Source organism: Ferrovibrio sp. (assembly GCF_046297595.1).
In the GTDB taxonomy this organism is placed as follows: domain Bacteria; phylum Pseudomonadota; class Alphaproteobacteria; order Ferrovibrionales; family Ferrovibrionaceae; genus Ferrovibrio.
In genome coordinates this window covers 113,075-167,863 of sequence record NZ_JBKBHT010000004.1, presented here as the reverse complement: position 1 = coordinate 167,863, position 54,789 = coordinate 113,075, and the positions used below count along the sequence as shown (strand labels likewise).

The window sequence follows — 54,789 nt, the reverse complement described above, 5'->3', positions numbered from 1 at the left end:
CGATTACGAGGACATGATGGATATCGCCGAACGCACCATTGCCAATGCGGCCATCGTCGCCACCGGCAGCACCAAGGTGAAGTTTGGCGAACACGAAATCGACTTCACGCCGCCCTTCCGGCGCGCCACCATGCTGGGCCTGATCGAGGAGCATGGCAAGGTGAAGCTGGAAGGCCTGGATGATGCGCAGGCCCGCGCCGCCGCGAAGACGGCCGGCGTCCCGATCGCCGATGGCGCCAGCTGGGGCAAGGTGGTGGAGGCCTGCTTCGAGCATTTCGTCGAGCCCAACCTGATCCAGCCGACCCATGTGGTGGCCCTGCCCAAGGCGATCTCGCCGCTAGCCAAAGCCAATCACGCGAACCCCGATATCGCCGAACGTTTCGAGACATTCTGCAATACCTGGGAAATCGCCAACGCCTTCTCCGAGTTGGCCGATCCGCAGGAGCAGCGTGCTCGCTTCGAGGACCAGCAGAGCCAGCGCGATGGCGGCGACGACGAAGCGCATCGCATCGACGAGGATTTCCTGAAAGCCCAGTCGGCCGGCATGATGCCGATGGGCGGCCTGGGTATCGGCATCGACCGCCTCGTGATGCTGCTGACCAATTCGCCCACCATCCGCGAAGTGATCGCCTTCCCGACCCTGCGTCCACGCGGCGCGGGCGAGGCCCAGGACGAGTGATGCTCACCATCCTGCCCGCCATCGCCTTTCCGGTGATCGATCCGGTCATCGTCGAGATCGGGCCCTTTGCGATCCGCTGGTATGCGCTCGCCTATATCGTCGGCCTGGTGGCGGGCTGGCGCATGGCCATGCGCATCGCGCAAAGGCCGGGCAGCGCGGTGACGCCGCAGCAGATCGACGGCTTCCTGCTCTGGGCCACCCTGGGTGTCGTGCTCGGTGGCCGGCTGGGTTACGTGCTGTTTTACAATCTGGATTATTACCTGCAGCATCCGACCGGAATCTTTGCGGTCTGGCAGGGCGGCATGTCGTTCCACGGCGGCATGCTCGGCGTCATCATCGCCATGATCGCCTATTGCCGGCTCGGCAAAACTCCCTTCCTCGCTTTCACCGATGTCATCGCCTGCGTGACGCCGATCGGCCTGTTCTTCGGTCGCATCGCCAACTTCATCAACGGCGAACTCTGGGGTCGCGTCGCGCCGGATGTCGCATGGGCCATGGTATTCCCCACTGGCGGACCGCTGCCGCGCCATCCCAGCCAGCTCTATCAGGCTGCGATGGAAGGCCTGCTGCTGTTCCTGCTGCTCAACATCGTGCGCTGGAATTCCAGGGCGATGGATCGGCCTGGCCTGCTGTCGGGCCTGTTCCTGGTCGGCTACGGCACGGCGCGCATCGTCGGCGAGCTTTTCCGCGAACCGGATGCGCAGATCGGCTATCTGGTCGGCGACACCACGATGGGGCAGTGGCTGTCGCTGCCCATGGTGCTGGTCGGCATTGGCGTGATCTGGTGGTCGCGGCGGCTCAAGGCGGCATGACCGACGCGCCGCTGCGCGACATCCTGCGGCAGCGCATCGCCGCCGAGGGACCGATCACGGTGGCGGCCTACATGGCCGACTGTCTGCTGCATCCGGAACATGGCTATTACCGCACCCAGCAGGCCATTGGCCTGGGCGGCGACTTCACCACGGCACCAGAGATCAGCCAGATGTTCGGCGAGCTTCTGGGCCTTTGGGCCGCCGATTGCTGGCTGAAGCAGGGTGCCCCGTCGAAGTGTTATCTAGTCGAACTCGGTCCGGGTCGCGGCACGCTGATGCGCGACGCCCTGCGTGCCATCCGCGCTCTGCCGCCGTTCCGCAAGGCTCTGCGGCCGGTGCTGATCGAAGCGTCGGCGCGGCTGCGCGGCATGCAGGCCGAATTGCTGGAAGGCGAGGATGCCGTCTGGCACGAAGACATCGCGGCGGTCCCTAAGGATGCGCCGGTCTTCGTGCTGGCCAATGAATTCCTCGATGCCCTGCCGGTGCGGCAGTTCCAGCGCGGCGACGACGGCGCCTGGCATGAGCGCTGCGTCGGCCTCGATGATTCCGGCAATCTCTGTTTCCTGCTCGATCCGCGCGCCCTGCCCTTCGACGACCTGCTGCCGCCGACTCTGCGCGATGCACCGCCTGGCGCCATCGTGGAATCGAGCCCTGCCGTGCGCGCCGTGGCCGCCGATATCGCCGCACGCCTGCGCCTGCAGGGCGGCGCGGCGTTGTTTGTGGATTACGGCTATGCAGTTCCCGGTATCGGCGAAACCCTGCAGGCGGTCTATCGCCATGCTTATGCCGACCCCTTGAGCGATCCCGGCATGGCCGATCTGACCGCGCATGTCGATTTCGCGTCTTTCGCCCTGGCCGCCAGCCGTGCCAGCGCCGCTGTCTATGGCCCCGTCAGCCAGGGCGCGTTTCTGGAAACACTGGGCATCCGGCAGCGCGCGGCGGCGCTGAAACAGGCCAATCCGGCCGTGCATGGCGATATCGAACGCGCCATGCAGCGGTTGACCGGCCCGGAAGCGATGGGCACCCTGTTCAAGGCCCTGGCGCTGTTGCCGCCGGAGTCGCCGATGCCCGCAGGATTTGCATGAATCGTCCCATGTTGGATCAGACAACCGGCGGTATTGCGCCGATCATGGCCACAAGTCTGGCTGGCCTGCCCCATGGCTTTTTCACCCGGCGAGGCGGTGTCTCGACCGGGCTGTATGCTTCGCTCAATTGCGGCCCCGGCTCGGGCGACGATGCGGCGGCAGTGCAGGAAAACCGCCGCCGCGTAGCCGTCCACCTGCAGGCGCCGCTGGGACTGACGTCGTTGTATCAGGTGCATGGCAACGATGTCGTGACGGTCGATGCCGGTTACGATATCGCACAGCGCCCGAAAGCCGATGGCATGGCGACCACGCAGCGCGGTATCGCACTGGGCATTCTCTCGGCCGATTGCGCGCCGGTGCTGTTTGCCGATGCGGATGCCGCCGTGATCGGTGCCTGCCATGCCGGCTGGCGCGGTGCATTGGCCGGCGTGACCGACGCCACCATCGAGGCGATGGAAAGGCTCGGTGCACGGCGTGGCCGTATCCGCGCCGCCATCGGCCCCTGCATCGGGCAGGCCTCCTATGAAGTGAGCGACCCGTTCCGCGAGGAATTCCTGAAAGCCGATCCGCGGAATGCACTCTTCTTCGCCGATGGCAGGCGGGCCGGCCATTGGCAGTTCGACCTGCCGCGCTATCTGCTGCAGCGACTTGATCGGATGGGCGTGCAAGCCGAGAATTTGAACCTGGATACCTGCAGCGACCCGGATCGTTTCTACAGCTACCGTCGCATGACGCTGGCCGGAGAAACCGATTATGGCCGGCAGGTTTCGGCCATCGCACTACCCGTCTGATATCCGGGCGGTCTGACATCCGGGCTGAACGGCATGCCGCACCTGTTTATTTTTCTAGCGATGTTCCTTCTGGCGATGATGGTGAGCTGTGTCCTCGGTTAAAGCCCTGCCCCTGCTGCTGATCCTGACCGGCCTGGCGGCTTGCCAGCCGTTGCCACAGCCATTCCAGGCCGATTCCCGCACCAAGGCGACCAGCCCCCTGGTGCGCCCGATCGGCGAGACCAGCATCTTCGTGCCGCCGGTGACCGGCCTGCCGGCCGGACAAGGCGCTGCCCTGGCCGACGCCCTGGCCGATGCCCTGGCGGAAAAGGAGGTGGCTGCCAGCGCCACGGCACGCAGCCGGCTGTCATCCACCCTCAGTGTCAGCCTGGAGCCGCGCGGCAACGATACCCTGTGGCGCTGGAGCGAAAGCTCGCTGGATGGCGGCCGGCCCCAGACCGGCGGTCGTCCGCTTGGCATATCTGCCGACCGGCTCGCGGTCGGCGACGCTGCTGCCCAGAAGCAGGCCGCCGCAACCATGGCCGCCGCGATTGCCGCCCGCCTGAATGAAAGCACGCTCACCGCGGCCCAGGGGGCGGAACCCGCCCCGACCAAACTGGCAGTGCGGGAATGCGAAGGCGCGCCGGGCGACGGCAACCGCAGCCTGCGCCAGGCCATGCGGGAAATCCTCATCCTGGCTGGCCAGCCGCCGCTGCCCGATCCGGCCGGGGCGGATTTGGTGATCACCTGCAAGGTCCGGGTCTGGGCCGATGGTCCGGCCTCGGAACGGGTGAGTATCGAATGGGCTCTGCTGGATGCCGCCGGCAGCCCCTTGGGGGACGTGAAACAGGCCAACCGCATCCCCAAAGGCCAGCTTAGCCAGGCCTGGGGGAATACCGCGCATATCATCGCCCAGGGCGGCTGGCAGGGCTTAAGCCAGATCATCGAGAGCCGGCGCCGCGTCCCACCCAGCCTGCCGCCCACAAAATCCTGAAATTAAAGGATAATTCCGGGTTTACAGCAGTGTAACCGGCGGTTATAGTCCGCGCGGTTTTTCTCCCCTGCTCCGGCGCATCCACAGAGCTCTGTCATGAAAGTTTTGGCGGGTAATTCCAATCGTCCGCTGGCGGAAGCCATTGCGGCTTATTTATCGGTTCCGCTCGCCAAAGCCAGCGTGCGTCGTTTCTCCGATATGGAGGTCTTCGTCGAGATTCATGAAAACGTCCGCGGCGAGGACGTTTTCGTGATCCAGTCGACGTCGTATCCGGCGAATGACCATCTGATGGAATTGCTGGTCTGCATCGACGCACTGAAGCGTTCGTCGGCCCGCCGCATCACCGCCGTGCTGCCCTATTTCGGCTACGCCCGGCAGGACCGCAAGCCCGGCCCGCGCACCCCGATCTCGGCCAAGCTGGTCGCCAATCTGATCACGGCCGCCGGCGCCAACCGTGTGCTGACGCTGGACCTGCATGCCGGTCAGATCCAGGGTTTCTTCGACATCCCGACCGACAACCTGATGGCCGGTCCGGTGCTGACCGCCGACATCAAGCAGCACCTGCAGGGCGACGACCTGATGGTGGTATCGCCCGACGTGGGCGGCGTGGTGCGTGCCCGCAACATCGCCAAGCGCCTGGATGCCGACCTTGCCATCGTCGACAAGCGCCGCGAAAAGGCCGGCGTGTCGGAAGTGATGAACATCATCGGCGACGTTGAAGGCCGCCGCTGCATCCTGGTCGATGACATCGTCGATTCCGCCGGCACCCTGTGCAACGCGGCCGAGGCACTGAAGAAGCATGGCGCCAAGTCGGTCTATGCCTATGTGACCCATGGCGTGCTGTCGGGCGGCGCGGTGGCCCGCGTCACCGCCAGCCAGCTGGAAGGCCTGGTCATCACCGACTCGATCCTGGCGACCGAAGCGGTCCGTCTGGCGCGCAATATCCGCCAGGTGTCGATCGCGCCGCTGGTTGGCGAGGCGATGCGACGGATCAGTGAGGAGGCTTCGGTCTCCAGCCTGTTCGATTAAACAGTTTCAGAGTTTCGGCGCGCGGCACCCCTGGAGGCCGGCGTCGGAAACGGACCTGGCGTGGTGCCGGGGCCGTACTTAAGTAAGGAGCGCAATCATGCGTGACGTAACCACCATCGCCGCCGAGGCGAGGTCGAGGGCTGGCAAGGGGACCGCCCGTGCAACGCGACTGAAGGGTCGTGTGCCGGGGGTCATCTATGGCGAAAAGCAGACCCCGGAACTGATCTCGGTTGATTCCCGTGAACTGCTGAAGGAACTGCACAAGGGCAGCTTCTTCTCGCGCCTGTTCACCATCGACATTGCCGGCAAGACCGAACGCGTTCTGGCGCGCGACGTGCAGCTCGATCCGGTCAGCGACCGGCCGATCCACGTCGACTTCCAGCGCATCGGCAAGGACTCGAAGGTCCGCATCTTCATTCCCGTGCACTTCCTCGACCAGGACCAGAGCCCGGGCATCAAGAAGGGCGGCGTGCTCAACATCGTGCGCCACGAAGTCGAGTTCTTCTGCCAGCCCGACAACATTCCGGAAGCGCTGTCGATCAGCCTTGCCGGCATGGAAATCGGCCACTCGATCCACATCTCGGCCTTCGAGCTGCCCAGCGGCATCAAGCCGGTGATCCAGGATCGTGACTTCACTGTCGCGACCATCGCCGCGCCGACCAAGGAAGACGAAGCCGCGCCGAAGGCCGAAGCCGCTGCTGCGGCCCCGGCTGCCGGTGCTGCGGCCCCGGCCGCCAAGGCTGCCGCTCCGGCTGCTGCGGCCAAGCCGGCCGCCAAGAAGTAAGCCCTGCTCCGGGTGGCGTGCCTCTGGTACGCCACCCGGTATTCCCTGGCCCGCTCACGATCTTCATCCGGACGCTGAACCGCCATGCTGCTTCTCGTCGGACTGGGCAACCCGGGCAGCGAACACAAACGCCAGCGCCACAATGTCGGCTTCATGGCAATCGATGCCATCGCCGAGCAGCATAATTTCCAGCCCTGGAAAAAACGCTTCCAGGGCGAACTGGCCGAGGGTGTGCTGAACGGCACAAAAACCCTGCTGCTCAAGCCGCAGACCTACATGAACCTGTCGGGCAAATCGGTGGGCGAAGCCGCGCATTTCTACAAGCTGCCGCCGGCCCAGGTGGTGGTGGTGCATGACGAGCTGGATCTGGCCGCCGGCAAGATCCGTATGAAGACCGGCGGCGGGCATGCCGGCCATAACGGTCTGCGCTCGGTGGATGCCGCCATCGGCCCGGATTATCGCCGGCTGCGCATCGGTATCGGCCACCCCGGCAAGGACCGCGTGCTGGGTTACGTTTTGCAGAGTTTCGCAGCGGAAGAGCATGACTGGCTCGATCCGCTGCTGACCGCCATCGCCGCCGAAGCCGGCTATCTGGCCCGCGGCGACGACACCGGCTTCATGACCAAGGTGGCCCTGCGCCTGCAGCCGCCCAAGGCAGAGAAAACGAAGGAAAGTTGATATGGGTTTCAAATGCGGCATCGTCGGCCTTCCCAATGTGGGCAAGTCGACCCTGTTCAATGCCCTGACGCAGACCGCCGCCGCGCAGGCCGCCAATTATCCGTTCTGCACCATTGAGCCGAATACCGGCCTGGTCGGCGTGCCGGATGAGCGGCTGGACGTGCTGGCCCAGATCGCCGGCTCGCAGAAGATCATCCCCACCCAGCTCACCTTCGTCGACATCGCCGGCCTGGTGCGTGGCGCCTCGAAGGGCGAAGGCCTGGGTAACCAGTTCCTGGCCCATATCCGCGAGGTGGATGCGATCTGCCATGTGCTGCGCTGTTTCGAGGATGGCGACATCACCCATGTGGAAGGCAAGGTCGATCCGATTGCCGATGCCGAGACGGTCGAAACCGAACTGATGCTGTCCGACCTTGAAAGCCTGGAGCGCCGCGTCGACCAGACCGCCAAGCGCGCCAAGCAGGGCAACGAGGAAGAAAAGGCCCGTCTGGCCGTGATGGAAAAGGTTCTGGCCGCACTCCGCGAAGGCAAGCCCGCCCGCACGGTCAAGCCGACCGAAGACGAGGCCAGGCTCTACAAGGAGCTGATGCTGATCACCGCCAAACCGGTGCTGTATGTCTGCAACGTCGAGGAAGGTTCGGCCTCTGAAGGCAACGCCTTCTCGGCCCGCGTGAAGGCCAAGGCCGATGCCGAAGGCGCTGCCATGGTGGTGATCTCGGCCGCCATCGAGGCCGAAGTGGCCCAGCTCGATTCCGATGAGGAGAAGCAGGCTTTCCTGGCCGATCTGGGCCTGAAGGAGACCGGCCTGGCCCGCGTGATCCGCGCCGGCTATGGCCTGCTTGGCCTGCTCACCTTCTTCACCGTCGGGCCAAAAGAAGCCCACGCCTGGACCGTGCGCAAAGGCGCCAGGGCGCCGGAAGCCGCCGGCGTGATCCACACCGATTTCGAGAAGGGCTTCATTCGCGCCGAAACCATCGCCTATGGCGATTATGTTGCCGGCAAGGGCGAGGCCGGCGCCCGCGACGCGGGCAAATTGCGGCTGGAAGGAAAGGACTACATCGTGCAGGATGGCGACGTCATGCACTTCCGCTTTAACACATAAGAAAACACATGAAATACTTGGAGGATTTCGCTGTCGGGCAGGTGCTGGAATTTCCGCCCCGCACGGTGAGCGAGGACGAGATCATCGCCTTTGCGCGCGATTACGATCCGCAACCCTTCCATCTCGACAAGGAGGCCGCCAAGCAGTCGCTGTTTGGCGGCCTTTGCGCATCCGGCTGGCACACTGCCGGCCTGATGATGCGCATGCTGGTCGACCACATGATCGGCAAATATGCCAGCATGGGCTCGCCCGGCGTCGATCAGCTGCGCTGGGTAAAACCGGTTTTTCCCGGTGACACGCTGCAGCTTCGCGGCGAGGTCCTGGAGGTTCGCCCCTCGCAGTCCAAACCCGACCGCGGCGTGATCACCTCGCGCTATGAAATGCGCAACCAGAAGGGCGAAGTCGTGCTGACCATGCAGGCCAAGGGCATGTATGGCCGCCGGCCGGCGCAGGCCTGAGGGGCAAGGATGCAATATTTCGAGGATATCGAAATCGGCGCCACGCGCGATCTGGGCAGCCACATCTTTACCCAGGACGCCATCATCGCCTTCGCGAAACAATTCGATCCGCAGCCCTTCCATATCGACCCGGAAGCCGCCAGGCGTTCGTCTTTCGGCGGGCTGGTCGCCTCGGGCTGGCATACGGCGGCAACGGTCATGCGCCTGCTGGTCGATGCCGCGGTGGATATCGACGCCAGTCTGGGTTCGCCCGGCTTCGACGACCTGGCCTGGCTGAAGCCGGTGCGGCCGGGCGACACAATTCGGGCGCGCATGACCTGCGTCGAGAAGACGCCGTCGCGCAGCCGACCCGGCATCGGCTCCGGCCGCTTCCTGATCGAAGCCTTCAACCAGAATGACGAACTGGTGATGCGTTACACCAGTATCGGCATCATGCGGTTTCGCAATCCCGCCTGAGGAGACAGATTATGGGCGCAATGATTAGCCTCACCGCCGCCGATGGCCATCGTTTCGGCGCCTATATTGCCGAGCCGAAGGGCACGCCCAAGGGCGGCATCGTGGTGATCCAGGAAATCTTCGGCGTGAACGGCCATATCAAGGCGGTGACCGACGGTTTTGCCGCCGATGGCTATTACAGCGTCGCGCCGGCCCTGTTCGACCGCCTGCAGCCTGGCATCGACCTGGGCTATACGCCTGAGGACATCGCCAAGGGACGCGAATGGCGCGGCAAGATGAACTGGTCGGACTGCATGAAGGATGTGACGGCTGCGGTCGCTTCCGCCGGCAGTGCCGGGCGTGTCGGCACCGTGGGGTATTGTTATGGCGGTGGCGTGACCTGGCTTGCGGCCGCGCTGGTGCCCGGCCTTGCGGCTTCCGTTGGCTACTACGGCGGCCCGTGGGCCGAACTGATCGAGCGGACTCCGCTCTGCCCCGCCCTGCTGCATTTCGGCGCGCGCGACGCCATGATCCCGCTTAGCCTCGCCGAGGGCATGAAGGCCAGACATCCCGCCATCACGACCCATATCTACGACGCCGATCATGGCTTCAACTGCGACCAGCGCGGCACTTACGATGCCCGTGCCGCCACGGTGGCGCGACGCCGCACGCTCGCTTTCTTCGAGGCGATCCTCTGAGGCCGGTTTAGCGCCGGCTGGAGAATTCCAGGAAGCAGCCATGGGCGGCTTCTGCCGGCACCAGCACGGTGCCGTCCAGACTGCGCTCATGGGCGATGCCCGCGGCCTTGAAATAGGTCGCCACCGCTTCGGTGTTGTGCACACGGAAACTCATGCCCGCCACGTAAGGCGTCAGCCGGGCCGCATGGTTCAGATCGGGAAACATCGTCGCCAGGTCGTCTGCGGTGGCGAACAGGATCGTCTCATCGCCGACGCGGGCGGCCACCAGCCGGTCGGTGCGCACGGCGCTGCCGGCACCCAGCAGGCGCTCGTAGGGCAGTTCCAGCGCTGACGGGTCATCGACCACCACCACTACGCCGGCCAGATGCTCGGCACCATTCGGATGCACCAGCCATTCGGGCCGCCGCAGCAATTCCGGGGTCAGGTGCTGGCACAGGAAGATGGAAGCCTGCGGCGTGGCCTCCGGCGGCAGATGCACCAGTGAAAAGGCCGGCAGCACCGTGCCCTCGGGCAGTTCAAGCTCGCGCTTCAGGCTCTGCACCTCAGATGGATTGAACCCCGAAGTTGCCAGGGCGACCCGCGCCGCCTCGGCATTGTCGGTTCCCAGCACTAGCTTGTGAACACCCTCGCCTTTCGCCTTCAGTGTCTCTTCCAGGCCGGCGGTGAAACCCCCAGGCGTGGCGATACCCAGCAGTTCGACATAATTGCCCGGGAACATGATGCAGTAATTGCCGGTGGCCCAGCCGATATGTCGCCCGCGCGGCGTGAGCGTAAAGCCCAACCGGGTATAGGTCGCCCGCGCCGCCTCCAGGTCGGCGGCGGCGAGCACGGTATGATCGATCCCGGTCAGATGGTGCGCCATGGCAGGACCGTCAGTGCCCCTCGAACTCGCAGAGCGACAGCACCGTCACATCCAGCGCTTCCAGGCGCTTGCGGCCGCCCAGTTCGGGCAGGTCGATGATGAAGGAACAACCAATCACCACGCCCTTATGGGCCCGGATCAGCTTCACGGCCGCCTCGGCCGTGCCGCCGGTGGCGATCAGGTCGTCGACAAGCAGAACCTGCTCGCCCGGCTGGATGGCATCGACGTGAATCTCCATCGCATCCATGCCGTATTCGAGCTGGTATTCCTGCGCCATGGTCTTGGAAGGCAGCTTGCCGCGCTTGCGCACCGGCACGAAGCCGATCGAAAGCTGGTGCGCGATGGCGCCGCCCAGGATGAAACCACGCGCCTCGATCCCAACCACCTTGTCGATGCGCGTGCCGGCGAAGGGCTGCACCATTTCGTCGACCGTCTTGCGGAAGCCGCGGGCATCCTGCAGCAACGTGGTGATGTCGCGGAACATGATGCCCGGCTTCGGGTAGTCGGGGATGGTACGGATCTTGTCCTTGATGCCCTGCATGATTATCGGAATCCTTCCTGGTATCAGGCTTTGAGGATGCGGCCGGCCACCGCATCGAGTTTCTTGATCACCGCCGGATCGCGCTTTTCCGGCGCAGTGATCAACGCGGTGTCCAGCACACGGTCGCAGCCCTGATGGCAATGCTCCGGCCGCTGCTTCAGATATGGCACGGCGTGGGCCACGAGGCTCTGGCCTTTCTCGGCATTGTCGAGCAGAACCCGGATCACCGAAGCGACATCGACATGGTCGTGGTCGGGGTGCCAGCAATCGTAATCCGTGACCATGGCGACTGAGGCGTAGCAGAGCTCGGCTTCACGGGCCAGCTTGGCTTCGGGTGCATTGGTCATGCCGATCACGTCGCAGCCCCAGCTCTTGTACAGGAAGCTTTCCGCCTGGGTGGAGAATTGCGGCCCTTCCATGCACAGATAGGTGCCGCCGCGCTGCACGGTGATGCCGGCTTCCTTGGCGGCTGCCTCCAGCGCGTCGCCGAGCCGATGACAGACCGGATGCGCCGCCGAGACATGAGCGACAAGGCCGGTGCCGAAGAAGCTCTTCTGCCGCATGAAAGTACGGTCGATGAACTGGTCGACAATCACGAAGGTGCCCGGCGCCAGGGCTTCCTTGAACGAACCGCAGGCCGAGACCGAAATCACATCGTGGCAGCCGACGCGCTTCAACGCATCGATGTTGGCGCGGTAATTCACCTCGGATGGCGAGTGGACATGGCCACGGCCATGCCGTGGCAGGAAGACCAGATCGGCGCCATCAAGCGACCCGAACAGCAATTCGTCCGACGGATCGCCCCATGGCGTGGAGACCTTGCGCCATTTGGTGTTCTTCAGGCCAGCCATGCCATAGATACCGCTGCCCCCCAGCACACCGATACGCACCGGTTCGCCAGGCCGGACAATATAGGGCTTGGGGATGCCAGCCGCCTTCGCACCACCGCGAACCGAACGGGCCGCTGCCTTGGCGATGCCAACCGCTGCCGCGCTGGCGCCTTCCAGTTCAATCGCGCGGCGTCTGGTGGTCTTTTTTGCTGGCTTGGCCTTGGCTTTTACCGATGCCCGGGTTTTGGCCGAAACGGTTGCCTTGCGGCGCGCAGCCGTCTTTTTCGCCTTGCCCGCCTTCTTTGCCTTGAGCGCCATGGCTGCTGCTCCTGCTGTCTTGAATCGGCCCGGAAAGGCCGGAATGCCGCGCGCGACTTAAGCAAACCCCCCCACCGGGCGCAACAAAAAAGGCCGCCATTTCCGGCGGCCTTTTTGCCCGGATAAGAACCGGTTAGTGCAGCTTGGCCCAGATGCGCTTCTTGGCCGCGAAGAACAGGCCGGTCAGCACGACCAGGAAGATCATGACCTTCAGGCCCATCCGCTTGCGGTCCTCCAGCTTGGGCTCGGCGGCCCACATCAGGAAGGCCGAGACGTCATGCGCCATCTGCTCGACGCTGGCCTTGGTGCCGTCGGCATAGGTCACCTGGTCTTCGTTCAGCGGCTTGGGCATCGCGATCTGATGGCCCGGGAAATACGCATTGTACTGCAGGCCCTCGCCAACCTCGACGCCGGCCGGGGCATCCTGATAGCCAATCAGCAAAGCCCGCAGATATTCCGGGCCGCCGGCACGCGCCTTGGCGATCAGCGACAGATCCAGCGGATAGGCACCGCCATTGGCCGCACGCGCCGCCTTCTCGTTCGGGAACGGCGACGGGAACTTGTCCTGCGGCAGGCCGGGACGCTGGAACATCTCGCCAGAGTCATTCGGGCCGTCGGTCACCTCGAAGGTGGCCGCCAGGGCCTTGACCTCGGCCTCGGTGAAGCCGATGTCGCGCAGATTGCGGAACGCCACATACTTCATGGCATGACAAGCGGCGCAGACTTCCTTGTACACCTGATAGCCGCGCTGCAGTTCGGCGCGGTCGAAGGTGCCGAACGGACCTTCGAAACTCCAGTCATGCGGCGGGATTGCGATGTCGCCGCCGGCCGCAAAAGCCGGAGCCGACACGCCGAGTGCCAGCGCGGCGAGGATCGCACGCAGTTTTGTCATTTTCATTGTCCGATCCCCCGCCTTAAGCCTTCAGCACCGGTTCGCTGATCGAAGCCGGCAGCTTGAGCGGCTTTTCGAACCAGCCGACCAGCGGCAGCAACACTAGGAAGTGCGCGAAGTAATACACCGTGCAGAACCGGGCGAGGATCAGGTAGTAACCCTCCGCCGGTTTGCCGCCCGCCCAGGTCAGGCCGATGCAAACCAGAAGGAAGATCCAGAACAGCTGCTTGTAGATCGGCCGGAACTTGGCCGACCGCACCTTGCTGGTATCCAGCCAGGGCAGCACGAACAGGATCAGGATCGCGCCGAACATCAGCAGCACGCCGCCCAGCTTGTCAGGCACCGAGCGCAGGATCGCGTAGAACGGCAGGAAGTACCATTCCGGCACGATATGCTCCGGCGTCACCAGCGGGTTGGCCGGGATGTAGTTGTCCGGGTGCCCCAGGAAGTTCGGGGCATAGAACAGCCAGAAGCTGAAGAAGATCAGGAACACGCCAACGCCGAACGCATCCTTGATCGTGTAGTAGGGATGGAACGGAATGCGGTCCTGCGGGCCCTTGGTGTCGATGCCCAGCGGGTTGTTCGAGCCATGCTGGTGCAGGGCCAGAACATGCAGGATAACGATGCCGACGATCACGAACGGCAGCAGATAATGCAGCGAGAAGAACCGGTTCAGTGTCGGGTTGTCGACGGCGAAGCCGCCCCACAGCCAGGTCACGATCGGCTCGCCGACCAGCGGCAGGGCCGAGAACAGGTTGGTGATCACGGTGGCGCCCCAGAAGCTCATCTGGCCCCAGGGAAGGACGTAGCCCATGAACGCGGTCGCCATCATCAGCAGGAAGATGATGAGGCCGAGCCACCACAGGATTTCGCGCGGCGCCTTGTAGGAGCCGTAATACATGCCGCGGAAGATATGGATGTAGACCACGATAAAGAACATCGAGGCGCCGTTGGCATGCATGTAACGCAGCAGCCAGCCATAGTTCACGTCGCGCATGATGTGCTCGACGGAGTCGAAGGCCATCGAGGTATGCGGCGTGTAATGCATCACCAGCACGATGCCGGTGAGGATCTGGATCACCAGGCACAGACCGGCCAGGGAACCGAAGTTCCACCAGTAGCTGAGATTCTTGGGGGTCGGATATTGCGAACCGACCATGTGGTCGAGCGTGGAGAAGACCGGCAGGCGGTATTCGATCCACTTGACGACGGGGTTGGCGAAAAAGCCGGAATTATTGTCAGCCATCGGTTGGGGTCCTTAGCCGATGCGGATGCGGGTGTCGTTCAGGAAGGCGTATTCCGGAACCGGCAGGTTCAGCGGAGCGGGGCCTTTCCGGATACGGCCGGAGGTGTCGTAGTGCGAACCGTGGCACGGGCAGAACCAGCCACCGTATTCACCCTTCTGGCCGAGCGGCACGCAGCCCAGATGGGTGCAAACGCCCATCATGACCAGCCATTCGGGCTTCTGGACGCGATCAGCGTCCTTCTGCGGGTCCGGCAGAGCCGCCGTGTCGTCCTTGCGGGCCTGTTCGATCTCGGCCGCGGTGCGGTGCCGCACGAACACCGGCTTGCCGCGCCACAGGATGGTGACGCTCTGGCCGGCGGCGATCTGGCTCAGATCGACCTCGGTGCTCGAGAGCGCCAGCACATCGGCCGACGGGTTCATCTGGTGAATGAATGGCCAGACGGCCGCCGCCGCCCCTACGGCACCGAATGCCCCCGCGGCGACGACAATAAAGTCGCGGCGGGTCGGCTCAGTGCCGGCCTTTTGGGTCGCTGTCCCTGCCATAGCTCCCTCGATAGATAATAAGGACTTGGAAACGAGAGGGGATATTTCTCACTATATGTCGGGGAAGTCCAGCACTTAGCCCGAAGCATGCGACAGGTTGCCGCAGGGGTCTTGGGGTTGGAATCGCCCCGGCAAACCGCGAAAAAACCGGCTCAACTCGGATCCATCGAAACACCCCATGCGGCTAGCCCTGTTCGAACCTGATATCCCGCCCAATCTGGGCACGATTCTGCGTCTCGGCGCCTGCCTCGAGGTTCCGGTGCATGTGATCGAGCCCTGCGGCTTTCCTTTTTCGGTGCAGGCGGTCCGGCGCAGCGCCATGGATTACCTGGAGCATGCCGATATCCGCCGGCATGACAGCTGGGAGCATTTCATGGCCGAACGCCCTGCCGGGCGGCTGGTGCTGATGACCACGAAGGCGGCCATCCCCTATACCGAGTTCCGCTTCGCTCCGGACGACATTCTGCTGCTGGGCCGCGAAAGCAAAGGTGCGCCCGATTACGTGCATGCAGCCGCCGATGCCCGCCTGCTGATCCCGCTGAGACCCGGCCTGCGTTCCATCAATGTCGCCACGGCGGCGGCCATGGTATTGGGCGAGGCCTTGCGCCAGCTCGATGCCTTCCCGCAGCGCCCCTGATTTAAGGAGACCCACCGCCATGACGCCCCCCCCGATCACCGAGCGCCAGGCCCGGGCACGCGAATGGTTCGAATCCCTGCGCGACCGCATCTGTGCCGCTTTCGAATCCCTGGAAGATCGGTTGACCGGTCCGCTCAGCGATCGGCCGGCCGGCCGCTTCGAGCGCAAGCCCTGGGAGCGCCCGGGCGGCGGTGGTGGCGTGATGAGCGTGATGCGCGGCCGCGTCTTCGAAAAAGTGGGCGTCAATGTCTCGACCGTACATGGTGAGTTCTCGCCTGAATTCCGCAAGCAGATCCCCGGCGCCGCCGAGGACGGGCGATTCTGGGCCTCGGGCATCTCGCTGGTCGCCCACATGCAGTCGCCCAAAGTGCCGGCGGTGCACATGAACACGCGCTTTCTGGTCACCAGCAAGGCCTGGTTCGGCGGCGGCGCCGACCTGACGCCGATGGTGCCGGATGAAACCGACACCCGCGACTTCCATGCCGCCCTGAAGGCAGCCTGCGACCGTTTCGACCCGGCCTACTACCCCCGCTTCAAGACATGGTGCGACGAGTATTTCTATCTGCCCCATCGCGAAGAGCCACGCGGGGTGGGCGGCATCTTCTACGACCAACTCGACAGCGGCGACTGGGAGCGCGATTTCGAGTTCACGAAATCGGTCGGCGAATCGTTCCTTGAAACCTACCCAAAAATCGTCTTCCGACACCTCAATGATTCGTGGTCCGAGGCCGAAAGGGAGCATCAACTGATCCGTCGGGGCCGCTATGTCGAGTTCAATTTGCTCTACGACAGGGGCACCACTTTCGGTCTAAAAACCGGCGGCAACACCGAAGCAATCCTGATGTCGATGCCGCCGACGGTGAAATGGCCCTAGTTAAAAAAAGCCGCAATTCATGCGGCTTTTTTTAATGTCGTGAAATTCTCAAGTCTTCGTTTTCGTTTTACTTGAGCGATGCTTTTTCGTTCGCGCGACGTGCTGCTCGGCGTGGCGGATTCGCCACGCAGTTAAGGATTTTTTAGTACTACGCAAGATTTAGTGGTTAATACCGCGGCGTTGTGCTACAGATACGCTTGTTCGGGAAACATTTCCCGAAACTTCGTTGCGGTGAAAACCGTACTCAAATCCATGGAGGAGAACATGGCTGCTGCGAAAAAGAAGGCCGCTAAGAAGAAGGTGGCTAAGAAGGCTGTGAAGGCGAAGAAGGCCCCGAAGGCCAAGAAGGCGCCGAAGGCCAAGAAGAAGGCCGCCAAGAAGAAGGCTGCCAAGAAGTAAGTCGTAGCGTTTCATAGTTCTTGGCCTCGAGCTCCACATCGACGTCCGGGTTTACGGCGCCGACGTGGAGCTCGAGTTCTTTTCAGGGGTATGTATTTCTCGCGCCGGACTAGCGTCCCACCCCTGCCGCATAACGGCGAACATTCGCGAAAAATAGAATAAAATTATAGAGTTAGTCCGTTCCGTCGGCTCGGATTATGGTCCTTCGACCGTCGTCTGCACGCGTGTGCGCAAATGTTTTAGGCAGGCCTCGCGATTTGCCTGAAATCCCCCGGCCGCCCACCAGGATTCAAGTTCATTGAGCAGAGCGCTGACCGTCGGGCCGGGCGAGAATCCCAGGGCCAGGATATCGGCGCCGCGCAATGGAAAGACTGGTCGTTGCCACGTGGCCGTCGTCACCGCGCGGCGGACCGCCAGCTCCTGCCATTCCGGCGCCGCGCTGGCCAGCAGCAGCACCTGATCCCTGTAGCGCTCCGCGCCGTGGCGGTACATGGCCTCGGCAAACGCGGCGTCGTCTTCCAGGACGGCCGCGTCGAAAGCTGCCGGCGCCAGCAATCCGTTGAGCCGGAGCCGCTGGGCATTAGACAGGCGGAGCCGGTCGGCGATTCCGGGATTACCGACGGAGAGCAACACGGCCAGCCGCGGCCAGACCTCGGGCTGCACCTCGCTGTCCCGGGCCACCGCATCCTGCAGGGCGACCAGCCTGTCAAACCGGTCGGCGTCAAAACCGGCTTCGGGCAAAAGCGCCTGCAGCACGCCGCTTTCCTGCATCAGCGCCAGCGCCGTTCCGGCATTCGGCAGCGCCAGTATTTTCAGCAGTTCGTCGCGGACCCGCTCGCCCGACAGGCGTCCCAGCCGGTCTTTCGCAGCCGCGCAAGCCGCCAGGGACGCGGCATGGGGAGCGCCTTTGGCGAAACGGGCATGGAAGCGGAAAAACCGCAGCACCCGCAGATAATCCTCGGCCACGCGGTGTGCGGGATCGCCGATGAACCGCACGATCCCGGCGGCCAGGTCGGCCCGTCCGCCGGTGAAATCATGCAGCCGGCCATCGGCATCGGCATAAAGCGCATTGATGGTGAAGTCGCGGCGCCGGGCATCCTCGGCCCAATCGCTGCCGAACAGCACTTCGGCATGGCGGCCATCGGTGGAGACATCCCGCCTGAGCGTCGTGATCTGGAAGGTTCCCGGCGGCGCCACGGCGGTCACCGTGCCATGGGCGATACCGGTGGGCACCGCCTTCAGCTTCGCCTTTTCCAGCCGTCGGATCACCACGTCGGGCGTTTCCGGAGTCGCAAGATCGATATCGTCGGGTTTCAGACCGAGGATGGCATCGCGGACGCAGCCACCGACGAATCGTACTGGCGCTCCGCCCGCCCCCAGGGCCGCCAGCACGGCGCGGGTCGGCGCAGCCGCCATCCAGTCGGCCAGAGGGATCTGTTCAGGCAGGGGAGCCGTCATTACTCGATGCGGCCCGGTACGATACGGCCATCCTCAAGGCGGGCCGGCACATAGCTGCCGGTGCCTTCCTCGAAAAAGGCGCCCCAGAGGACGAAGCCAACAATCACGAGAACCATGCCGATGGCCGCCAGCCAGAACCAAGGCGTGGCCTCCGGGCCGTCCTTGCCGCTGCGTTTGACGTGCCAGATGTAAAGCCCATACAGCAGGAAGGGCAGCAGCAGCGGCAGCAGATGGACAATCAGGCGACTCATGCCAAGTCTCCAGCCATGGCGCCATGCAGCAGTTCATGCAGGTTGCGCAGCATGCCGGCCGTGGCACCCCAGATGTAATAGTCGCCGTAGGGCATGGCCCACCATTGCCGCTCGACGCCATTGAACACGCCTTTATGGCGCTGGTGATTGCGGCGATCCATCAGGAAGCCCAGCGGCACCTCGAACACCTCGGCCACCTCGTGCTGGGCCAATCGCAGGCTGAAGCCCGGCTGCACCTGGCCGACCACCGGCACAACCACGAATCCGGTGCCGGTGACATAGGGGTCGAGTGCACCGAGGATGGTGATATGGCTGCGGTCGAGGCCGATTTCCTCTTCCGTCTCGCGCAAGGCCGTGGCGATCACGTCCGGATCGTCGCGATCAACCCGGCCGCCGGGAAAACTGACCTGGCCGGCATGGTTGCTTAAGTGCGCCGTGCGTTTGGTCAGGATGACTTTTTCGCTGTCGTCATATGACACCACCGGAACCAGCACTGCCGCCGGCATCAGCGGGCCGGAGCGGAGTGGCGTGAAGCCGGGATTGAGTTGGAAGTCGCCCTTGGCGGCCGCCTGGTATTCCCGCGGCAGGTCGGCAAATGCGGGGACCGGCTGCAGCCGCTGGCGTAACTCATCCAGCATCGGCGTGGCCTGGGTGATCAGCCGCGGTTCGGCATTCATGCCGCGTCCCCCAGCGGAAACCATTGACCCGCACTACGCACGGCAATGACCCGCCGTCCGTCCAGTTCCGTTTCTTCAGCCATGTTCACCAACTCATAATACACAGAACGCCCGATCAGCGCCTCAAGCCTGTCGCGCACCAGGATGTAGGGCGACGGCTCGCCTGTTGCAGGGTTCATCGTCACGCGCAGGGGGTGCCCGGCATCCAGCGGCACCACATCATCCACATTGGTGCGGAAAGCGATCAGCCGCTCCTCCCCCTCGCCCGCCACGGTCAGCTCGACTGCGGTGAACGGCGCGTCATCCACCCTGATCTGGCATTTTTCGGCCGGGGTGACCAGCACGTAGCTGTCGTCCGGCTCGCGCCGGAGGATACTGGAAAACAGTCGCACCATGGCCGGACGGCCGATGGGAGTCCCCATGTAATACCAGTCGCCATTGCGGGCGATCCGCATGTCGATTTCGCCGCAAAATGGCGGATTCCACAAATGGACCGGCGGTTTTTTACGCAGGTTGGCCTCGCCGCCGAACCGGGCGATCACATCTTGGAGACTGGGCGCTTTGGCCGAGGGAACTGTCATATGAGACATATGGGCTTTCGTTTCGCTTCTACTATATACTCATTTCCATGCACAATTTGAGCGATACCGCCGAACATATCCTCCCCGAGATCGAGCGGATCGGCGGCCGCCTCGCCACCGCTCGCGACGCGATCGGCCGGGTGATCTTCGGTCAGGACGAGGTGGTCGAGGAAACGCTCGTCACCCTGCTGGCGGGCGGCCATGCCCTGCTGGTCGGTGTGCCCGGCCTGGCCAAGACCAAGCTGGTGGAAACCCTGGCCCGGGTTCTGGGCCTGGATGCCCGCCGGGTCCAGTTCACCCCAGACCTGATGCCGGCCGATATCATCGGCTCGGAAGTGCTGGAGGAAAGCGAGACCGGCCGTCGCGCCTTCCGCTTCCTGCCTGGTCCGGTCTTCTGCCAGCTGCTGATGGCCGACGAAATCAACCGCGCCAGCCCGCGCACCCAGTCCGCCCTGCTGCAGGCCATGCAGGAGCGTCAGGTCTCGGTGGCAGGCCAGCGCCATGAACTGCCCGCGCCCTTCCATGTGCTGGCGACCCAGAATCCGCTGGAGCAGGAGGGCACCTATCCCCTGCCCGAAGCCCAGCTCGACCGTTTCCTGCTGCAGATCGATGTGCGCTACCCGGATCGCGAAGCCGAGCGGCGTATGCTGTTCGCCACCACCGGCGCCACCGAGGAAGCCATCCCCACCGTGTTGAACGCGGCTGACCTGATGGCGGCGCAACGCCTGGTGCGGCGCATCCCGGTGGGCGAGAGCGTGGTGGAAGCCATTCTCAACCTTGTGCGGGCCGGCCGCCCGCAGGAAAGCGACGTGCCCGGTCTGGAAGACCTGGTGGCCTGGGGCCCCGGCCCGCGCGCCAGCCAGGCCCTGATGCTGGCGGTGCGCGCCCGTGCCCTGCTGCAAGGTCGCCTGGCTCCTTCCATCGAGGATGTGCTGGCGCTGGCTGGGCCGATCCTGCGCCACCGCATGGCGCTGACCTTCGCCGCGCGTGCCGAAGGCGTCACCGTCACCGACGTCATCGCCAAGCTGACCGAACCGCTGCGATGAACCAGACGGCAGCGGCCGGGGCAGCACAAGCGAATGCCCGGCGCCAGCGCGCCGAACACTTTGCCGCATTCCTGCCGCCCCTGCTGGTTGCCGCCGAACGGGTTGCCGCCACCGTCGAACAGGGTGTGCATGGCCGCCGTCGCGTAGGGCCCGGCGATGCCTTCTGGCAGTTCCGCCGCTACAGCCCCGGCGATGCCATCACCCGCATCGACTGGCGCCAGACCGCCAAGCGCAGCCATGCCTTCATCCGCGAGAACGAGTGGGAAGCTGCCGAAAGCGTCTGGCTATGGCGCGACCCATCGCCGTCCATGCGCTGGAAATCGGCTCAGGGCATGGAACAGAAGGACGAGCGCGGCGATCTGCTGCTGCTGGCATTGGCCAGCCTTCTGCTGCGTGGCGGCGAACGCGTGGCCCTGCTTGGCCATCCCCAGCGTCCCTCGGCCGGGCGGCTGGTGCTGGAACGGATCGCCGAACGCCTGATCCGCTCGCGCTTCGAAACCGCTGAAGCCAGCCTGCCGCCGGTACAACCGCTGCCACGGTATGCTCATGTGGTGCTGATCGGCGACTTCCTCTATCCGGTGCCCGAGATTGCCGGCCGTCTGCGCGCGATTGCCGATATGGGCGTGCGCGGCACCCTGCTGCGGCTCGTGGATCCTGCTGAGGAGGATTTCCCATACTCTGGCCGCACCCGCTTCCTGGGACTGGAAGGGGAAAGCCCCATGCTGGCGCCGCGCGCCGAATCGCTAGCCGATGAATGGCGCAGCAGTTTCGCCGCGCATCAGCATGAACTGGCCGAAGTCTGCCGCAGACTGGGTTGGCGCCACCTGAAGCATCGTACCGACAGGACGCCGCAGACCGCCCTGCTGGCGCTGTATCAGGCTCTGCAGGGCGAACGCGCCCTCGGGCCCGCCGGAGGGCGCTGACCATGCTGGCGCTGGGCAGCCTGGCATTCGCAACGCCGCTGGCGCTGATCGCGCTGCTCAGCCTGCCGATCCTCTGGTGGCTGCTGCGCATCACGCCGCCGACGCCCAAGCAGGTCACCTTCCCGCCCTTGCGCCTGCTTTTGCTGCTGAAACCAAAGGAAGAGACGCCGGCACACACACCGCTGTGGCTACTGCTGCTTCGCCTGCTGATCGCCGCCCTGGTGATCCTCGCCCTGGCCGAACCAGTCCTGAACCCGCAGACCAGCCAGAACAGCGACCGCCCTCTGGTTCTGGTGATCGACGATGGCTGGACCGCCACGCCGCGCTGGCGCGAGCGCCTGACCCGCGCCGATGCCGTGCTTGAAAGCGCTCAGCGCGACGGGCGTGCCGCGCTGCTGCTGACCACCGCCCCGCCTGCCAGCGGCGAACCTATCCAGCCCGGACAACTGATGCCGGCCGGCGATCTGCGCCCTGTCGTCGCGGCCCTGCAGCCCAAGGCCTGGCCCAGCGACCGCACTGCCGCCATGCAGGCACTCAATCAGGCCCGTCTGCCGGAAGATGCCGAAACCATCTGGCTGAGCGATGGCCTGCGCGAGGATGAATCGGGTGAGGCAGCCTATACGCTGGCGGAATGGCTGCTGCGGCTGGGCCCGCTCAGCGTGATCGACACCGGACGTGAGGACCTTTCCCTTACCCTGCTGCCGCCTGCGGTAAACACGCAGGGCGATACTGTCACCATCCGTCGTCCGGCAGGCGCCAACGGCACACGCAGCGTAACCCTGCGGGCGGCAACCGATCAGGGCCGGATACTTGCGCGTGAAACCGTATCCTTCGCCCTCGGCACCGAGACGGCGACGCTGAAGCTCGACCTGCCGAGCGAATTGCGCAATCAACTCTCGCGGCTGGAAATCGAGGAGCAGCCGGCGGCCGGCACGGTGCAGTTGCTGGACGACCGCTGGCGCCGCCGGCCGGTCGGCCTGGTTTCCGGTGGTGCGGTGGAGACACGACAGCCTCTGCTCGGCGACCTGTTCTATCTGGATCGGGCGCTGAACCCCTATGCCGAATTGCGCAATGCGCCTGTTTCCGAGTTGTTGCAGCGCGAGCTTGCCGTGATTGTCATGGCCGATGTGGCGCAACTGGTGGGCGGCGAAGGCCAGCAGCTGGCCGAATGGGTGGATAAAGGCGGTGTGCTGCTGCGCTTTGCCGGGCCGCGCATGGCCGAAGCCACCGACGACCTGCTGCCGGTACGTCTGCGCCAAGGCGCGCGGCAACTGGGCGGCGCGCTGTCGTGGTCGCAGCCGCAGCGCCTGGGCCCCACGCCGGAGACCAGCCCGTTCCATGGCCTGGGCGGCGCCGACGAGGTGAGCGTCAGCCGTCAGGTTCTGGCCGAACCTGAACCACAGCTGGGCGACAAGACCTGGCTGCGGCTGGAGGACGGCACGCCGCTGGTCACGGCAGCGCAGCGCGGCAAAGGCTGGCTGATCCTGGTGCATACCTCGGCCAATACGCTGTGGTCGGACCTGGCATTGAGCGGCTTCTACGTCGACATGCTGCGCAAGGTGATCGACCTGTCGCATGGCGTCGCCGGCAGCGGTGAGACCGCCGGCCTGCCGCTGCCGCCGCTGACCATGCTGGACGGCTTTGGCCGTTCGGTGGAACCCGGCCCCGCCGTGCAGCCCCTGCCTGCTCAGGCGCTGGCATCCATCCAGCCTGGCCCGCGCCATCCACCGGGCTGGTATGGCCGTCTCGACAGTCGCCAAGCACTCAACGCCGTGCATGCCGGCACCGTCCTGCATGCCATCGACCGCTGGCCCGCCGATGTAACGCTGCTGAACCTCGACCAGAGCAGCCGCGAAACTCGCCTGCTGCCATGGCTGCTCAGTGCTGCGCTGCTGCTGTTCCTGGCCGACTGGCTGATCGGTCTGGCCCTGCGCGGCCTGCTACCGCGCCTGCGCCGGCCGGCGACCGCTGCCGCCATGCTGCTGGCTGCGCTATTCACCGCCAACACCGAGGCGCAGCCACGCCGCAGCACATTGTCCGCTGGGGATGAATTCGCACTGAAGGCCTCGCTCGACCTGCGGCTGGCCTATGTGGTCACTGGTCAGGCCGATATCGACCAGATGAGTCGCGCCGGCCTTTATGGCCTGACCGAGGTGATGTATCGCCGCACCTCGATCGAGGCGGCCGAGCCGCTCGGCGTCAATCTGGAAGCCGACGACATTTCGCTGCTGCCATTCCTCTACTGGCCGATCAGTCCGGCCCAGCCGCAGCTTTCCGATGCCGCCCTGCGCCGGCTGGACCAGTTCATGAAGACCGGCGGCCTGATCCTGTTCGATACCCGCGACCAGGCGATGGGCCTGAGCGGCACGGCGGCCAGTCCGAATACTGAAAAGCTGCGCCAGTTGCTGGCCAAGCTCGATATCCCGCCGCTGATGCCGGTGCCCGACGATCACGTACTGACCAAGGCGTTTTACCTGATGCAGGATTTCCCCGGCCGCTACAGTGGCGGCACGCTGTGGGTGGAGCGCAATCCCGGCGGCGACAAGGATGGCGTCACGTCCATCGTGATCGGCAGCCACGATTACGCCGCCGCCTGGGCCATGGATGCCAACGGCCGGCCACTGGCCGTCACCGTGCCGAACAATCCTCGGCAGCGCGAATTCGCCTATCGCTTCGGCATCAACCTGATGATGTATACCCTGACCGGCAACTACAAGGCCGACCAGGTGCATGTGCCGGCCCTGCTTGAACGGCTGGGCAACTGATGACCAGCGCCTTCACTTTCGACCTAGCCCCCCTTGTGCCGTGGCCGCTGCTGCTGGCCTGCGCGGTGCTGGCGCTGCTGCTCACCGGCTTCGGCCTGTGGCGCAACGCACGCGGCACCCTGCTGCGCTCTCTGGTGGCCCTGCTGGTGCTGGGCGCGCTGGCCAATCCGGTGGCCCGGCGCGAGGAACGCGCCACATTGCCCGACATCGCCGTGGTGGTGGTGGATGAAAGCCTGAGCCAGGGCATTGGCGACCGCCGTCAGCAGGCCGAACAGGCCGAGGCGATCCTGCGCGAAAAGCTCGGCGCCATCGAGAGCCTGGAAGTGCGCTATGTGCGCGGCGGCAAGCCCGCGGCGGAGAATGCCGACCGCGATGAAGGCACGCGCCTATTCTCGGCCCTGACCCTGGCCTTAAGCGACCTGCCGCGCCATCGCCTGGCCGGCAGCATCCTGGTCACCGACGGCCAGGTGCATGACCTGCCCGAGATCGCCGCGGCGCAGGATGTGACCGAGGCGCCGGTGCATGTGCTGCTGACCGGCCGGCCGGATGAACGCGACCGTCGCCTGGTGGTGAAGAACGCGCCCACCTTCGGCATGGTGAATCAGGACCTCAACGTCACCTTGCGCGTGGACGATACCGCGGCGGCACCCGGCGAGATGGCCGAACTGCGTTTCCGCCAGCAGGAAGCTGGCGAACGCACGCTTTCGGTGCCGGTCGGGCGCGATATCACGGTGCCGTTCAAGCTTCCCCGCGCCGGGCGCAGCCTGCTGGAATTTGAAGTACTGCCGGTGCCGAATGAACTGACGCCGCTGAACAACCGCGTCGCCCTTTCGGTCAATGGCGTGCGCGACCGCCTGCGGGTGCTGCTGGTCACCGGCGAAGCCCATGCCGGCGAACGCGTATGGCGCAACCTGCTGAAGGCCGATCCCAATGTCGACCTAGTGCATTTCACGATTCTCAGGCCGCCCGACAAACAGGACGGCACGCCGATCCGCGAGCTGTCGCTGATCGCTTTCCCGATCCGAGAATTGTTCGAACTCAAACTCAGCGAGTTCGACCTGATCATCTTTGATCGCTATCGGCGGCGCGGCATCCTGCCGACCTCGTATTTCGAGAATATCGCCAACTACGTGGCACGCGGCGGCGCCTTCCTTGAGGTATCGGGCCCGGCTTATGCCACGCCGCTGAGCCTCTACCGTACGCCGCTGGCCGACATCTTCCCCGGCCGCCCGACCGGCACCGTGCGCACCGAGCCGTTCCAGGCGCACCTGAGCGATCTGGGTCGGCGCCATCCTGTCACGGCCGGTCTGCCCGGTTCGGTGGGCGAAAACGGCAATCCGACCTGGAGCCGCTGGTTCCGCGTGATCAACGTGGACGTCATGCGCGGCAACAATCTGCTGGAGACCCCGAATCGCGAACCGCTGCTGGTGCTGGACCGGATCGAGAAGGGCCGCGTGGCGCAGTTCTATTCCGATCACGTCTGGCTGTGGTCGCGCGGCTTCGAGACCGGCGGACCGCAGGGCGAATTGCTGCGCCGGCTGGCTCACTGGCTGATGAAGGAACCGGACCTGGAGGAAGAAGCCCTGCGCGCTGAGGCCCGGGGCAATCGGATCGAAGTGGAACGCCGCAGCCTGAAGGAAAGCCGCGAGCCGGTCACCATCACGCGCCCCGACGGCAGCGAGACCCAGCTGACCCTGGAAGAGCGCGGCGATGGCCTGGCCAGCAACGCGCTGAGCGTCGACCAGCCCGGCATCTATCGTATCCGCGATGGCGAGAAGGAGACGGTGGCCACCGTCGGCGCGATCAATCCCCGCGAGTTCGCCGATCCGCGCGCCACGCCAGCCCTGCTCAAACCACTGGCCGATGCCAGCAATGGTAGCCTGCGCTGGCTGCGCGACGGCATGCCCGACATCCGCATGATCGACAAGCCGACCCGCACCGCCGCCCGCGAGGCCGGCGGCCGCAACTGGCTTGGACTATACCGCCAGAACGATTTCGTGGTGACCGGACTGAGCATCACGCCATTGGTGCTGCCGCTGGCGCTGCTCGCCGTCGTTCTGGCCGCGTTGATGCTGATGTGGCGGCGCGAAAGCCGCTAGTGACGCAGCAACGCGCGGACAGCCATCTGGACCGTCATTCCCACCTGCAGGCCCGCTGCGGCGGCGGCAGGATTTAATGCTGTGACGATGCCATTCTGCCAGCCATCGGCCGCATCCCCGATTCGCGCGCTGGCATGGCCGTAGGCCAGTGTCGGGCAATCCAGCAGAGACAAGCCGCTGATGCCGGCCCGATCCTTGCCGATGCCGGCGTCGTTGAAGAAACAGCCCAGCAGCGGAACATCCAGGGCATAACGCACGGCGCTGCCGCCGCCATGGCTGCCCGCCACCACGACATGGCCGGCATCCTCCGGCCGGATTTCTGTGATGCTGTCGAGCAGCAGGACGGCGCGGTCATCGCAGGCGACAACAGCGCGCGCCACGGTCAGGCGGCCTTGCGCTTGCCGCGTGGCGGCTTGCCCACCATGCCGGCCACACCCTTGAGTGCGCCGGCGGCCAGTTCCATCACCTGGAACCGCTCGCGCTCGACCCAGCCCGGCATTTCCATGCCCCGGTCGGCCGCGCTCACGAAACCGAAGGGTTCGTAATAGGGCTTGTCGCCGACCAGGATGCAGAGCCGGTGGCCCAGCCTAGTGGCAGCATAGAGACTGTGCCGGATCAGCGCGCGGCCGATGCCCTGGCCCTGGTAATCCGGATGCACGGCCACGGGGCCCAGCATGATGGCCGGGGCCGCCTGTTCGCCGATGGCGACCGGCCAATAGCGGATGGATCCCAGCACGATGCCGTCCTCGTCGCGCACGACGAAGGCCAGCGGCTTGAGATGCGCGACATTCTCGCGCAACCGATAGACGGTCTTCTTGGTCCGCTCGGAACCGAAGGCGAGGTCGAGCAGGGTATCGATCTGGGCGGCGTCAGAGGGCCGCTCTGGCAGAATGGGGAACATCAGCTTGCTTCCGGCAACAAGTTCGGAGACCACAGGCGGACGGCTGGCCTGAGCCTTCCGTCCGTTCGGCCGGCGGTTCGCGCTCATCGGAGAAGCTGATATCGGTCGGAGTCTTGAGAGACGATGATCCCGCTTCAGTAGGCGCAAACGGCCGCCGCGCACCGCTTTCGCGATTGCAGATGCGATTGCATCTGTCGTCGCTGGGCCGGTGCGCCGGTACGAGCTCGTCGATGTCGCCACTGGCGGGTCATGAGACTGCGTCCTCTTGTCGCGCCCGTTCGATAGCATAGCCGGCGGGGGCCGTAAACCGGGTTCATGCAGGCCGTCTTTTGCCCTGCCCGGCTGTGTCTATCAGGACACACTCCCAGGGCGGATGGGGCGCGAACCGTTCGGCCAGGAAATCAATGAAAGCGCGCACCTTTGGCGTCAGGAACCGCTGGGCGGGATAGACGGCATGGATACCCAGGGGTGCCGGCTCATAGGCCTCCAGCAGCGGCACCAATCGACCGGCGGCGATATCGGGACCGGCGATGAAGCTGGGCGAACGCACGATGCCATGGCCCGCCACGGCGGCGGCGCGCAGCACGTCGCCGTTATTGGTCACCAGCCGGCCGCCGACGCGCACCGCCCAGGGACCGCCGGGTCCTTCATAACGCCAGATGTCGGGCTCGGGCAGGTATTTGTAGAGCAGGCATTCATGCTGGCGCAGATCGTCGGGTTTCAGCGGCACGCCGGCCTTGCGCAGATACGATTCGGACGCGCAGGTGATCGGCCGTACCGGCGCCAGACGCCGCGCGGTGAGGCTGGAATCGGCCAGATGGCCGATGCGGATCGCCACATCCACCTCCTCCTCCATCAGGTCGACCAGCCGGTCGTTGAAGGTGAGATCGACGCGCAGCTCGGGATACAACGACAGCAGCTCGGGCAGCAGCGGCGCGACATAAGCCAGCCCGAAGCTCATGGGCAGGTTCACCCGTAACAGGCCGCGCGGCATCGCCTGCAGGTTCTGCACGGCGGCCTCCGCGGCCTCGGCCTCGATCAGCACGCGCTGGGCATGCTCCAGCACAATGCGCCCGGTCTCGGTGAGCGACAGTTTCCGGGTGGTGCGTTGGAGCAACTGGGCGCCCAGTCGTTGTTCCAGGCGGGCGATCTGTTTCGACACCGCCGATTTGGACAGCCGAAGAGTGGTCGCGGCGGCACTGAAGCCACCGGTTTCCACTACACGGGCAAAAACAGCCAAGTCGGCTAAATGATCCATATCCCTGCATTTGTTTCTATTAGGAAACAATAATGTTCCAAATATCAGATTGTTTCTAATTATTCCATGCTTAAATTTCGTAGCGAGACCAAACCACCCCAGACGCCAAGGAGACGGCAATGACCAAGGTTCTCGTGCTTTATCACTCGATGTACGGCCATGTTGAAAAGATGGCGGACGCTATCGCCGCCGGCGCTCGCGAAGTCCCCGGTGCGCAGGTGACGATCAAGCGTGTGCCGGAAACCATGCCGGAAGAAGCCTTCAAGAAGGCCGGCGGCAAGTGGGACCAGGCCGCGCCGATCGCCAATCCGGCCGAACTGGCCGATTACGACGCCATCATCTTCGGCACCGGCACCCGCTTCGGCAATATGAGCGGCCAGATGCGCACCTTCCTCGACCAGACCGGCGGTCTGTGGGTGAAGGGCGCGCTGGTCGGCAAGGTCGGCAGCGTGTTCGTATCGACCGGTACCGGCGGCGGCAACGAAACCACCGCCAGCAGCTTCCACACCACCCTGCTGCACCACGGCATGGTGATCGTCGGCCTGCCCTATGCCATCCCCGAGACCATGGATGTCAGCGCGGTTAAAGGCGGTTCGCCGCTCGGCGCTGGCACCATCGCCGGTGCGGATGGCAGCCGCCAGCCGACCGAAGTGGAATTGAAGACCGCCCGTTTCCAGGGCAAGCATGTGACGGCTATTGCCGCCAAGCTGAAGGCGTAACAATTATCTCCGGGGCGGCGGCCTGCGGGCCGCCGCATCCGATGGAGGTTCCCGTGATCCATGTCATTCCTTTCGACCGTCTCGGTCGTATGCAAATCGACTGGCTGAACAGCCGGTTTCATTTCAACTTCTCGGGCGTCGCTGCTCCGATGGGCTTCGGCTTTGGGCCGCTGCGCGTGTGGAACGACGACGAAATCCAGCCGCAATCCGGCTTCCCGATGCATGGCCACCGCGACATGGAAATCATCACCTATGTTCGCAAGGGCGCCATCAGCCACGAGGACTCGCTCGGCAACAAGGGGCGTACCCCGGCCGGCGACGTGCAGGTGATGTCGGCCGGCACCGGCATCATGCACTCGGAATGGAATGCCGAGGACGAGTTGACGCATCTGTTCCAGATCTGGATCGAACCGCGTCAGACCCGGCTAAAGCCACGCTGGGATCAGGCCGCGTTTCCCAAGGGCGACCGCGCCAACCGTCTGGTACCGCTGGCCTCGGGCGAACAATCGGTGATGGATGCCAACCCCGGCACGCTGCTGATCCATCAGGACGCCACGCTGTATGGCGCCCTGATCGACAAGGGCGCCACGGCCAGCTTCGACATGCCGGAGAACCGCATGGGCTATCTGGTGGTGGCCGATGGCACGGTGACGGTGAACGGTCAGGAGGTCGCGACCCGGGCCGGCGTCGCGCTGGTCGGCGAAGGCAAGATCGAGATCGCTGCCGCCAATGGCGCCGAAATCCTGCTCTTCGACCTGCCGCGACCGAACTGATACCCAGAATCTTCCTGCTTCAACCGGCTGCGGCTAGTCCGCAGCCGGTTTTTTGTTACCCGCCAGAGCCATGGCCATCTTTTCCAGTCTGTCGATATCGGCCAGATGCACGTCGCTCTGCGCGTAGGGAATCTCGATGCCATTGGCATTGCAGGCCTTGTAGATGGCAAACCGCAGATCGCTCTCGATCATCATGCGGCGCTCTACATCGGCGATGAAGCCGCGCAAGGCGAACATCAACGCGCTGTCGCCGAAATCACGGAACACCACCATCGGCGCGGGAATGCTCAGGATGTCGGGATGCTTGCTCAGGCATTCCAGCAGCACATCACGCGCCTTCTCGACATCCGTCCCGTAGGCCAGGCCGATATTGATATCCACGCGCCCCAAGCGGTTGCGATGCGTCCAGTTCATCACCGGGCTGGAGATCAGATCGGAATTGGGGATGATCACCGAGGCGCGCGGAAAGGTTTCGATTTCGGTTGAGCGCACGTTGATGCGGCGGACATACCCCTCGCGATCTCCGACCACCACCCAGTCGCCGACCTTGACCGGGCGTTCGATCAGCAGAATCAGGCCCGAAACGAAATTGTTCACGATGTTCTGCAGGCCGAAACCGATACCCACCGACAATGCGCCGGCGATGATCGCGAGGTTCGACAGATCGAGGCCAACCGCGCCGATGGCTGCGACGCCTGCCAGCAGATAACCAGCATAGGTCAGACCAGTCACCATCGAATTGCGCACGCCGGGGTCGATGCCGCTTTGCTGTTCCAACCGGGTATTGAGCCCGCCGCTCAGCAGGCGCGTGATGCCGACACCGACAACGAGAACAACGATGGCCCCCAGGATATTGCCGAGCGATATGGTCACCGGACCGATGGTAACGCCATAGAACAGTTCCAGCGTGTAGGCGACCAGCGTCGCGCCGCTCATGCCCCAGGCTAGCGCAAGTGCGATCAGCAGCAGGAAGAACAGGACGACATCGACCAGCAACCCGAGGAATATCTGGGTCGTGGTACTCATCGGGCCGCTCAGCCCCAGCGGCTGTCGCAGGCTACGGAACCGGCTGTCGGGGCTATCGGCCAGATTGTTCAGGCCATCGCGGATTGCCGTGCGCACAACGCTGTAGGCTGCCAGGGCCAGGGCCGAGCCAAGCAGCGCAAAGGACAGGAAAGCGGCAGCGCTGTAATAGCCGAGCAGGATCGCGGCCAGCGCCACAAGATTCAGCGCGAAGACAGCTCCTGTCAGCAGGCGGAGCGGCCGCAGGTCCTCGCCCAGTTGGCGCCAGAGCCGGGGATCGGCAAATCCCAGATTGACCAGCACCAGGAACAACGCCACGGCAGCAATGACCAGATCGCGTCCCGCCCCACCGAAATCGGGCGACCGCGAGGGCACGACCAGGATGCTCAGCAGTACGATGCCGATCACAAAAACCGCCACACGACGGAGCAGACTGTCGCGTTGCGGCTGCGGCAGTTGGATCACCGCCCAGGCCGAATTGTTCGGTGCCAGGATGGCATAGACTAGGCCATAGGCGAGCAGCGCCAGGCTGAGCGCCTGCAGCAATGCCTGCAGCATCGTTCCGACCATACCACCGGCCCAGCCGTTGCCAGCCACCACGCCGTATACTGCCCACAGCACCGCCAGAGGCATGGCTGTGCGATTCATCAGCTCCGTGAAAGCGGCCACAGTGCGACGCACCGGCGACGGATCCGACGTATCAGGACGGACGCCGTAGTGGCGATGCAGCCAGCGCTGCGCGGGGATCACAAGGACCACGGCCAGCAAGGCAACCACGGCCATCTGCATCAAGGTGGTGGAGCCTGCACGACGATCGCCATCTGCTTCCAACCAGGCCTGCGGCGCAGCCCTTACCTCCTGAGCGGCGGCGACAATATCAGCCAGCCCATCGTGCCAGAAAACCGGACTGAACGGCGACGCTCCACGATAAATCAGCTGTCGGGTGAATTGCTGGCGCGCTTCGTCGGCGACCTGATCCTGCAGGGCGACAATCCGGGCCAGCGCCAGTTCTGACTGCTTTACGCCATCCTGCATCGCCTGCAGCCGGGCGGATAACTGCCGGCGTGAATCGGCCACGGCCGCCGACTCGCGCGGCTGTCCCGCCGCCGGTGCCGGGCCCAGCGCATCGAGCTGGGTCTGCGCAGCGGTGGCGGCCTGCTTGAACTGGTCTCGCTCTTCCGTGGCCGCCACGCGCAAACGGTCGAGGCTGGCGCGTAGCGCCACAAACCCCTCGTCATCCATGCGCGGATCGCGTAACTGCCGCTCTATGGCGCCCAACGCCGCATTCCAGTCGGCGGGCTTTCGGGTCTCGATGGGGCCCGCTGTGGTCTGCGCCTGCGCCGTGAGAATCCCAGCGGGCGACAAGGCGGAGCCAACGACAAGGGCGAGACAGGCGACGCGGCCGAACGCCAGCGTTGCGCGGAGAATGGCTGTAACTGAACAGGGCATATGCGGCATGGATGAGGCGGCCGGATGGCGGGGTCACGTTTGAGTGAGTCGGGTCGGCAGGCCGATCCGGTCTGGGTGCATTTTACTCCCTTTGCTGCCAGATTGGGGCAAAAACAAGGCTCCGACAATCCATGTCCGGCCCGCTGGGGGCCCCAACGTTCAAAGACCCTCCGAATGCAGACTCGTCGGTTTCTTCCGCTGCTCCTGCTGGCTCTCGGGCTGGCGCTGTTCCTGATCCTGGATCTGGGCCGGTATTTCGATCTTGCCATCCTGCGGGACCAGCAGGCCGGCCTGCGCCGCTGGATCGAACTCCATCCGGTCCCGGCCGTCGCGGCGTATCTTGTGTTCTATACGCTGACGGTCGCTTTTTCCCTGCCGGTCGCCAGCTTGGTCACGCTGGCCGGTGGCTTCCTTTTCGGCCCATGGCTGGGAACCCTGTGGACCGCGCTGGGCGCCACCCTTGGTGCCACGGCCATCTTCCTGGCTGCCCGCGCGGCGCTGGGTGACCACCTTGCCGCCTTCTTGCGCCACAAGGCCGGACCCCGGCTAGCTGCACTGGAGCATGAACTTCGTCATAACGGTTTTCATTATCTGCTGTTCCTGCGACTGGTGCCGGCCTTTCCGTTCTGGCTGGTGAACATCGCCCCCGCCTTCTTCGGCATTCCGCTGCGCACCTACATCGCTGCCACCGCCATCGGCATCCTGCCCGGCACCTTCGTCTTCACCTATCTGGGCCATGGGCTGGACACGACGCTGGAGCAATCCGGTAGTGTTGGCGTAGCCGGCCTGCTCAGCCTGGAAATCCTGATTGCCTTGACTCTGCTGGCTCTGCTGTCTTTGCTGCCGGTCTGGCTGAAGCGGCGTCGCCGTCCCGGACAGGAGTAAGCCATGGCAGAACGGATCGATTGTGACATCGCCGTGATCGGCGGTGGTTCCGGCGGACTTTCGGTTGCCGCTGGTGCCGCACTGATGGGCGCCAGCACCGTGCTGATCGAGCGTGGCCGCATGGGTGGCGACTGCCTGAACTACGGCTGCGTGCCCTCAAAGGCCCTGATCGCCGCCGCGCGGCATGCCGCGCATTGGCGCCAGAGCGCAAAGCTGGGCATCCGCTATGACGAGCCGGACATCGATTTTCCGGCCGTCATGCGGCATGTCAAGGACACCATTGCCACCATTGCGCCGCATGATTCGGCAGAACGCTTCGCGGCATTGGGTGTGCGCGTCCTGCAGGCCGAGGCGCGCTTTGCCGGCCCCGACCTTCTGCAGGCCGGCGCAACGACGATCCGGGCCCGCCGCATCGTCATTGCCACCGGTTCCACCCCGGCCATTCCGCCGATCCCCGGATTGGATACGATTCCCTTTCTCACCAATGAAACGGTTTTCGACCTGACCGAACCGCCGATCCATCTGATGATCCTCGGCGGCGGACCGATTGGCGTCGAACTGGCGCAGGCGTTTCGCCGGATCGGCGTCAGGGTCACCCTGATCGAACGCCTGACCTGCCTGGCGAGGGAAGACGCCGAACTCGGCAGCCTGCTGATCGACACCCTGCGCGAAGATGGCGTCGTTTTGCATGAACGGACAGAAGTGACGCAGGCGGAAAACACCGTCTCCGGCATCGTGCTGACGCTTCGCCATGCCGATGGCGGCATCGACCGCATCGCTGGCTCGCATCTGTTGGTGGCGACCGGCCGCAACCCGAATCTTGAATCGCTCGACCTCGCCAGGGGTGGTGTTGCCGCCGATACCCGTGGTGTCACCGTCGACCGCCGGCTGCGCAGCACGAACAAACGGGTCTTTGCCATCGGCGATGCCACCGGCCTCAGCCCCTTCACTCATACCGCCAGCTATCATGCCGGCGTGGTGCTGAAGAACGCGTTGTTCCGCCTGCCGGCCACCGCCGACCACAGCCTGATCCCGAGGGTGACCTACGGCGACCCCGAACTGGCAGCGGTGGGCCTGAACGAAACCGAGGCCCGGGCCCGCCATAACCGCATCACCATCCTGCGCTGGCCCTTCGCCGAGAACGACCGGGCCCGTGCGGAAGGGCGTACCGATGGGCTAGTGAAGGCCATCGTGTCGCCGCGCGGGCGCATCCTGGGCGCCGCTATCGTGGGGGCGGAGGCCGGCGAACTGATCCAGCCCTGGATACTGGCCATGCAGAAGCGGCTTGGCATCGGCGCCATGCAAGGCCTGCTCGTGCCGTATCCGAATCGTGGCGAAGCCGCTAAACGGGCGGCGGCGGATTTCTACCGCCCGAAACTGTTCTCCCCCCTAACCCGGCGGATCGTACAGTTTCTCGCGCGCTTCGACTGACTGGTAGCGTATAATATCTTTATGGATGTTCCGCCCCTGCATGACGGATCGGCCGCACCGCCGCAACGGCCGGCCAACGCGATCAGCCTCTCCAGCAGGCTGCTGCTGCTGACGATTCTTTTTGTCATGCTGGCCGAAATCCTGATTTACCTGCCCTCGATGGCGCGGTTCCGCATCAGCTATCTGGAGGCGCGCATAGAACTGGCCGACCAGGCCGCCCTGGCCCTGCTGGCCGCCCCCAACGCCATGGTCAGCGCCGAACTGGAAGACGAACTGCTGCGCAATGTCGGCGGCAAGCTGGTGGCGATGCGTCGCCAGGAATCCAACGCCCTGATCCTGAGCGACCGTCAGGAGCTGCCCATGCTTGGCAAGCCGGTCGACCTGTCGAACTGGATGTGGTGGGAAGCCATCGTGGATGCCGTCGTCACCTTGTCCGGCAATGCCGACCGCTTCATCCGCGTGGTGGGGCCCTCGCCGCGCGATCCGCAAACGCGCATCGAACTGGTGTTGCCGACCGCGCCGCTGGCCGATGCCCTGCGCGATTTCTCATGGCGGATATTTTCGCTGTCTCTACTGATCTCGCTGGTCACGGCCGGCCTGGTCTATCTCAGCCTGCAATGGCTGCTGGTAAGGCCGATGCAGCGGCTGATCGGCAGCATCGTCGGATTCCGCGCTGCACCCGAAGACGCACGGCAGATCATCCGGCCCTCATCGCGCCGCGACGAACTCGGCCTAGCCGAACACGAGCTGCACGTGATGCAGCAGGACCTGCGCCATGCCCTGACCCAGCGCGCCCGTCTGGCCCAGCTGGGAATCGCCGTCAGCAAGATCAGCCATGATCTACGCAACATGCTGGCCTCCGCGCAACTGGTCTCCGATCGCCTGGCCGCCTCCGACGATCCCACGGTGCGCCAGGTGACGCCACGGCTGATCAGCGCGGTGGATCGCGCCATCGCGCTCTGCGCCCAGACCCTGCGTTATGGCAAGGCCGAGGAACGCGCGCCGGAACCGGAAACCATCATGCTGCGCGATTTCGTCGAGGACGTGGCCGCCGGCCTCGCTCTGGCCGGCGACGCCAACATCCGCTGGCATAACGCCGTGCCGGAGGACCTGAGCCTGCCGGCCGATGCAGAGCATCTCTATCGCGTGCTGAACAACCTGATGCGCAACGCGGTGCAGGCCATGCCGGAAAGCGGCGACCTGCGCGTGGCGGCCGCGATCAGTGGCGACGAGGCCGTGATCGAGATCGCCGATACCGGTTCCGGCCTGAATGAAACCGCCCAAAGCCACCTTTTTGAGCCTTTCCGCGGCGGCCGCAACGGCGGCACCGGCCTGGGACTGGCCATCGCGCGCGAGTTGATCCGCGCCCATGGCGGTGAACTGGAACTGGCCCGCACCGGACCGCTAGGCACGACATTCCGGATTCGTCTGCCCATAACCGGTTAACCATATCGTTTAACTGTATATTGATGGCTGATCGCGCGATAATGCCGCAGCTAGAATAGCTGACAGGCATCCAGAAGATGCCGCGCAGGAGAATGGCCATGCGTACCGCGATCTGCAAAGTCTTCGTGCTGCCGCTGCTGCTGGCCGGTCTTCTGGCTGGCTGCTCGACCGAGCGCGAGAATCTGACGCCCGCCACCCAAGCCCTGGCACTCGGCATCGGCTTCGAACTGGTCAAAACCAGGATCGAGCGGCGCCTGGAAGTCACCTGCAATCCCCTCAACTTGGTCAGCGATGGCACCTACTGCGTCAGCAATTACAAGCCGACCGACCGCCAGGAAGTCTGGTGCTTCAAAACCCTCGGCGGCGTGGACTGCTATGGCGAGCCCGACCCCTATTCGCTGGAAGGCCGCGCCCTGCCCGCTCCGCCGCGGCCGCTGGCCGACCCTCGCATGCCGATGACCCCGCCTGGCCGACGCAATCCGCCGCAGGTGGCCGTGGCACCCACCGGCATGCAGACCGTCATCGAAGAACCGGAACAGCCGATGGCGACCGAGCCAGCGCCGCTTTCCGCCGAACCGCCGGCAGCGCCTCAGCCACCGCGTCAGTAGCCACCTCTGGTAAATTCCATAGGCTGACGGGGCATCCGCACCCTTGCCATAGTCGGCGACGCGCTAATTCCTTGTCTGGGATTCCGCAATGCCACGCCACCATGATCGCGTCTGGGTCTGGGAACTGCCGGCGCCGCCGGCTGCACTCTGGCCATACCTGTCCGATACCGCCCGCTTCAACGAAGCGGCTGGTACCCCGCGTTATGCCGTAGAGGAAGTCACCCAGCCCGACGGATCGGTGAAGCGCAAGGCCAGCGCCCGTTACAAGGGCGTGACAGTGGAATGGGACGACCCGCCGTTTGAATGGGTGGCGGAGAGGGAATTCCGTCAGCGTCGCGTTTTCCGTCGCGGACCGCTGCAGTATCTGGCCCCATCCCTCAAGCTGGAAGCGACCGCCGATGGCGGCAGCCGCATCACATATCGCCTGAGCGGCGCGCCACGCGGCGTGACCGGCCACCTGCTGTTTGCGAGCGGCGTTCTCGACAAGATCGGCAAGGGCCTGGAAGACATGATCCGCCATGCCGGCGCCTTCGTGGACGGGCAGACCGAGCAGCCATTTGCCTATACACCGCCCGCCGCAAGCCCGGAACAGAAACAGCGGCTGGCCAGCATGGCCCAGCAGATTGCCCACACGCCCTATGCCCATGGCCTGGGTGAGCGGCTTGCCGAGCATATCGAAACCGCCCAGGAGGTCGACCTGGTGCGTATTCGTCCGCGTAAGCTGGCACGCGACTGGCAGGTGCCGTTACGCCATGCGGTCGAACTCTGCCTGGAAGCGACCCGCGTCGGCATGCTTGGTCTGTCGTGGAACCTGCTCTGTCCGCGCTGCGGCGGCGCCAAGGCCGGCGCCGCGAGCCTCGACCAGTTGCCCCGCCAAGCGCATTGTCCATCCTGCAACATCAGCTACGACGGAAATTTCACCCGGAATATCGAGATCAGCTTCAGCCCGGCCCCCAGCATCCGCAGCATCGCCGAGGGCGAATTCTGCATGGGCGGCCCGCATGTCTCGCGGCATATCCTGGTGCAGCAGATCCTGCAGCCAGGCGAACAGCGATTGACCGCGGCCACGCTGCCGGCCGGTGAATACCGTCTGCGCACGTTGGAACCCGGCGGCGAATGCCTTGTGCAGCACGAGGGCGGCGCATTTCCGGCCGTGATTGCGGAAACCGCCACCACACCCGATTTCGCCATCCGCAGCGAACCCGGCCAGACCATCGGCGGCATTGTTTTCCACAACCGTACCGCCCGCGAACTCACCTTCGTGATCGAGACGCGCAACTGGCTGCGGGACGCCCTCACCGCCCATGAAGTTACCACCATGCAGGCTTTCCGCGACCTGCTGCCCAGCCAGGTGCTGCGCGCGGGTGAGGATGTCGGCATCGACAACGTGACGCTGATGTTCACCGACCTGGAAGGCTCGACCGCATTGTATGAACGACTGGGTGATGGCGCGGCCTATCGTCTGGTACGGCGGCACTTCGCCTTTCTGGCCGCCACCATACGCGACCATGACGGCGCCCTGGTCAAGACCATCGGCGATGCCGTGATGGCGGCTTTCGCTACGCCCGAACAGGCCGTGCGCGCCGCACTGGAAATCCGGGATCGCATAGGCGGTTTCAATGCCGAATACCGCGAGGAAACCGCCGCCGAAGGCCGCGCCATCGACGCAGCCATCGTGCTGAAGATGGGGCTGCATGGCGGACGCTGCATCGCCGTGAACCTGAACGAGCGGCTGGATTACTTCGGCAGCACGGTAAACCTGGCCGCCCGCCTGCAGGGCCGCTGTCGCGGCGGCGAGGTCATTCTCTCCGAGAACCTGGCTGCCGATCCTGCCGTCACGCCGCTGTTGCAGGATCGCGAGCTGCGCCATGAGGCTGCTGAACTGAAAGGCTTTGACCAGTCTATACCCTTCGTTCGCCTGCTGGCCTGAGCGGCTCAGTCCTCCGTCAGGGCTGACAGGCCAAGCAGTGCGCGACGGCGCAGCCACAGGCTGGGGCGGTAGCGGTCGTCGCCGGTGATCGCCTGCAGTTGCATCAGCACCGTATGCACGGCCTCCACCCCCATCGCGTCGGCCAGGGCCAGCGGGCCGAAGGGGTAATTCAGCCCCATGGTCATCGCCTTGTCGATGTCGCCCGGGCTGGCCACGCCGATCTGCGCCATCTCGCAGCCCAGATTGGCCACCATGGCGGCGATGCGCTGGCCGATGAAGCCTGGGCTGTCGTGAATCGCGGTGACCGCCCGGCCCGCGGCATGGAACCGCGCCACCAGACCATCCAGCAGGTCACGCCGGGCACCGGGCGGTCGCATCAGGGTGATGCGCCGATCCAGCTTGCCGGCGATATCCAGACCGAACAGCCGGCGATGATCAAGTTGCAGCCGCGCTGCATAAGTGCTGCAGTCCTCGCCCAGCGGCGCGCAGAGGATGGCGCTGTCGCCATCGTCGAATCCGCTGACTTCCAGGCCCAGCCCGCGCAGCAATTCGCCCAGGGCCTCATCTTCCTGCGCCAGCACAACGCGTGTCGCTGGCGGCGCGGCGCTGGTGGTGTCGGCCGAAGGCGCCTGAGCCTTGCCGTCCTCGCCATAGGTGAAGAAGCCCTGCTTCGTCTTGCGGCCGAGCTGCCCGCTTTCGCGCAGCGACTGGTGCAGCGGCGTGGTCGCCAGGCGCCGGTCGAAGAAATAGCCTTCATGGATAATCTGGCTGACCGGGAAATTCACGTCGATGCCGGTCAGGTCCATCAGTTCGAAGGGCCCCATGCGGAAACCCCAGTTGTCGCGCATCACCGCATCGACCTGGGCGGGCGAGGCAACGCTTTCCGACACGATGCGCAGGGCTTCCTGGGTGTAGGCGCGGCCACCCAGGTTGACCAGGAAGCCTGGGCTGTCCTGCACCACCACGGGCGCACGCCCCATGCGCTCGCCGGCGCGGATCAGCGCCGCCACCGTTTCGTCGCTGGTGGCCGGAGCCCGGATCACTTCCACCAGTTTCATCAGTGGCACCGGGTTGAAGAAGTGCAGGCCGGCAATGCGTCCGCGGCGCTGACACGCGCTGGCAATGCTGGCGATTCGCAGGGACGAGGTATTCGAGGTGAGCAGGCAATCCGGGCTGACGATGGCCTCAAGCTGGCGGAACACCTCCTGTTTCACGGCCAGGTTCTCGACAATCGCCTCGACCACCAGGTCGGCCGGCGCAAAGGCCTTCAGGTCGTCCACCACGGTCAGGCGCTGCTTGGCCGCTTCGGCGGCCGACGGATCGAGCCGTCCCTTGGCAGCCATCTGGTCGAGCTGGGCCAGAACAGCCTCTTTCGCCTTCGCGGCAGCGCCGGCCGCGGCGTCATAAAGTAGCACGGTCATGCCGCCGGTCATGCCGACCTGGGCGATTCCACGCCCCATCGCCCCTGCCCCGACAACGCCCAAAGTCGCGATTTCCAGCCCAGATTCGGCCACCATTCCCTCCATTTTCTGCTTTTGCATCCTGCCGGCCCGGGTCTTGATCTGCAAGCCGCCGATCACCACATCATTGGCGTTGGGGTGCCTTCCAGGGCCCCAGCGGCACTCGCTTGAACAAGGAGTCCGATGACCATGCCGCGCGTATCCGTATTCTCCAGCCCGCTATTGCTGGGCTTCGATCATGTCGAGCGCATGATCGAACGGGCCGCTAAAACCGGTTCGGAAGGTTATCCGCCCTACAATATCGAACAGATCGGCGAGGATGCCCTGCGCATCACGCTGGCGGTGGCCGGTTTCGGCACTGGTGATCTTTCAATCACTACCGAAGACAACCAGCTTGTCATCCGCGGTAAGCAGGTTGACGACAAGGATCGCGTTTACCTGCATCGCGGCATTGCCGCACGCCAGTTCCAGCGCAGCTTTGTGCTGGCCGACGGCATCGAGGTGGTAGGCGCCGAATTGGTGAACGGTCTGTTGCATATCGATCTGCGTCGCCCCAGGCCCGAGCCGCAAATCCGGTCCATCGCCATCCGGACCCAGAATGGCGATACCAGCGACATGATCGGCGTCAGCGGTAAATCAGGTGGCAGCGTCTGAGACGGGCCACGAAAGGAGTACAGTCATGAGCACCCCCAATAACCACGATAATGCCTATTACAATAACAATCCGCTCTATCCGGCGATGACGGCTGAGGGCTTCGCCAATCTGGGCGCGCCGGACCTGGCCTATGTGCGGCCGGTGCATATGCCGGAAGGCGATGGCTGGGGTATCTTCTCGGCCAATGGCACCCAGCTTGGCTGGGCGCCAGCCCGTGACCTGGCGTTTGCCGCCGCAGTGCAGAACGATCTGATACCGGTCAGCTTGCACTAAGACAAAGCCGCGTCAGCCACCTGCCTGCGGGCAGGTGGCCGCGATTCGAGGCCGCCCTTCGATCTCTTGCCCACCCACGGCGGCGCTTGCTTCGGAAACATGGCTCTGGCCCGTCAAGCCAACCACGCCCCAATCGAGCTTCACATAGTTTGCCTGATTCGGTACCGACGTGATGGTCAGACTGTATGCCTGGTTGGCCCGAACCGTCACTTGATGACGACCGGGCGCCACGTCACAGAAAAACACGCTGCCGGGCGACGCCTCGGCCACAGGCCTGCCATCCAGCATTAGTACAGGCTTGGCAACGTTACCCAACAGGCCGCTGTCGCTGCCAATACTGAATGTCGTGCGATAGAAATAAACTCGGCCAAGTCCGCTTGCTAAAGGCGGATCGGCAATGGGTGCCTGTGGGACTGGCGCGCAACCGACAAAAGCCAGAGACGCGGCCAGAACGAATGCAAAGCGGGTGATCATTCCGGGTTTCCTGACGGGATGTTGCCGATACAGGATTGGCGCTAACGCTTACCTGTATCTTACAGCAGCCGGGGCTACCGCCCGTTTTCAGGCAGCATGGCTGGCCGGGCTGTCCGTCAACAAAGCGTAGATCGCGTCCGCACTCTCGGCGCCACGCAACTTTTCGCACACGGCCTTGTCGCGCAGCAGGCGCGACACCCGGGCCAACGCCTTGAGGTGATCGGCGCCCGCCGATTCCGGGGCCAGCAGCAGGAAAACCAGATCAACCGGCATTTCGTCGATCGAATCGAAATCGATCGGTCGTTCGACGCGGGCGAACAGGCCATAGAGCTTGTCCAGGCCCGCCAGCCGGCCATGCGGGATCGCAATGCCATTCCCCACACCGGTGGTTCCCAGGCGCTCGCGCTCCAGCAGGGTGTCAAAGATCGCCCGCTCATGCTGGCCGGTGATCTTGGCAGCGCGCGCAGAGAGTTCCTGCAGCGCCTGCTTCTTGCTGTTGGCCTTGAGGTTGGCGATGACGCCGTCAGGGCTCAAGAGCTGAAAGATTTCCATCGGGAAAAATGCCTCCGCGGCTGAATGCCATGTCGCATCTGTCATCCTCGCGGATGATCAGGCGACATCTCCGGCATCGGGCAGCCGCGCATGATGATTGCGCCGCTTGCGCTTGTCGCGCCGAATCTGCTTCGCCAGTTTTTCGAGTGCCTGATCGAAGCTGAGATAGATTTCATTACCCTCTGCCTCGGCCTGCGCATCGATCCCGGTGCCGACATGCACCGAGCAATGGCAATGATACATTCCGCCTTCGCGGCGGAACACCACCTGGGCCTCAATCGCATTGTCCATGTATTTGGACACTGCCGCAGAGAGATGCTCCTCGACATAGGTGCGAAGCGATTCACCGAGGTCGAGCTGCTGTCCGGAAGTCAGGATTTTCATGATGTCTCGAAATCCGAGTTCGATCGGTCAGGGCATGATTGTAGTACGGCGCATCGCGCCCGTCATGCGGTCGCGGACCATAGAGAAGCCCCCTGTGACTGTCAACTGCATAGGCGCCTCCTAACTCATTGATTTTCTTAATATCCACAACCTTCTCGGTTGCAGATGCGTTAACCACCGGCCTAGCGCCGCTCCGGGTTCGATTCCGTGCGGAAAATATCCGCCAGAGCCTGCGGATTCGATATGGTAACGCCAAGATCGCGGATCAAGCCATTCGAAATGCCATAGACCCAGCCATGTAGGCTCAGCTCCTGGCCGCGGTGCCATGCGTTCTGGACAATCGTGGTCTTTGCCAGATTGAGAACCTGTTCGCGCACGTTCATTTCACATAGAGCGTTAAGGCGTTTGTACTCGTCGATGATAGTCGAGAGTTCGTCCTGGTTCTTGTCGTAAACGTCCCGGATCGGTCGCAGCCAGTGGTCGATCAGGCCGAGTTGCTGCGGCTTCATGGCCGCGCGCACGCCGCCACAACCATAATGACCGGTCACGATCACGTGCTTCACCTGCAGGAACTCAATCGCATACTGCAGTACCGCCAGGCAGTTCATGTCCGCCGGATGCACCAGGTTGGCCACATTGCGGTGCACGAATAACTCGCCCGGGTCCAGCCCGACGATTTCATTCGCAGGCACGCGGCTGTCGGCGCAGCCGATCCACAGATAGGCCGGATTCTGCTGATGCGTCAGGCGGTCGAAAAAGCCGGGATCACCCCTCAGCTTCGACATGGCCCAGGCACGATTGCTCTCAAACAGCGGCGCTATATCAGTCATGACCTCAGGCGCTTTTCAGCAGGCCGGCCTTTTTCAGCCGCCGGCGTTCCACGGATGAAGGAATGTTCATCGCTTCACGGTATTTGGCAACCGTGCGCCGGGCGATATCAACGCCCTTGCCGGCCAGAAGCTCGACTATCTTGTCGTCAGACAGCACGTCGTCGGCCGGCTCTGCATCGATTAGGGTCTTGATACGATGACGGATCGATTCCGCCGAGAACGCCTCGCCGCCATCGGTGGCTGCGATGCTGGCGGTGAAGAAATACTTCATCTCGAAAATGCCGCGCGGCGTCGCCATCGTCTTGTTGGAGGTGACGCGGCTGACCGTGCTTTCATGCATCTCGATCGCCTCGGCCACAGCGCGCAGGTTCAGCGGTTTGAGATGCGCCACGCCATGGCGCAGGAAGGCATCCTGCTGGCGTACGATTTCGCTGGCCACCTTCAGGATCGTCTGGGCGCGCTGATCGAGTGACTTTACCAGCCAGTTCGCCGAGTTGAGGCAATCCGACATGTAACTCTTGGTCTGCTTGTCCTGGCCGGCGGCCGAGGCCTTCTCTGCCCGCGTCACCTTGGCGTAATAGCGGCTGTTGACCAGAACGCGCGGCAGGGTGTCGCTGTTCAACTCGACCATCCAGCTGCCGTCATTGCCGCGCCGGACATAGACGTCGGGAATCAGGGTCTGCACCGGCTCGCCGCCGAACAGCAGGCCTGGCTTCGGGTTCAGGGCGCGGATTTCCTGCACCATGTCGGCGATGTCTTCCTGATCGACGCCGCAAATCCGCATCAATCCGGCAATATCGCGCTTGGCCAAAAACTCCAGGTTATCCAGCAGGGCCTGCATGGCCGGATCGAGCCGGTCACGCTCGCGCAACTGCAGCGCCAGGCACTCCTTCAGCGAGCGCGCGAACAGGCCGGCCGGTTCGATGGTCTGCAGATCGAGCAGAACGGCTTCCACGTCATCGGCTCCGACGCCGAGCCGCGTGGCGATATCCTCCAGCGGCTCGGTGAGATAGCCCGCCTCATCCAGAGCATCGATCAGGGCCTGCCCGATCAGGCGATCGCCGGCATTGGCTGGCATCAGCAGCCATTGGTCCTGCACATGTTCGCGCAGACTGCGCGTCTCGGTCAGGCTGTTCTCCAGCCCGCCGCTCTCGTCCTCGAAACGCGAATCGCCGCCACGACCGTTGATGTAATTGCTGCCCAGACCACCCTCCGGGCCCATGGCATCGTAACCGCTGTCGTTATTGAAGGTGCTGTCGGCTTCGCTGTCGACATCCAGCGCTTCACGCGCCTTTTCGGTTATGCCGTCGGAACCGAGATCAAGCCGTTCGACGCCCGGCGCTACTTCGGCCACCTCGAATGGGTCCTTGCCGTCCTCGCCGCCAGGATTCTCGCCATCAACGCGCTCCAGCAACGGATTGCGCTCGAGCTCCTGCTCCACATAGGCCATCAGTTCGAGATTGGAAAGCTGCAGCAGTTTGATCGCCTGCTGCAGCTGCGGCGTCATGACAAGGGCTTGCCCCTGCCTGAGCTCGAGACGGGGACCGAGGGCCATAGGCTAGAACCCCGTCACCAGCTGAACCGTTCGCCGAGATAGACGCGCCGCACATTCTCGTCGGCGACGATCTCGTTTGGGCTGCCTTCCATCAGGACTTTGCCGTCATGTAGGATGTAGGCACGATCAATGATATCGAGGGTTTCGCGCACGTTATGGTCGGTAATCAGCACACCGATGCCGCGATCCTTGAGATGCGAAACCAGTTGCCGGATTTCCCCCACGGCGATTGGGTCGATACCGGCCAGCGGCTCGTCCAGCAGCATGAAAGACGGCTGAGTCGCCAGGGCACGCGCGATTTCGCAGCGTCGCCGCTCGCCGCCTGAAAGGGCCAGGGCGGGCGTACGGCGCAGATGCGTGATGGAGAATTCCGCCAGCAGGTCGTCCAGCATGGCCTCGCGACGGTCGGCTTCAGGCTCGACCAGTTCCAGCACGGCGCGGATATTCTGCTCCACCGTCAAGCCGCGGAAGATCGAGGCTTCCTGCGGCAGATATCCCATGCCCAGTCGGGCGCGGCGATACATCGGCAGGCCGGTGATATCGTGGCCATCCAGCGTGATGGTGCCGTGATCGGGCCTGATCAGCCCCGTCATGATATAGAAGGTGGTTGTCTTTCCTGCGCCGTTTGGGCCAAGCAGGCCGACGGCCTCGCCGCGCTGGACATACAATGACACGTCGCGCAGTACCGGCCGCTTCTTGAAGCTCTTGCCCAGCCGATGCGCGGCCAGGCCGGGAAACGCGTTTTCCGCCACCAGCCGCAGGCCATCGCTGCCGAATTTCTCGCCCTCGATATTCATCAGGGCTTCCCCCCGGCCTTCGGTGTCGTGCCGTTTGACGGTTGCTCGTCGCTCTTGGGTACGAAGACACCGCGCACACGACCGCCGGCAACCGGATCGCAAGTGCTGCGGCCAGTATCCTGGTGCATCACGGCGCGGGCACAGCGCACCGTGCCCTGATCGTTGCTGAGTACGACGTTACCGGTCAGCGTGATGGTCTTCTTGTCGACGTCATAGACGCCGAAATCGCCCTGGCCGCGTTCCTGCGGCGTGGAGACGAACACATCGCCTTTCGCCTCGATCTTGGTGATCGAGCTGGTATCCGGACCGCCCGAAGCCGGCTGGCGCGGCGGTGCCGCTGCGGCAGTACCGGCGGGTTGCCGCTCGCGATAATAGACATAGAGCTCGGCCGAGCGCAGGCGCATATCGCCCTGCACGGCATCAACATTGCCCCGGAAAATCGCAAGCTGCTTGTCCTGCTGCACCTCAAGGGTATCGGAAGCGATCTCGATCGGCTGGTCGCTGCTCTTCCGTCCGGTGAATCCGACCTGGCCGAAAGCCGGCGCCAGCGCCAGGGTCGTGCCGGCCGCAAACATGAACAGGAAAAGCGCAGGCTGACGCATTCCGATCATCCCCGTTGTTGGCGCGGGAAGATCGTGGTCTTCACGCCGTTGATAAACACAATACGCTGCCCCCTGTCGTAAATCCGCATGCCATTGGCGTTGATCTTGCCCAGCGCGGAATGACCCCAGACCTTGTCGTCGCTGGAGACCACCTTGGTTTGCAGGTTGATCTCGGCCGAATGGCCGTGCATCTCATAGCCCCGGTCGCCGAACACGGCGATGTTGCCATACAGATCCAGCAGTTGCAGTGCCCCCTGATACAATCCGGTATCGGCCGTCAGCGACCACCATTCGCCATTGCTCATGGTGATATCGGCCTGCACCTTGTCCAGCGTCACCTGCTTGTCGTCCTGCGGGTCCTGCACCGCGCGGTCGGCCGTGACGATATAAGGCTGGCCGCTGGCGTCGGTACCGCGGTAACGCGGATTGTTCATCACCAAGGCGGCGTTGGCGCTGTCGACGTCGCTGAAGGTCAGCGGCAGCATGTTGTGCTTTTTCGACAGCTGCGGCCAGGCAATGACGGCGGCCACCGTGCCCAGGGCGATCAACGGCAGGATGAATTTCATGAAGCGCACGAAGCGGCGGCGACGCGTCAGTCCCGCCAGCGCTGCCGTGGCGTTGCGTGGCGTGAAGCCGGCCGTCCGTTCACGCGGCAGGGGCGTGGAGCCGATGGGATCGCTGCCGGCGGTCATGCGCAATCCCGCCGCATCAGGTGATACCGGCGCGCACGCAATCGTGCATGTGCAGGATGCCGATTGGACGCCCGTGCTCGACCACGAAAAACGCGGTGATGCGACGGCTGTTCATCAGGCGCAGCGCCTCGACGGCCAGTTGCTGCGGTCCGATGGTGATCGGCGATTTGGTCATCACCGCATCCACCGTCTGCGCCAGCAGGTCGCCTTCGATATGACGGCGAAGATCGCCATCGGTCATGATGCCGATCAGGCGGCCCTTTTCGCGCCCCTTGACGCCGATGATGCCGATACAGCCGAAACTGCGGCCTGCCATGGTGACCAGCGCCTGGCGCATCGGCGTGCCGGACGCCACCAGCGGCATTTCCGGACCGGCATGCATCAGGTCGCTGACCTTGATGAGCTGTTTGCCCAGGCGGCCGCCCGGATGGAAAACCCGGTAATGGTCGTGCGTGAAGCCCTTGCGCTCCATCAGCGCCACGGCCAGGGCATCGCCCAGGGCCAGCATCATGGTGGTCGAGGTGGTCGGTGCCAGCCCCATCGGACAGGCCTCTTCCACCGGCGGCAGGATCAAGGCCACATCCGAGGCCTGGCCCAGCGACGAGCTGGTTTTCGACGTGATGCCAACCAGCGGGATCCCGAACCGTTTGGCATGGGCGATCAGGTCGGCCATCTCGGGCACGTCGCCGGAATTCGACAGGCAGAGCAGCACATCGCCCTGCATCACCATGCCCAGATCGCCATGGCTGGCTTCGGCCGGATGCACGAAAAAGGCCGGCGTGCCCGTGGAGGCAAGGGTGGCAGCGATCTTGCGGCCGACATGGCCGCTCTTGCCCATGCCCGACACGATCACGCGGCCGCGCACGCCGCTCGAAAGGCCGGGGTTGCTGCCGCTGACGCCGAGCAGCAGGTCGATGGCGCGATCAAAACTTTCGGTCAGGCCTGCGGCCAGGGCCGCCAAGCCATTGGCCTCCATCAGCAGGACGCGGCGGGCGGCGGCAATATCGGGAGTGGACGAGCCCTGCCGGCCGGCGACCTGCACCACCTTGGCTCCGGCGGCAGTCCGGGCAGCGGATGATTGGGCAGCGGATGACCGTTTCCCCTTGGCGACGGCTTTCGCAGATTTCTTTCCGGCGCGTTTGGCGCGCGCGGCGGACGGCGCGGAGGTCATGAGCTACCCACGACTTGCAGGACACTAACAAGAATCGTGCCAAATATGGAGAATCGGTCGCCAAATTGCAAACCCGGCCGACCGTCTGCTGCCTGATTCCTCAGGCAGGCTAAGAATTAATGCGCGAAAATGTCGTCTTCCGGCCAGCCGGCCAGATCCAGCGCGGCCCGGGCCGGCAGGAAGTCGAAACAGGCCTGGGCCAGGACGGCACGACCCTCGCGGGCAAGCATGCCATCCAGCACTGCCTTGAGCTGGTGCAGATGCAGCACATCGGACGCGGCATAACGCTGCTGCGCCTCGGTCAAATCCTGCGCACCCCAGTCTGAAGACTGCTCCTGCTTGGAGATTTCCACCCCGATCAGGTCCCGGCAGAGGTCCTTCAGGCCATGGCGGTCCGTGAAGGTGCGCACGAGCTTGGAGGCTGTACGGGTGCAGTAGACCGGCGTGGTCTCGGCGCCCAGATACTGTTTCAGCGCCGCCAGGTCGAACCGGGCGAAGTGGAACAGCTTCAGGATTTTCGGATTTTCCAGCAGCCGCTTCAGGTTCGGCGCGTCATAGCCGCTGCCGGCGCGGAACTGGACCAGATGGGCATTGCCATCGCCCGACGAGAGTTGCACGACGCAAAGCCGGTCGCGCAGGGTGCGCAGGCCCATGGTCTCGGTATCCACGGCCACCGATGGGCCAAGATCGAGACCGGCCGGCAAGTCGTTCTGATATACGGTGATGGCCATTCGCGATGCACTCTCTAGGGTGCGGCACTCTCTTGCGGGTGCGCTCGGAATCCGGCGCGGCAATCGAGGAATTGGTGCCCAGGATAAGACTCGAACTTACACGACCTTTCGGTCACTAGCACCTGAAGCTAGCGCGTCTACCAATTCCGCCACCTGGGCAGGCGGTGCAGGGTCCGGATAAGCGACCGTCGCGACCGAGGCGTGTCTTTACGGCCCCGGCCGGGAGAAGTCAAGCGCCCCCGCGGGTTATCCGGATGGTTATCCATTGGGCCTCTCACCGGGCGGCCGGACAGGGCTTGCCATGCTCCGCCGGCCTGCCGATAACGGACGGATCGAGCAGGAGAATGGCGGCGAATGGATACGGTGGAGTGTCTGGTAATCGGAGCCGGTGTGGTCGGTCTGGGCGTGGCCCGCGCCCTGGCGCGGCGCGGCCGCGAGGTGGTGATCGTCGAGGCCGCCGGCCTGATCGGCAGCGAGACCAGCTCGCGCAATTCCGAAGTGATCCATGCCGGCATCTATTATCCCGCCGGCAGCCTGAAGGCGCGATTTTGCGTGGCCGGCAAGCAGGCCCTCTATGCCTATTGCGTCGAGCGCGGCATCGCGCATCAGCGCTGCGGCAAACTGATCGTCGCCGCCGATGAAGCACAGATCGCCGATCTGGAGGCCCTGAAGAAAAAGGCCGAAGCCAACGGCGTCGACGACCTGCAATGGCTCACCCGCGACCAGGCACTGGCACTGGAGCCGCAGCTTCACTGCGTTGCCGCCCTGCTCTCGCCCTCCACCGGCATCATCGACAGCCATGGCCTGATGCTGGCCTTTCAGGGCGAGGCGGAAGACCACGGCGCCATGCTGGCGCTGGGATCGCCCGTGCTGCGCGGCGCGGCAACAAACGGTGGCATCGTGATCGAGACCGGCGGACAGGATCCGATGCAGTTGAAAGCCCGGCTGGTGGTGAATGCCGCAGGACTTTCGGCCCAGCGCATCGCCGCCTCGATCGCAGGCATACGGCCCGAGAGCGTACCGGGCTGCTACTACGCCAAGGGCAATTACTTCATTCTCTCCGGCATGAAGCCGCCATTCTCCCGGTTGATCTATCCGGTGCCCGAACCCGGCGGGCTGGGCACCCATGTCACCATCGACCTGGGCGGCCAGATGCGCTTCGGCCCCGATGTGGAGTGGATCGATGCCATCGACTACGCGGTGGACCCGGCGCGCGGCGAAAAATTCTATGCCGCCGTGCGGCGCTACTGGCCCGGCCTGCCCGATGGCGCGATCCAGCCAGGCTATGCCGGCATCCGGCCCAAGCTGTCGCCATCGGGCAGCAAGGCCGACGACTTTGTCATCCACGGCCCCGAACAAACCGGCCTGCCCGGCCTGATCAACCTGTTCGGCATCGAAAGCCCGGGCCTGACGGCATCGCTGGCGCTGGGCGAATATGTCGCCGACCTGGCAGAGACAACAGGATGACGGAACCGGCCTGCATCCTCGATGGTCATTTCGACCTGGCGGAATCGCCGGTCTGGTCGGTTGCGGAGCAGGCGCTCTGGTTCGTCGACATCAACACGCCCGCCCTGCATCGGTACGATCCGGCGAGCGGCGCCCACCGGCACTGGCCGATGCCGGCCGCCATCGGCTGCATCGCGTTCGCCTCCGATGGCGAGCTGATCGCCGCGCTGCGCGACGGTCTCTATCGGCTCGACCTGGAACAGGGACGGCATAACCGGCTGGCGTCCGCGCCCTATGATACTCAGCTGATGCGTTTCAACGATGGCCGCTGCGACCGCCAGGGTCGTTTCTGGGTCGGCACCATCACCGACGACCGCCAGCCTCATGGCGCACTCTATCGCTTTGACGGCACGCGTTTTATCGAAGCAGGGCTGCCCGGCGCCATCGCCACATCGAACGGCCTGGCCTGGAGCCCCGATGGCCGCATCCTGTATCACGCCGATACACCGGCTATGCAGGTGCAGGCCTATGATTACGACATTGCCACGGCGACGCTGTCGAACCGTCGCCTGTTCCTCGACCTGCGCGGCAGCGGCGAACGACCCGACGGCGCGACTGTGGACAGCGCCGGCAATTACTGGCTGGCGCTCTATGGCGCCGGCAAGGTGGTGCAGTTTTCGCCCGCCGGCGAACGCCTGCGCGAAATCCACCTGCCGGTGAAGGCGCCGACCATGCCCTGCTTCGGCGGACCCGATCTGCGCACCCTGTTCATCACCACGGCGCGCCAGAAACACACAGCCGAAGAGCTGGAGAAGATGCCGCTGGCGGGCGGCATCTTCAGCATAGGCGTCGATATACCCGGATTGCCGGAGGCCCCGTTTATTTCTGCCTGACCACGCGGTTGCGCAGGATGCCGATCTTCTCGACCTCCAGCTCCACCACATCGCCATCCTTCAGGTAACGGCCATGTTCCAGGCCGCAGCCGTCGCCCACCGTGCCCGAGCCGAAGAATTCGCCGGCATGCACGGTCTCGTCAGCCGAGACGCGGGCCAGCAGGTCCTCGAAGGTATGATGAATGGTGCTGGAATTGCTGTCGCACCAAGTTTCGCCATTCACGCGCGCCTGCATGCGTAAGTTATAGGGATCGCCGATCTCGTCCAGCGTCACCAGGAACGGCCCCATGCTGTTGCCGGTGTCGAAATCCTTGCCCTTGCAGGGGCCCAGCATGCTCTGCATCTCGATGCTCTGGGCATCACGCGCCGAGAAGTCGTTGAAGATGGTGAAGCCGAAGATGTGGTCGCGCGCCTCGCTGGCCTTGATGTTCTTGCCGCCCTTGCCGAGGAAGAAGCCGAATTCCAGTTCGAAATCCATCACCTGGCTGTAGCGCGGCCAGACCACGTCGCCGTCCGGGCCGTTCACCGAGAACCGGTTGGACTTGTAATAGATCGGAATCTGGTACCAGGTCGGCGCCACCTTGATCATGCCCAGCTTGACCAGCAGCGGACCAAGGATCGGTTTGCGCATGATGGCGATGCGCTCCATCGCCTGCTGCACATGCTTCTCAAACAGCATGGAATCACGGATCTGTTCGGGCACCGGCACGGGCGCATGCAGCTTGGCTTCGCTCAGCGGCACGCGGATTTCCGCCTTCTCCTGCAGGGCGCGGGCTTTGGCCTTGGCCTCGTCGCCGCCCTTGATGATGGAGAGGATGTCGGGAAATACCTCGCCCAGATCGACGATGAAGGCACCATCGCTGGTGAGCACGCCGGGGCGCCCAAGGCCATTGATTCCCGAACCGCGCGCCGGATGGCTGAAAGTGCAGAATTTCATAGATGTTTATTCCTCGAAAATAGCAACCGCGCGGGTCCAGCCGGCGGAGGCACCGCGGATCTTGTGCGGGAAGCAGGAGATGGTGAAGCCAAACGGCGGCAGCACTTCCAGGTTATGCAGCTTTTCCAGATGGCAGTAGCCGATATGGCGACCGGCCTTGTGGCCTTCCCAGATCAGCGACGCATCGTGGCTTTCCTTGAATTTCTCGGCCGTATGCACGAAGGGCGCATCCCAGCTCCAGGCATCGGTGCCGGTGACGCGCACGCCGCGCTCCAGCAGATACATCGTAGCCCTGTAGCCCATGCCGCAGCCGGTGCTGACATAGTTCGGCTGGCCATAGGCCTTGCCGGCGGCGGTGTTGACCACGACGATGTCGTGTTCCTTCAGCTCATAACCGATGCGCTTCAGTTCGGCTTCCACATCCTTGTCGGTCACCACGTAACCGTCGGGCAGCTTGGTGAAATCGAGCTTCACGCCGTCGCCGAAGCACCAGTCCAGCGGCACCTCGTCGATGGTCCAGGCGCGTTCGCCGTGGTTCATGGTCGAATGGAAATGATACGGCGCATCCAGATGCGTGCCGTTATGGGTGTTGAGCGTCACGTTCTCCACCGCCCAGCCTTCGGCATCGGGCAGGTCTTCCTCCTTCAGGCCGGGGAAGAACTTGATGACGTCGGACGCGCTTTGCTGGTGGCGGATATATTCGATCTTCGGGCTGAAACCCGGCGGATCGGACTGCACGTCGTTTTCGAGATAGATGGAGAGGTCGACGAAGCGACGGGGCATATTTCCTCCCAAGGAAATCCATTGGGCCGACTCTGACAGGCGGCTTCACGGCTTAAGAATAACGATGGAAATTTATTTTGTCGATTTTTTTTCTTTTTGTCGTTGACAGCCTCCCCCTCCCCCTCACAGAGTACCCCCATGACCGACGGGAGGACAAAAGCGGATATCCGCGATCTGGCAGCCGAAGCTGGCAGCCTGACCGAGTTCGCATACCGTAGTATTCGCTCCGACATCATCGCCGGCCTGTTCCCGCCCGGCGCCAAGCTGCAGATCGACGACCTGAAAACCCGCTACGGCCTGAGCGCCAGCCCCCTGCGCGAGGCACTGGCCCGGCTAATCAGCCAAGGCTTCGTGTCGGTGGAAAGCCAGCGTGGCTTCCGCGTCGCCGCCATGAGCCCGGACGATCTGGCCGATATCACCATCGCCCGCCAGGTGATCGAGACCGCGGCGCTGAAACGCGCCATAGACCGCGGCGACGATGCCTGGGAAGCCGGCATCCTGGCCGCCTACCACCGGCTGGACCGCTATGTCGCACGCCTGGGCGGGCGACCGGTGGAGAACCTGGCCGAATTCGGCGAACTGCACAAAGCCTTCCATGTCGCCCTGATCGCCGCCTGCGGTTCGCCGCGCCTGCTGGACGAACAGAGCCGGCTCTACGACCAGGCCGAACGCTACCGCCACGGCATGATGCAGAATTTCCTGGTCGAACAGGGCACCGGCATCATGGACGAACACAGGCAGCTCATGGACCTGGTGCTGGCGCGCAAGGCAAACGAAGGCTGCGCCATGCTGCATCACCATCTGAGCCATACCTACGATTTCTGTTTCGGCCCCGACGGCGCCGGCAAACGATTGGAGGGTGCCGTCAACCAATAACCGCGGATAACCTTCGGGAGGAAACCAATGACCGCGATCAAGACCCTTGCCTGCACCATCGGCGCCACCGCCGCCCTGCTGCTGGCCGCCAATGCACAGGCGCAGACTGTCAAGATGACCGCTGTGGCGGGCCATCCGGTGATCTTCCCCTGGGTGAAACTGGCCGACGAATTCTTCATCCCCGAGGTCGACAAGCGCCTGGCCGCCGCCGGCAGCAAGGCGAAGTTCGAGTGGACCAAGGCCTGGGGCGGTACCGCCGTGAAACTGGGCAGCGAATCCGGCGCGATCAAGGACGGCCTGGCTGAACTGGCCTTCGTCTCGACCATCTTCGAGGCGCCGAAATTCCCGCTGCAGAACGTGTCCTATGTTGCTCCGTTCATGACCGACGATATCGCCGTGATGTCGAAGGCGATCAAGAACATGCAGGCCAAGATTCCGGCCATGGCCGAAGCCTGGACCAAGAACAACATGGTCTTCCTCGGCGGCACCGGCCTCGACAGCTATCACCTGTTCACGAAGACCCCGATCAACAAGCTGGAAGACCTGAACGGCAAGAAGATCAACGCCCCCGGCCCCTCGGCCAACTGGGTGAAGGGCACCGGTGCGGTGGCCGTGGCCGGCACGCTGCAGACCTACTACAACGACATCCAGACCGGCGTGACCGAAGGCGCGCTGACCTTCGCCACCGGCGCCTTCCCGGCCAAGCTGACCGAGGTTGCCCCACACATCACCAAGGTGAATTACGGCGCCCAGTTCGCCGGCGCATTGGTGATGAGCAAGCGCGTCTTC

General features: G+C 64.3%; 59 protein-coding genes and 1 tRNA gene (2 of these 60 only partly in view). 32 read left to right on the top strand and 28 right to left on the bottom strand.

Annotation, left to right across the window (positions count from 1 at the left end):
- The 12 genes from lysS to ACK4FJ_RS12725 form a co-directional block, all read left to right on the top strand.
- Positions 1-679, top strand: partial view of a lysine--tRNA ligase gene (gene lysS / locus ACK4FJ_RS12780; RefSeq protein ID WP_409767057.1) — the 3' end only. Its footprint begins 830 nt before the window's first position; 679 of the gene's 1,509 nt are visible here — the last part of the coding sequence; its start codon lies beyond the left edge, outside the window; it ends in the stop codon at positions 677-679.
- An 8-nt stretch (positions 680-687) separates the two neighbouring features.
- The gene (lgt, locus tag ACK4FJ_RS12775; protein ID WP_409767288.1) at positions 688-1,491 is read left to right on the top strand and encodes a prolipoprotein diacylglyceryl transferase; all 804 of its coding nucleotides are present in this window, start codon (positions 688-690) and stop codon (positions 1,489-1,491) included.
- Positions 1,488-2,576: a class I SAM-dependent methyltransferase gene (locus ACK4FJ_RS12770; protein WP_409767055.1), complete on the top strand. Its 1,089-nt coding sequence runs from the start codon at positions 1,488-1,490 to the stop codon at positions 2,574-2,576. Before lgt ends, ACK4FJ_RS12770 begins: the two co-directional genes overlap by 4 nt.
- Before the next feature lie 8 nt (positions 2,577-2,584).
- Positions 2,585-3,367: a peptidoglycan editing factor PgeF gene (gene pgeF / locus ACK4FJ_RS12765; protein ID WP_409767053.1), complete on the top strand. Its 783-nt coding sequence runs from the start codon at positions 2,585-2,587 to the stop codon at positions 3,365-3,367.
- Between the two features lie 88 nt (positions 3,368-3,455).
- Positions 3,456-4,340, top strand: a complete 885-nt coding sequence (locus tag ACK4FJ_RS12760; protein ID WP_409767051.1) for a hypothetical protein — start codon at positions 3,456-3,458, stop codon at positions 4,338-4,340.
- A 96-nt stretch (positions 4,341-4,436) separates the two neighbouring features.
- A complete protein-coding gene (locus ACK4FJ_RS12755) occupies positions 4,437-5,369 on the top strand; it encodes a ribose-phosphate pyrophosphokinase (protein WP_409767049.1) in 933 nt (310 codons plus the stop codon).
- A gap of 97 nt (positions 5,370-5,466) precedes the next feature.
- The gene (locus ACK4FJ_RS12750) at positions 5,467-6,153 is read left to right on the top strand and encodes a 50S ribosomal protein L25/general stress protein Ctc (RefSeq protein ID WP_409767046.1); all 687 of its coding nucleotides are present in this window, start codon (positions 5,467-5,469) and stop codon (positions 6,151-6,153) included.
- Between the two features lie 84 nt (positions 6,154-6,237).
- Positions 6,238-6,831 (top strand): aminoacyl-tRNA hydrolase, encoded by a 594-nt coding sequence (pth, locus tag ACK4FJ_RS12745; protein ID WP_409767044.1) that lies wholly within the window; start codon positions 6,238-6,240, stop codon positions 6,829-6,831.
- A 1-nt stretch (position 6,832) separates the two neighbouring features.
- A complete protein-coding gene (gene ychF / locus ACK4FJ_RS12740) occupies positions 6,833-7,933 on the top strand; it encodes a redox-regulated ATPase YchF (RefSeq protein WP_409767042.1) in 1,101 nt (366 codons plus the stop codon).
- Positions 7,934-7,941: 8 nt separating this feature from the next.
- Complete coding sequence (locus ACK4FJ_RS12735) at positions 7,942-8,391, top strand: MaoC family dehydratase (RefSeq protein ID WP_409767040.1); 450 nt, start codon at positions 7,942-7,944, stop codon at positions 8,389-8,391.
- 9 nt (positions 8,392-8,400) lie between these two features.
- Entirely contained in the window at positions 8,401-8,847 is a 447-nt protein-coding gene (locus tag ACK4FJ_RS12730) for a MaoC family dehydratase (RefSeq protein ID WP_409767038.1), read from the top strand.
- 11 nt (positions 8,848-8,858) lie between these two features.
- Positions 8,859-9,524: a dienelactone hydrolase family protein gene (locus tag ACK4FJ_RS12725; RefSeq protein WP_409767036.1), complete on the top strand. Its 666-nt coding sequence runs from the start codon at positions 8,859-8,861 to the stop codon at positions 9,522-9,524.
- A 7-nt stretch (positions 9,525-9,531) separates the two neighbouring features.
- Here ACK4FJ_RS12725 and ACK4FJ_RS12720 read toward each other — a convergent pair whose 3' ends face one another.
- The 6 genes from ACK4FJ_RS12720 to petA form a co-directional block, all read right to left on the bottom strand.
- A complete protein-coding gene (locus tag ACK4FJ_RS12720) occupies positions 9,532-10,386 on the bottom strand; it encodes a VOC family protein (RefSeq protein WP_409767034.1) in 855 nt (284 codons plus the stop codon).
- Between the two features lie 10 nt (positions 10,387-10,396).
- A complete protein-coding gene (locus ACK4FJ_RS12715) occupies positions 10,397-10,927 on the bottom strand; it encodes an adenine phosphoribosyltransferase (RefSeq protein WP_409767032.1) in 531 nt (176 codons plus the stop codon).
- Positions 10,928-10,950: 23 nt separating this feature from the next.
- Entirely contained in the window at positions 10,951-11,778 is an 828-nt protein-coding gene (locus ACK4FJ_RS12710) for an S-methyl-5'-thioadenosine phosphorylase (protein WP_409767287.1), read from the bottom strand.
- 430 nt (positions 11,779-12,208) lie between these two features.
- Positions 12,209-12,967 carry a cytochrome c1 gene (locus ACK4FJ_RS12705; RefSeq protein WP_409767029.1) on the bottom strand — a complete coding sequence of 253 codons (759 nt, stop codon included), beginning with the start codon at positions 12,965-12,967 and terminating at the stop codon, positions 12,209-12,211.
- Positions 12,968-12,989: 22 nt separating this feature from the next.
- The gene (locus ACK4FJ_RS12700) at positions 12,990-14,213 is read right to left on the bottom strand and encodes a cytochrome b (protein WP_409767028.1); all 1,224 of its coding nucleotides are present in this window, start codon (positions 14,211-14,213) and stop codon (positions 12,990-12,992) included.
- Between the two features lie 12 nt (positions 14,214-14,225).
- Entirely contained in the window at positions 14,226-14,756 is a 531-nt protein-coding gene (gene petA / locus ACK4FJ_RS12695; protein ID WP_409767026.1) for a ubiquinol-cytochrome c reductase iron-sulfur subunit, read from the bottom strand.
- Positions 14,757-14,934: 178 nt separating this feature from the next.
- Between petA and ACK4FJ_RS12690 the strand changes: the two genes are divergently transcribed.
- The 3 genes from ACK4FJ_RS12690 (at position 14,935) to ACK4FJ_RS12680 (ending at position 16,666) form a co-directional block, all read left to right on the top strand.
- Entirely contained in the window at positions 14,935-15,393 is a 459-nt protein-coding gene (locus ACK4FJ_RS12690) for a tRNA (cytidine(34)-2'-O)-methyltransferase (protein WP_409767024.1), read from the top strand.
- A 19-nt stretch (positions 15,394-15,412) separates the two neighbouring features.
- Complete coding sequence (gene hemF, locus ACK4FJ_RS12685) at positions 15,413-16,267, top strand: oxygen-dependent coproporphyrinogen oxidase (RefSeq protein WP_409767021.1); 855 nt, start codon at positions 15,413-15,415, stop codon at positions 16,265-16,267.
- Between the two features lie 264 nt (positions 16,268-16,531).
- A complete protein-coding gene (locus tag ACK4FJ_RS12680) occupies positions 16,532-16,666 on the top strand; it encodes a hypothetical protein (protein WP_300302980.1) in 135 nt (44 codons plus the stop codon).
- Between the two features lie 195 nt (positions 16,667-16,861).
- On the opposite strand, the gene ACK4FJ_RS12675 is transcribed toward ACK4FJ_RS12680, so the two are convergent.
- From ACK4FJ_RS12675 to ACK4FJ_RS12660, 4 genes are read right to left on the bottom strand one after another with little or no spacing between them, the layout of a single operon-like run.
- A complete protein-coding gene (locus ACK4FJ_RS12675; RefSeq protein ID WP_409767019.1) occupies positions 16,862-18,124 on the bottom strand; it encodes a CCA tRNA nucleotidyltransferase in 1,263 nt (420 codons plus the stop codon).
- A complete protein-coding gene (locus tag ACK4FJ_RS12670) occupies positions 18,124-18,375 on the bottom strand; it encodes a DUF6111 family protein (RefSeq protein WP_409767017.1) in 252 nt (83 codons plus the stop codon). The genes ACK4FJ_RS12675 and ACK4FJ_RS12670 overlap by 1 nt, the downstream gene beginning before the upstream one ends.
- A complete protein-coding gene (locus ACK4FJ_RS12665) occupies positions 18,372-19,052 on the bottom strand; it encodes a CoA pyrophosphatase (RefSeq protein ID WP_409767015.1) in 681 nt (226 codons plus the stop codon). Before ACK4FJ_RS12665 ends, ACK4FJ_RS12670 begins: the two co-directional genes overlap by 4 nt.
- Positions 19,049-19,633: a DUF1285 domain-containing protein gene (locus ACK4FJ_RS12660; protein ID WP_409767012.1), complete on the bottom strand. Its 585-nt coding sequence runs from the start codon at positions 19,631-19,633 to the stop codon at positions 19,049-19,051. The genes ACK4FJ_RS12665 and ACK4FJ_RS12660 overlap by 4 nt, the downstream gene beginning before the upstream one ends.
- 47 nt (positions 19,634-19,680) lie before the next feature.
- Between ACK4FJ_RS12660 and ACK4FJ_RS12655 the strand changes: the two genes are divergently transcribed.
- The 4 genes from ACK4FJ_RS12655 to ACK4FJ_RS12640 are packed head-to-tail and all read left to right on the top strand — an operon-like array spanning position 19,681 to position 26,466.
- Entirely contained in the window at positions 19,681-20,679 is a 999-nt protein-coding gene (locus ACK4FJ_RS12655; RefSeq protein WP_409767010.1) for an AAA family ATPase, read from the top strand.
- The gene (locus ACK4FJ_RS12650; protein WP_409767008.1) at positions 20,676-21,602 is read left to right on the top strand and encodes a DUF58 domain-containing protein; all 927 of its coding nucleotides are present in this window, start codon (positions 20,676-20,678) and stop codon (positions 21,600-21,602) included. Before ACK4FJ_RS12655 ends, ACK4FJ_RS12650 begins: the two co-directional genes overlap by 4 nt.
- Positions 21,603-21,604: 2 nt before the next feature.
- On the top strand, positions 21,605-24,367 hold the full coding sequence (locus ACK4FJ_RS12645) for a DUF4159 domain-containing protein (RefSeq protein WP_409767006.1): 2,763 nt from the start codon (positions 21,605-21,607) through the stop codon (positions 24,365-24,367).
- Complete coding sequence (locus tag ACK4FJ_RS12640; protein ID WP_409767004.1) at positions 24,367-26,466, top strand: hypothetical protein; 2,100 nt, start codon at positions 24,367-24,369, stop codon at positions 26,464-26,466. The genes ACK4FJ_RS12645 and ACK4FJ_RS12640 overlap by 1 nt, the downstream gene beginning before the upstream one ends.
- On the opposite strand, the gene ACK4FJ_RS12635 is transcribed toward ACK4FJ_RS12640, so the two are convergent.
- From ACK4FJ_RS12635 to ACK4FJ_RS12625, 3 genes are all read right to left on the bottom strand, one after another.
- Complete coding sequence (locus ACK4FJ_RS12635) at positions 26,463-26,846, bottom strand: hypothetical protein (RefSeq protein ID WP_409767002.1); 384 nt, start codon at positions 26,844-26,846, stop codon at positions 26,463-26,465. The two genes, ACK4FJ_RS12640 and ACK4FJ_RS12635, sit on opposite strands and share 4 nt — an antisense overlap.
- Positions 26,847-26,848: 2 nt before the next feature.
- Positions 26,849-27,367, bottom strand: a complete 519-nt coding sequence (locus ACK4FJ_RS12630) for a GNAT family N-acetyltransferase (protein ID WP_409767000.1) — start codon at positions 27,365-27,367, stop codon at positions 26,849-26,851.
- A 313-nt stretch (positions 27,368-27,680) separates the two neighbouring features.
- Positions 27,681-28,625, bottom strand: a complete 945-nt coding sequence (locus ACK4FJ_RS12625; RefSeq protein ID WP_409766998.1) for a LysR family transcriptional regulator — start codon at positions 28,623-28,625, stop codon at positions 27,681-27,683.
- Positions 28,626-28,744: 119 nt separating this feature from the next.
- Here ACK4FJ_RS12625 and wrbA point away from each other — a divergent pair, with 119 nt between their 5' ends.
- Both wrbA and ACK4FJ_RS12615 read left to right on the top strand, forming a co-directional pair.
- The gene (gene wrbA / locus ACK4FJ_RS12620; RefSeq protein WP_409766996.1) at positions 28,745-29,344 is read left to right on the top strand and encodes an NAD(P)H:quinone oxidoreductase; all 600 of its coding nucleotides are present in this window, start codon (positions 28,745-28,747) and stop codon (positions 29,342-29,344) included.
- Positions 29,345-29,397: 53 nt separating this feature from the next.
- Positions 29,398-30,117 (top strand): pirin family protein, encoded by a 720-nt coding sequence (locus tag ACK4FJ_RS12615; protein WP_409766995.1) that lies wholly within the window; start codon positions 29,398-29,400, stop codon positions 30,115-30,117.
- A 33-nt stretch (positions 30,118-30,150) separates the two neighbouring features.
- Here ACK4FJ_RS12615 and ACK4FJ_RS12610 read toward each other — a convergent pair whose 3' ends face one another.
- On the bottom strand, positions 30,151-32,589 hold the full coding sequence (locus tag ACK4FJ_RS12610; protein WP_409766993.1) for a DUF3772 domain-containing protein: 2,439 nt from the start codon (positions 32,587-32,589) through the stop codon (positions 30,151-30,153).
- 174 nt (positions 32,590-32,763) lie between these two features.
- Between ACK4FJ_RS12610 and ACK4FJ_RS12605 the strand changes: the two genes are divergently transcribed.
- From ACK4FJ_RS12605 to ACK4FJ_RS12585, 5 genes are all read left to right on the top strand, one after another.
- Complete coding sequence (locus ACK4FJ_RS12605) at positions 32,764-33,474, top strand: TVP38/TMEM64 family protein (RefSeq protein ID WP_409766991.1); 711 nt, start codon at positions 32,764-32,766, stop codon at positions 33,472-33,474.
- Between the two features lie 3 nt (positions 33,475-33,477).
- Positions 33,478-34,905, top strand: a complete 1,428-nt coding sequence (locus tag ACK4FJ_RS12600; RefSeq protein ID WP_409766988.1) for a dihydrolipoyl dehydrogenase family protein — start codon at positions 33,478-33,480, stop codon at positions 34,903-34,905.
- A gap of 21 nt (positions 34,906-34,926) precedes the next feature.
- Complete coding sequence (locus ACK4FJ_RS12595; protein ID WP_409766987.1) at positions 34,927-36,351, top strand: sensor histidine kinase; 1,425 nt, start codon at positions 34,927-34,929, stop codon at positions 36,349-36,351.
- Positions 36,352-36,449: 98 nt separating this feature from the next.
- Positions 36,450-36,959 (top strand): hypothetical protein, encoded by a 510-nt coding sequence (locus ACK4FJ_RS12590; protein ID WP_409766985.1) that lies wholly within the window; start codon positions 36,450-36,452, stop codon positions 36,957-36,959.
- Between the two features lie 88 nt (positions 36,960-37,047).
- Entirely contained in the window at positions 37,048-38,889 is a 1,842-nt protein-coding gene (locus ACK4FJ_RS12585) for an adenylate/guanylate cyclase domain-containing protein (RefSeq protein WP_409766983.1), read from the top strand.
- A gap of 5 nt (positions 38,890-38,894) precedes the next feature.
- On the opposite strand, the gene ACK4FJ_RS12580 is transcribed toward ACK4FJ_RS12585, so the two are convergent.
- Positions 38,895-40,406: a 3-hydroxyacyl-CoA dehydrogenase gene (locus ACK4FJ_RS12580; protein WP_409766981.1), complete on the bottom strand. Its 1,512-nt coding sequence runs from the start codon at positions 40,404-40,406 to the stop codon at positions 38,895-38,897.
- A 132-nt stretch (positions 40,407-40,538) separates the two neighbouring features.
- On the opposite strand from ACK4FJ_RS12580, the gene ACK4FJ_RS12575 reads away from it, so the two are divergent.
- Together ACK4FJ_RS12575 and ACK4FJ_RS12570 are read left to right on the top strand one after the other, a co-directional pair.
- Positions 40,539-41,003: an Hsp20 family protein gene (locus ACK4FJ_RS12575; protein WP_409766979.1), complete on the top strand. Its 465-nt coding sequence runs from the start codon at positions 40,539-40,541 to the stop codon at positions 41,001-41,003.
- Between the two features lie 25 nt (positions 41,004-41,028).
- Complete coding sequence (locus tag ACK4FJ_RS12570; protein WP_409766977.1) at positions 41,029-41,277, top strand: DUF1150 family protein; 249 nt, start codon at positions 41,029-41,031, stop codon at positions 41,275-41,277.
- Positions 41,278-41,289: 12 nt separating this feature from the next.
- On the opposite strand, the gene ACK4FJ_RS12565 is transcribed toward ACK4FJ_RS12570, so the two are convergent.
- The 11 genes from ACK4FJ_RS12565 to ACK4FJ_RS12515 form a co-directional block, all read right to left on the bottom strand.
- Positions 41,290-41,751, bottom strand: coding sequence for a hypothetical protein (locus ACK4FJ_RS12565; RefSeq protein WP_409766975.1), 462 nt, complete (start codon positions 41,749-41,751; stop codon positions 41,290-41,292).
- Positions 41,752-41,838: 87 nt separating this feature from the next.
- Positions 41,839-42,303, bottom strand: coding sequence for a PTS IIA-like nitrogen regulatory protein PtsN (ptsN, locus tag ACK4FJ_RS12560; RefSeq protein WP_374299631.1), 465 nt, complete (start codon positions 42,301-42,303; stop codon positions 41,839-41,841).
- A 57-nt stretch (positions 42,304-42,360) separates the two neighbouring features.
- Positions 42,361-42,687: a ribosome hibernation-promoting factor, HPF/YfiA family gene (gene hpf / locus ACK4FJ_RS12555; protein ID WP_409766973.1), complete on the bottom strand. Its 327-nt coding sequence runs from the start codon at positions 42,685-42,687 to the stop codon at positions 42,361-42,363.
- A 182-nt stretch (positions 42,688-42,869) separates the two neighbouring features.
- Positions 42,870-43,517, bottom strand: coding sequence for a carbonate dehydratase (gene can, locus ACK4FJ_RS12550; protein ID WP_409766971.1), 648 nt, complete (start codon positions 43,515-43,517; stop codon positions 42,870-42,872).
- 4 nt (positions 43,518-43,521) lie between these two features.
- Complete coding sequence (rpoN, locus tag ACK4FJ_RS12545; RefSeq protein WP_409766969.1) at positions 43,522-45,072, bottom strand: RNA polymerase factor sigma-54; 1,551 nt, start codon at positions 45,070-45,072, stop codon at positions 43,522-43,524.
- A 14-nt stretch (positions 45,073-45,086) separates the two neighbouring features.
- Positions 45,087-45,869 carry an LPS export ABC transporter ATP-binding protein gene (gene lptB, locus ACK4FJ_RS12540; RefSeq protein WP_409766967.1) on the bottom strand — a complete coding sequence of 261 codons (783 nt, stop codon included), beginning with the start codon at positions 45,867-45,869 and terminating at the stop codon, positions 45,087-45,089.
- The gene (locus tag ACK4FJ_RS12535) at positions 45,869-46,471 is read right to left on the bottom strand and encodes an LptA/OstA family protein (protein WP_409766965.1); all 603 of its coding nucleotides are present in this window, start codon (positions 46,469-46,471) and stop codon (positions 45,869-45,871) included. Before ACK4FJ_RS12535 ends, lptB begins: the two co-directional genes overlap by 1 nt.
- A 5-nt stretch (positions 46,472-46,476) precedes the next feature.
- A complete protein-coding gene (lptC, locus tag ACK4FJ_RS12530; protein ID WP_409766964.1) occupies positions 46,477-47,163 on the bottom strand; it encodes an LPS export ABC transporter periplasmic protein LptC in 687 nt (228 codons plus the stop codon).
- A 16-nt stretch (positions 47,164-47,179) separates the two neighbouring features.
- Positions 47,180-48,208: an SIS domain-containing protein gene (locus ACK4FJ_RS12525; protein WP_409766962.1), complete on the bottom strand. Its 1,029-nt coding sequence runs from the start codon at positions 48,206-48,208 to the stop codon at positions 47,180-47,182.
- 242 nt (positions 48,209-48,450) lie between these two features.
- Positions 48,451-49,065, bottom strand: coding sequence for a ribonuclease D (locus ACK4FJ_RS12520; protein WP_409766960.1), 615 nt, complete (start codon positions 49,063-49,065; stop codon positions 48,451-48,453).
- Positions 49,066-49,137: 72 nt separating this feature from the next.
- Positions 49,138-49,224: transfer RNA gene (locus ACK4FJ_RS12515), tRNA-Leu, on the bottom strand.
- Positions 49,225-49,419: 195 nt separating this feature from the next.
- Here ACK4FJ_RS12515 and ACK4FJ_RS12510 point away from each other — a divergent pair.
- Together ACK4FJ_RS12510 and ACK4FJ_RS12505 are read left to right on the top strand one after the other, a co-directional pair.
- On the top strand, positions 49,420-50,532 hold the full coding sequence (locus ACK4FJ_RS12510) for an NAD(P)/FAD-dependent oxidoreductase (protein ID WP_409766958.1): 1,113 nt from the start codon (positions 49,420-49,422) through the stop codon (positions 50,530-50,532).
- Complete coding sequence (locus ACK4FJ_RS12505; RefSeq protein ID WP_409766956.1) at positions 50,529-51,404, top strand: SMP-30/gluconolactonase/LRE family protein; 876 nt, start codon at positions 50,529-50,531, stop codon at positions 51,402-51,404. The genes ACK4FJ_RS12510 and ACK4FJ_RS12505 overlap by 4 nt, the downstream gene beginning before the upstream one ends.
- On the opposite strand, the gene ACK4FJ_RS12500 is transcribed toward ACK4FJ_RS12505, so the two are convergent.
- Both ACK4FJ_RS12500 and ACK4FJ_RS12495 read right to left on the bottom strand, forming a co-directional pair.
- Positions 51,391-52,341, bottom strand: coding sequence for a fumarylacetoacetate hydrolase family protein (locus ACK4FJ_RS12500; RefSeq protein ID WP_409766954.1), 951 nt, complete (start codon positions 52,339-52,341; stop codon positions 51,391-51,393). The two genes, ACK4FJ_RS12505 and ACK4FJ_RS12500, sit on opposite strands and share 14 nt — an antisense overlap.
- 6 nt (positions 52,342-52,347) lie before the next feature.
- On the bottom strand, positions 52,348-53,124 hold the full coding sequence (locus tag ACK4FJ_RS12495; RefSeq protein WP_409766952.1) for a cyclase family protein: 777 nt from the start codon (positions 53,122-53,124) through the stop codon (positions 52,348-52,350).
- A 138-nt stretch (positions 53,125-53,262) separates the two neighbouring features.
- Here ACK4FJ_RS12495 and ACK4FJ_RS12490 point away from each other — a divergent pair, with 138 nt between their 5' ends.
- Both ACK4FJ_RS12490 and ACK4FJ_RS12485 read left to right on the top strand, forming a co-directional pair.
- On the top strand, positions 53,263-54,000 hold the full coding sequence (locus tag ACK4FJ_RS12490; protein ID WP_409766950.1) for an FCD domain-containing protein: 738 nt from the start codon (positions 53,263-53,265) through the stop codon (positions 53,998-54,000).
- Positions 54,001-54,027: 27 nt separating this feature from the next.
- On the top strand, positions 54,028-54,789 hold the 5' portion of the coding sequence (locus ACK4FJ_RS12485; RefSeq protein ID WP_409766948.1) for a C4-dicarboxylate TRAP transporter substrate-binding protein. The gene runs 309 nt beyond the window's last position; only the first 762 of its 1,071 coding nucleotides appear in the window; the start codon lies at positions 54,028-54,030; its stop codon lies off the right edge, out of view.

Excerpts from the sequence above, each read along its gene's own strand:
- ychF (WP_409767042.1), top strand. The coding sequence starts at position 6,833 with ATGGGTTTCAAATGCGGCATCGTCGGCCTTCCCAATGTGGGCAAGTCG.
- ACK4FJ_RS12505 (WP_409766956.1), top strand. The coding sequence starts at position 50,529 with ATGACGGAACCGGCCTGCATCCTCGATGGTCATTTCGACCTGGCGGAA.
- ACK4FJ_RS12725 (WP_409767036.1), top strand. The coding sequence starts at position 8,859 with ATGGGCGCAATGATTAGCCTCACCGCCGCCGATGGCCATCGTTTCGGC.
- ptsN (WP_374299631.1), bottom strand. The coding sequence starts at position 42,303 with ATGGAAATCTTTCAGCTCTTGAGCCCTGACGGCGTCATCGCCAACCTC.
- ACK4FJ_RS12640 (WP_409767004.1), top strand. The coding sequence starts at position 24,367 with ATGACCAGCGCCTTCACTTTCGACCTAGCCCCCCTTGTGCCGTGGCCG.
- ACK4FJ_RS12755 (WP_409767049.1), top strand. The coding sequence starts at position 4,437 with ATGAAAGTTTTGGCGGGTAATTCCAATCGTCCGCTGGCGGAAGCCATT.
- rpoN (WP_409766969.1), bottom strand. The coding sequence starts at position 45,072 with ATGGCCCTCGGTCCCCGTCTCGAGCTCAGGCAGGGGCAAGCCCTTGTC.
- ACK4FJ_RS12630 (WP_409767000.1), bottom strand. The coding sequence starts at position 27,367 with ATGTTCCCCATTCTGCCAGAGCGGCCCTCTGACGCCGCCCAGATCGAT.
- ACK4FJ_RS12680 (WP_300302980.1), top strand. The coding sequence starts at position 16,532 with ATGGCTGCTGCGAAAAAGAAGGCCGCTAAGAAGAAGGTGGCTAAGAAG.
- ACK4FJ_RS12750 (WP_409767046.1), top strand. The coding sequence starts at position 5,467 with ATGCGTGACGTAACCACCATCGCCGCCGAGGCGAGGTCGAGGGCTGGC.
- ACK4FJ_RS12520 (WP_409766960.1), bottom strand. The coding sequence starts at position 49,065 with ATGGCCATCACCGTATATCAGAACGACTTGCCGGCCGGTCTCGATCTT.
- ACK4FJ_RS12570 (WP_409766977.1), top strand. The coding sequence starts at position 41,029 with ATGAGCACCCCCAATAACCACGATAATGCCTATTACAATAACAATCCG.
- ACK4FJ_RS12670 (WP_409767017.1), bottom strand. The coding sequence starts at position 18,375 with ATGAGTCGCCTGATTGTCCATCTGCTGCCGCTGCTGCTGCCCTTCCTG.
- ACK4FJ_RS12650 (WP_409767008.1), top strand. The coding sequence starts at position 20,676 with ATGAACCAGACGGCAGCGGCCGGGGCAGCACAAGCGAATGCCCGGCGC.
- ACK4FJ_RS12585 (WP_409766983.1), top strand. The coding sequence starts at position 37,048 with ATGCCACGCCACCATGATCGCGTCTGGGTCTGGGAACTGCCGGCGCCG.
- pth (WP_409767044.1), top strand. The coding sequence starts at position 6,238 with ATGCTGCTTCTCGTCGGACTGGGCAACCCGGGCAGCGAACACAAACGC.
- ACK4FJ_RS12575 (WP_409766979.1), top strand. The coding sequence starts at position 40,539 with ATGCCGCGCGTATCCGTATTCTCCAGCCCGCTATTGCTGGGCTTCGAT.
- ACK4FJ_RS12600 (WP_409766988.1), top strand. The coding sequence starts at position 33,478 with ATGGCAGAACGGATCGATTGTGACATCGCCGTGATCGGCGGTGGTTCC.
- ACK4FJ_RS12565 (WP_409766975.1), bottom strand. The coding sequence starts at position 41,751 with ATGATCACCCGCTTTGCATTCGTTCTGGCCGCGTCTCTGGCTTTTGTC.
- ACK4FJ_RS12730 (WP_409767038.1), top strand. The coding sequence starts at position 8,401 with ATGCAATATTTCGAGGATATCGAAATCGGCGCCACGCGCGATCTGGGC.
- ACK4FJ_RS12605 (WP_409766991.1), top strand. The coding sequence starts at position 32,764 with ATGCAGACTCGTCGGTTTCTTCCGCTGCTCCTGCTGGCTCTCGGGCTG.
- lptB (WP_409766967.1), bottom strand. The coding sequence starts at position 45,869 with ATGAATATCGAGGGCGAGAAATTCGGCAGCGATGGCCTGCGGCTGGTG.
- ACK4FJ_RS12625 (WP_409766998.1), bottom strand. The coding sequence starts at position 28,625 with ATGGATCATTTAGCCGACTTGGCTGTTTTTGCCCGTGTAGTGGAAACC.
- ACK4FJ_RS12490 (WP_409766950.1), top strand. The coding sequence starts at position 53,263 with ATGACCGACGGGAGGACAAAAGCGGATATCCGCGATCTGGCAGCCGAA.
- ACK4FJ_RS12690 (WP_409767024.1), top strand. The coding sequence starts at position 14,935 with ATGCGGCTAGCCCTGTTCGAACCTGATATCCCGCCCAATCTGGGCACG.
- ACK4FJ_RS12610 (WP_409766993.1), bottom strand. The coding sequence starts at position 32,589 with ATGCCCTGTTCAGTTACAGCCATTCTCCGCGCAACGCTGGCGTTCGGC.
- ACK4FJ_RS12700 (WP_409767028.1), bottom strand. The coding sequence starts at position 14,213 with ATGGCTGACAATAATTCCGGCTTTTTCGCCAACCCCGTCGTCAAGTGG.
- hpf (WP_409766973.1), bottom strand. The coding sequence starts at position 42,687 with ATGAAAATCCTGACTTCCGGACAGCAGCTCGACCTCGGTGAATCGCTT.
- ACK4FJ_RS12720 (WP_409767034.1), bottom strand. The coding sequence starts at position 10,386 with ATGGCGCACCATCTGACCGGGATCGATCATACCGTGCTCGCCGCCGCC.
- ACK4FJ_RS12590 (WP_409766985.1), top strand. The coding sequence starts at position 36,450 with ATGCGTACCGCGATCTGCAAAGTCTTCGTGCTGCCGCTGCTGCTGGCC.
- lptC (WP_409766964.1), bottom strand. The coding sequence starts at position 47,163 with ATGACCGCCGGCAGCGATCCCATCGGCTCCACGCCCCTGCCGCGTGAA.
- ACK4FJ_RS12735 (WP_409767040.1), top strand. The coding sequence starts at position 7,942 with ATGAAATACTTGGAGGATTTCGCTGTCGGGCAGGTGCTGGAATTTCCG.
- ACK4FJ_RS12580 (WP_409766981.1), bottom strand. The coding sequence starts at position 40,406 with ATGGTGGCCGAATCTGGGCTGGAAATCGCGACTTTGGGCGTTGTCGGG.
- ACK4FJ_RS12660 (WP_409767012.1), bottom strand. The coding sequence starts at position 19,633 with ATGACAGTTCCCTCGGCCAAAGCGCCCAGTCTCCAAGATGTGATCGCC.
- ACK4FJ_RS12770 (WP_409767055.1), top strand. The coding sequence starts at position 1,488 with ATGACCGACGCGCCGCTGCGCGACATCCTGCGGCAGCGCATCGCCGCC.
- ACK4FJ_RS12535 (WP_409766965.1), bottom strand. The coding sequence starts at position 46,471 with ATGCGTCAGCCTGCGCTTTTCCTGTTCATGTTTGCGGCCGGCACGACC.
- ACK4FJ_RS12595 (WP_409766987.1), top strand. The coding sequence starts at position 34,927 with ATGGATGTTCCGCCCCTGCATGACGGATCGGCCGCACCGCCGCAACGG.
- can (WP_409766971.1), bottom strand. The coding sequence starts at position 43,517 with ATGACTGATATAGCGCCGCTGTTTGAGAGCAATCGTGCCTGGGCCATG.
- ACK4FJ_RS12500 (WP_409766954.1), bottom strand. The coding sequence starts at position 52,341 with ATGAAATTCTGCACTTTCAGCCATCCGGCGCGCGGTTCGGGAATCAAT.
- ACK4FJ_RS12510 (WP_409766958.1), top strand. The coding sequence starts at position 49,420 with ATGGATACGGTGGAGTGTCTGGTAATCGGAGCCGGTGTGGTCGGTCTG.
- ACK4FJ_RS12710 (WP_409767287.1), bottom strand. The coding sequence starts at position 11,778 with ATGGCTGGCCTGAAGAACACCAAATGGCGCAAGGTCTCCACGCCATGG.
- ACK4FJ_RS12645 (WP_409767006.1), top strand. The coding sequence starts at position 21,605 with ATGCTGGCGCTGGGCAGCCTGGCATTCGCAACGCCGCTGGCGCTGATC.
- ACK4FJ_RS12675 (WP_409767019.1), bottom strand. The coding sequence starts at position 18,124 with ATGACGGCTCCCCTGCCTGAACAGATCCCTCTGGCCGACTGGATGGCG.
- wrbA (WP_409766996.1), top strand. The coding sequence starts at position 28,745 with ATGACCAAGGTTCTCGTGCTTTATCACTCGATGTACGGCCATGTTGAA.
- ACK4FJ_RS12715 (WP_409767032.1), bottom strand. The coding sequence starts at position 10,927 with ATGCAGGGCATCAAGGACAAGATCCGTACCATCCCCGACTACCCGAAG.
- ACK4FJ_RS12705 (WP_409767029.1), bottom strand. The coding sequence starts at position 12,967 with ATGACAAAACTGCGTGCGATCCTCGCCGCGCTGGCACTCGGCGTGTCG.
- pgeF (WP_409767053.1), top strand. The coding sequence starts at position 2,585 with ATGTTGGATCAGACAACCGGCGGTATTGCGCCGATCATGGCCACAAGT.
- hemF (WP_409767021.1), top strand. The coding sequence starts at position 15,413 with ATGACGCCCCCCCCGATCACCGAGCGCCAGGCCCGGGCACGCGAATGG.
- ACK4FJ_RS12655 (WP_409767010.1), top strand. The coding sequence starts at position 19,681 with ATGCACAATTTGAGCGATACCGCCGAACATATCCTCCCCGAGATCGAG.
- ACK4FJ_RS12665 (WP_409767015.1), bottom strand. The coding sequence starts at position 19,052 with ATGAATGCCGAACCGCGGCTGATCACCCAGGCCACGCCGATGCTGGAT.
- petA (WP_409767026.1), bottom strand. The coding sequence starts at position 14,756 with ATGGCAGGGACAGCGACCCAAAAGGCCGGCACTGAGCCGACCCGCCGC.
- ACK4FJ_RS12495 (WP_409766952.1), bottom strand. The coding sequence starts at position 53,124 with ATGCCCCGTCGCTTCGTCGACCTCTCCATCTATCTCGAAAACGACGTG.